Here is a 55,577-nt window from a genome sequence, read left to right as displayed (position 1 = left end):
CGCCGGGCTTCCCTCCAAGGAGACCGCAATGCAACCGTCCTTCCTTTCCCGCTTCGCCGCCGCCGCCCTGCTGCTGGCCGGCGCCGCCACCGCCCAGGCGCAGACGCCGCCGGCGCCCGGCGAAAGCCCGCGCATCGACGCCATCCGCAAGGCCGGCGTACTGCGCGTGGGCGTGGTCAACAACCCGCCGTGGCTGGTGCAGAACACCACCGGCTCGGGCGAACCCTGGATGGGCTCGTCCTGGCTGCTGGGCAAGGAATTCGCGCGCCTGCTGGACGTGAAGATCGTGCCGGTGCAGGTCAGCCATGAAACCAAGGTGCCGGCGCTGATCGCGAACCAGATGGACATCATGATCGGGCCGCTGAACCAGAACGCCGAGCGCGCCAAGATCATCGACTTCGTCACCTTCTCGAACACCAGCGTCTGCATGTTCGGCCTGGCGTCCAACCCCAAGTTCACCAACGCCACCAAGGTCGAGGACTTCAACCAGCCCGGCATCACCATGGCGTACTTCTCGGGCGCCGGCGAAGAGCCGCTGGTGCTGGAGAACTTTCCCAAGGCCAAGCTGCGCGGCGTGACCAACTCGGGCTCGGTGGCGCCGATCGAGGAAGTGCTGGCGGGCCGTTCCGACGTGGCGCCGCTGAACCGCATGCTGTGGCCCAACATCAGCAAGAAGGTCAAGGGCCTGGCCGTGTTCCCCAAGGAAAACGACTGCCAGGACAGCAAGATCTTCGCGATCGACGCGGGCATGGGCGTGGCCAAGAACCAGCCGGTGTACCTGGAGTGGCTGCGCAAGGTGGAAGCGCGCATGCATCCCGAACTGGTGGCCGAAGAGCGCCGCATGACCCAGACCCTGAAGTAAGGCGGACCCACCATGCTCAATTGCGCAATCCATGGGGCCGAAGACTTGCGGCTGGTCGAGCAGGCGCCCGAGTCGCTGGGCCCGACGCAGGTGCGCGTCGGCGTCAAGGCGGTCGGCATCTGCGGTTCGGACCTGCATTACTACCGCCACGGCCGGGTCGGCGATTTCGTCATCCGCGAACCGCTGACGCCCGGCCACGAGGCCTCGGGCCAGGTGCTGGAAGTCGGTTCGGCGGTCACCGCCGTCAAGCCGGGCGACCGCGTGGCGCTGGATCCGGCGCGCACCTGCGGCGTGTGCCGCTACTGCCGCCAGGGCGATTCCAACCATTGCGAGGCGGTGTTCTTCTTCGGCAGCGCCAGCCGCTACCCGCACATGCAGGGCGCGATGCGCGAGCAGGTGGTGGTGCAGGAAAAGCAGTGCGTGCCGGTGCCCGACAGCCTGTCGTTCGAACTGGCCGCCTTCGGCGAGCCGCTGGCGGTGGCGCTGCACGCCGTGCGCAGCGCCGGATCGCTGCTGGGCAAGACGGTGATGGTGGTGGGTGCCGGGCCGATCGGCGCGCTGGTGCTGATGGCGGCGCGCCTGGCCGGCGCCAGCCACGTCATCGTGGTCGACATCGTCGACCAGACCCTGGCTACCTGCGCCAAGGTCGGCGCCACGCGCACCATCAACGCCGCCACCGAGCCGGCCGCGCTGGACGAGCTGGCGGCGGGCAAGGGCACGGTCGACGTGTGCTTCGAGGCTTCCGGCAACTACGCGGGGCTGGCCAACTGCATCCGCGCCACGCGGCCGCGCGGCACCATCGTCACGGTCGGCACGCTGAATGGCAGCAGCGAGCAGTGCCCGTTCAACCAGATCATGGTCAAGAGCCTGAACGTCATCGGCAGCTTCCGCTTCGTCGACGAATACGCCTGGGCGGTCGACTATCTGGGCCGCGGCCTGGTGGACGTGGCGCCGCTGTTGACGGCGGCGGTGCCGGCGCGCCAGGCGCACGAGGCCTTCGCGCTGGCGGCCGACCGGCGCCAGGCCATGAAAGTGATGGTGACGTTCTGAGCCCGGCGCTCGCGAATCGCACGGAGATTCCATGGACTTCGATTTTTCCCCCATCGTCGATAACTGGCGCTTCTTCGCCAGCGGCCTGGGCATCACGGTGGCGCTCAGCGCCGTCACGGCGGTCTCCAGCATCCTGCTGGGGCTGGTGATCGCGCTGCTGCGCCTGTACGGGCCGCGCTGGCTGCGGGTGCTGCTGGTGTTCTACATCGACAGCATGCGCGCCATCCCGGTGCTGGTGGTGCTGGTGTGGATCTACTTCGCCTTCCCGCTGCTGGCCGGCGTGACCTTCGCGCCGTTCTGGGCGGCGCTGGTGGCGTTGACGCTGCACATCGCGGCCTATTCGGCCGAGGTGATCCGCGCCGGCATCGAGTCGGTGCGGCCGGGGCAGATGCGCGCCGGCCTGGCGCTGGGCATGTCGCGGGCCCAGGCGCTGCGCAAGATCATCCTGCCGCAGGCCACCATCCGCATGCTGCCGGCCTTCGGTTCGGTGCTGACGGTGGCCATCAAGGACACCGCCATCGCCACCGTGATCGCGGTGCCCGAACTGATGCACAAGGCCGAGACCATCGCCGGGCAGAGCTACCGGCCGATCGAGGTGTTCACCGCGGTGATCGTGGCGTACTTCGTGATCCTGTTCCCGGTGACGCGCGGCGTGGACCGGCTGTACCAACGTTACGCACACCTGGGGCGCTCATGAATCTGGACTGGGGAATTATCTGGGACTCGCGCCAGGTGCTGCTGCAGGGCGCGGCCATGACCGTGATGCTGACGGTGGTGACCATGGCGCTGGCGGTGCCGGGCGGCATGGTGCTGGCGCTGATGCGGCTGTCGTCGAACCGCGTGGCCAACGGCGTCGCGGTGGCGATCGTCGAGTTCTTCCGCAACCTGCCGCTGATCCTGGTGATCTATTGGGCGTTCTACGTGATGCCGATGGCGCTGGACGTGCAGTTCTCGGCGGTGACGACGGCGCTGGTGGCGCTGGTGCTGAACGTGTCGGCCTACAACTCCGAGACCTTCCGCGCCGGTATCAATTCGATCCGCAAGGGCCAGATGGAGGCCGCGCTGGCGATGGGCATGTCGCGCCGCCAGGCCATGTTCAAGGTGCTGGTGCCGCAGGCGGCGCGGCGCATCCTGCCGGTGCTGGCCAGCACCTGGATCTCGCTGTTCAAGGACACCTCGCTGGTGTCGGTGATCGCCGTCAGCGAGCTGGCCTATGCCTCGATGCAGGTGCGCGCGCAGAGCTTCCGCGTGCTGGAAATGCTGACCGCGATGGCGGTGATCTATTGGCTGATGGGCTATCCGCAGGCCAAGCTGGTCGACTGGATCCACCGCAAATACGGAGTCAAGGAGTGAACGAGATGATCCTGGAAAAAGTGGCCGGCACGGCCAATGCGGCGGTGGCCGCGGCAGCAACGGCCGATGCAGCAACGGCTGCCACAGTAACGGCTGCCGCAGCAATGGCTGCCACAGCGACGGCTGCCGCAGCAACGGCTGCCGCCCGCAAGGGCGCCGACCAGCCGCCGGTGCTGCTGTACGAGCACGTGCGCAAGGTCTACGGCGATTTCGTGGCGCTGAACGACGTCTCGCTGCAGGTCAACAAGGGCGAGGTGATGTGCCTGATCGGGCCGTCGGGCTCGGGCAAGTCCACGCTCCTGCGCTGCACCAACGCGCTCGAGAAGATCGACGGCGGCCGCGTGCTGCTGGACGGCGTGGCGGTGCCGGAGGCCGAGTCGGAAGTGCGCAAGGTGCGCCAGCGCATGGGCATGGTGTTCCAGAGCTTCGAGCTGTTCCCGCACAAGTCGGCGCTGGACAACGTTGCCATGGGGCCCATCACCGTGCTCGGCATGGCGCCGGAACAGGCGCGGGCCCGCGCCATGGCGTTGCTGGAGAAGGTGGGGCTGGCCAACAAGGCCGGCAACTTCCCCGCCAACCTGTCCGGCGGCCAGCAGCAGCGCGTGGCGATTGCCCGCGCGCTGGCGATGGAGCCGGAAGTGATGCTGTTCGACGAGCCGACCTCGGCGCTCGACCCCGAGACCGTGGGCGAGGTGCTGAACGTCATGAAGAAGCTGGCGCAGGAAGGCATGACCATGATCGTCGTCACGCATGAAATGAGTTTCGCGCGGCGCGTGGCCAACTGGGTGGTGGTGTTCGAGAACGGCGCCATCCTGGAACAGGGCCCGCCCGCGCAGATTTTCGACAACCCGCAGGTCGCCCGTACCCGCGACTTCCTCAGCCACCTGGGCTGGGAAGGCTGAACACCCTCCCGTTTTCACGGAATCCATGATGAAAATTACGAACGCACGCGTCATTGTTTGTTCGCCGGGCCGCAATTTCGTGACCCTGAAGATCGAGACCGACCAGGGCCTGACCGGCATCGGCGATGCCACCCTGAACGGACGCGAGCTGGCCGTGGCGGCCTACCTGACCGAACACGTGGTGCCCTGCCTGATCGGCCGCGACGCGCACCAGATCGAGGATATCTGGCAGTACCTGTACAAGGGCGCCTACTGGCGCCGCGGCCCGGTCACCATGACCGCCATCGCCGCGGTCGACACGGCGCTGTGGGACCTGAAGGCCAAGGCCGCCGGCCTGCCGCTGTATCAACTGCTGGGCGGCAAGAGCCGCACCGGCGTCATGGTCTACGGCCATGCCAACGGCAGCGACATCGAGCACACCGTCGACGAAGTGCTGCGCTACGCCGACATGGGCTACCGCGCCATCCGCGCGCAGAGCGGCGTGCCGGGGCTGGACAAGGTCTACGGCGTGGGCCGTGGCAACCTGTTCTACGAACCCGCCGACGCCGACCTGCCGAGCGAGCACGACTGGTCCACCGAGAAGTACCTGCAGCACACGCCCAAGCTGTTCGAGCGCATCCGCGAAAAGCTCGGCTTCGAACACCACTTGCTGCACGACGTGCACCACCGCCTGACGCCGATCGAGGCCGGCCGCCTGGGCAAGTCGCTGGAGCCGTACAACCTGTTCTGGATGGAGGACGCCACGCCGGCCGAGAACCAGGAGGCGTTCCGCCTGATCCGCCAGCACACCACCACGCCGCTGGCGGTGGGCGAGATCTTCAATTCGATCTGGGACTGCAAGGACCTGGTGCAGAACCAGCTGATCGACTACATCCGGACCACCGTGGTGCACGCCGGCGGCATCACCCACCTGCGCCGCATCGCCGACCTGGCCTCGTTGTACCAGGTGCGCACCGGCTGCCATGGCGCCACCGACCTGTCGCCGGTGTGCATGGGCGCGGCGCTGCACTTCGACCTGTGGGTGCCGAACTTCGGCATCCAGGAATACATGCGCCACACCGAGGAGACGGACGCGGTGTTCCCGCATGCCTACACCTTCTCGCAGGGCATGCTGTATCCGGGCGACGTGCCGGGCCACGGCGTGGACATCGACGAGAAGCTGGCCGCCAAGTATCCGTACAAGCGCGCCTACCTGCCGGTGAACCGGCTGCAGCAGGACGGCACGTTATGGAACTGGTAGCGCCCGCGGCCGTCAGGCTGCATCCGGCGCGCCTGCAGGCGCTGGCGCCTGGCGTGGCGCGGCCGGCCTATGACCGTGGCGCCTTGCGCGCCGGCATCGTGCACCTGGGACTGGGCGCGTTCGCGCGCGGCCACCTGGCGGCGGTGAATGAAGCGGCCATCCATGCCAGCGGCGACCCGCGCTGGGGCATCTGCGGCGTGTCGCTGCGGCAGGCCGACACCCGCGACGCGCTGGCGCCGCAGGACGGGCTGTACACGCTGGCGCTGCGCAGCGCCGACGCCGACGGCCGGCCGCAACAGCAGCTGGCCGTGATCGGCTGCCTGCTGGAAACGCTGGTGGCGCCCGAGGACCCGCAGGCGGTGCTGGCGCGCATCGCCAGTCCGTACACGCGCATCGTCAGCCTGACCGTGACCGAGAAGGGCTATTGCCATGATCCGGCCAGCGGCGCACTGAACCTGGCGCATCCCGATATCGTGCACGACCTGGGCCAGCCGCTGGCGCCGCGCAGCACCATCGGCTTCCTGGTGTGGGGCCTGCAACGGCGCCGCGCGGCGGGACTGGGGCCGGTGACGCTGCTGTCGCTGGACAACCTGCCGAGCAACGGCCATCTGCTGCGCGGCCTGGTGCTGGCGTTCGCCGCGCAGGTCGACGCGCGGCTGGCCGAATGGATCGGCCAGGCCTGCACCTTTCCGTGCTCGATGGTGGACCGCATCGTGCCGCGCACCACCGACGAGGACCGCGCGGCGGTGACGCAGGCGCTGGGCATGACGGATGCCTGGCCGGTGCAGGCCGAGCCGTTCCTGGAATGGGTGGTGGAGGATCATTTCGCCGCCGGCCGGCCGGACTGGGCCGCGGGCGGGGCGCGCTTCGCCGCGGAGGCGGCGCCGTTCGAGACGCTCAAGCTGCGCATGGTGAATGGCGCGCATTCGGCGCTGGCGTACCTGTCGGTGATGGCGGGCTGGGTCACGGTGGACCAGGCGGTGGCCCAGCCAGCGCTGCGGCGTTACCTGGCCGACCTGATGCGCACGGAGATCGCGCCGACCCTGCCCGCGCTGCCCGGGCTGGACCTGGCGGCCTACCAGGAGCGGCTGCTGCAACGCTACGCCAACCCGGCGCTGCGGCACCAGACGCGGCAGATCGCCATGGACGGTTCGCAGAAGATGCCGCAGCGCCTGCTGGGCACGCTGCGGGCGCGCCTGGCGGCGGACCAGCCGATCACCGGACTGTCGCTGGCGCTGGCGGGCTGGCTGCATTTCCTGCGCGGCGTCGACCAGGCGGGGCGGCGCTATCCGATCGAGGACCCGCTGGCCGATACCCTGGCGCAGCGGCTGGCGCAGGCCGAAGAGGCGGCTCGCGCCGCGCCGCCGGGACCGGCCGCCGCGCTGGCCTGGGCGCGCGAGATGACGGCCCTGGCCGCGGTGTTCGGCGACCTGGGCCGGGACGAGCGCTTCGTGCGCGAGGTGGCGCAGGCGGCGCAGTCGCTGCGCACGCTGGGCGTGGCCGGCGCGCTGGAGGCCACCCTGGCCGCCATGCGCGCGGACGCCGCCTGAACGCGCGTCAGGCCGGCGTCGGCGGCGCCAGTCGGCCCAGCAGCGGTTCGAGCGTCACGCCGACCGCGAGGATCTGGCGGTCCTCGCCGGGCAGGCCATCCACCTCCAGGCCGAGCGGCAGGCCCGTTTCCGACAGGCCGGCGGGCAGGCTCAGGCCAGGCAGGCCCGCGTTGCTGCCGGGGTCGACGTTGCGCGCCAGCCGCAGGAAGCTTTCCAGGCTGCTGGCCTCGGGCGCGGCGAGCGGCGTTGGCACCGGCACCGTGGGGAACAACAGCCCGTGCAACGCGTGTTGCTCGAACGCACGGCGGTAGACATCGATGAGCGCGTCGCGGTGCTCGGCGATGGCGCTGTCGTACAGCGGCCGCAGCGGCAGCAACTCGCCCGATGGCGTGGGCAGCACGCCGGGCACGATCAGGTCGTCGAAGATGGCTTTCACGTCCGGGCTGGATATCTGCGCCACCACTTCCTCGAAACTCACGCCGACCTGATGGCGTTGCAGGTAATCGACCAGGTCGGGCTTCTGCTCGTACAGGCAGAGCGGCATGCCGGTGGCGGCGTTGCTGGCTTCCAGGCCGGGCATGTCGAGCGGGATCAGGGTCACGCCGGCCGCGCGCAGGCGCGCCAGGGCGGCCTGCATGGCGGCCTCGACCTGCGGGTCCAGGTCCTGCCAGAAATAGCCGGGCAGGCCCAGGCGCAGGTCGGCGGCCGGCAGCACGGGCAGCGGCGCGTCGTCGCCGCTCAGCACGGCGTCCAGCAGCGTGATGTCGGCCATCTCGTTGGCGATGGGGCCGGGGGTGTCGCGGGTATGCGAAATCGGCGTGATGCCGGCGCCGTCGTAGCGGCCCACCGACGGCCGGAAGCCGACGGCGCCGTTGACCGCGGCGGGCAGCCGCACCGAGGCGCCCGTGTCGGTGCCGAGCGCGGCCGGCACCAGCCGCGCGCCCACGGCGGCGCCGCTGCCCGAGGACGAGCCGCCGGCGATGCGCTCGGGATCATAGGCGTTGCGCGTGCCCGCGCCCCGCGGGCCGGGATAGGCGCTGTTGTAGCCGGACACGCCGAACGCCAGTTCATGCATGTGCGTCTTGCCGACGATGACGGCGCCGGCCGCGCGCAGCCGGTGTACCACCGGCGCGTCCTCGGCCGGGCGGAAGTGGCGCAGGGCCGGGGTGCCGGCGGTGTTGGGCAGGCCCGCGACGTGGATGTTGTCCTTGATGGCCAGGGGCACGCCCTCCAGCGGCCGCGCCGGGCGGCCCGCGGCGCGCGCGGCGTCGGCCGCCCGCGCCTGGGCCAGCGCGCCGTCCGCGTCCACGGTGATGAAGGCGTTGAGGTCCTGGCGGGCGGCGATGCGGTCCAGGCAGGCGCGGGTGAGGGCTTCGCTGGTGACGCGGCCCGCGCGCAGCAGCGCCGCGGCTTCGGTCACGGTCGGGCAGGTCGAGGGCGTCTGGGGCGCGGGCATGGCGGGTTGTCTCCTTGTCGGTGTCGGTTTCGATGGGTTCTGGCTCGATCCCGTTCTATACAGGGTCGACCGTAGCGCTGTCGAGCGCTGTTCGTCGAGGCGCCGGTCCGGCCCGTGGTCGGGTGTCGTGCCACCGGTGCGCCGCGGTCGCGCCGCAGGCGCTAAGATAGGCGACGCTTATACACGTACAAGTCCCACGCTTATCCTGGTATGAACACTTCCCCCCAAGCCGGCGCCGCCGGCCACGAAGGCTCTCGCCTGCGCCGCCAGGCGCTGGGCGAATTCGTGCGCAGCGCCCGCTCGCGCATCACGCCGCAGATGGCCGGCCTGCCCGAAGGCATGCGCCGCCGCACGCCCGGACTGCGGCGCGAAGAGGTGGCGCAGCTGTGCGGCATCAGCGTCACCTGGTACACCTGGATCGAGCAGGGGCGCGAGGTGTCGGTGTCGCCGTCGGTGTGGTCGCGCATCGCGGGGGTGCTGCAGCTGGCGCGGGCCGAGCGGGCCTATCTGTTCGACCTGGCCGATTGCGCCGACCCGCAGCATGCGCGCGATGATGCGCTGGGCGCGCCGGGTTCGCTGCGCGAGTGCGTGGACGCCATCACCGCGCCGGCCTACGTGCTCGACCGGGCCTGGAACGTGCTGGCCTGTAATGAACCGCTGCGCGAGCTGTTCGACGATTGGCCGGCCCGGGATCCCGAGCCGAACCTGCTGCGCTACATCTTCCTGGATCCGGCGGCGCGCGAGCTGGTAGTGGACTGGGAGCAGCGGGCGCGGCGCGTGGTGGCCGAGTTCCGGGCGGACGCGGGCGCGCACCTGGACGAGCCGGCGGTGCTGGCGCTGATCGACGCCCTGAACCGGCAGAGCCCGGTGTTCGCGCATTGGTGGAACCGGCACGCCGTGGTCGAGCGCGAGGGCGGCCTGCGCGAGTTCGCGCATCCGCGGCGCGGCCGCATGGCCTTCCAGCAGATCACGTTCCGCCTGGCGACGCACCTGGACCTGAAACTGGTGATGCTGCTGGACGGCGGCGGGCAGGACTGAGGCCGCCCCGCCCGCCGTCGCCGCGCGTCAGTCCAGCGAGATATCGGCCTTCCTGACCACCGTGGCGAAGCGTTCCGAATCCGCCTCGCGGGCCCGCACCAGTTCGGCCGCGTCGGCCGGCCAGGCCTGGAAGCCGAAGGTCTCGAAGCGCTTGGCCACCGCGGGCGAGCGCACTGCCGCGGCGATGCCGGCGTTGATGCGTTGCAGGACCGCGTCGGGCGTGCCCTTGGGGGCGAAGGCCGCCACCCAGGTCTTCAATTCGAAGTCCGCCGGGCCGCCGCTCTCGGTCACGGTCGGCACGTCCGGGTACGACGCCAGGCGGGCCGGGGCGGCCAGCGCCAGCAGCTTGACCCGCTTGGCCTGATACAGATTCTGCACCGTCGCGGCCGTGCCGAAGGCCCAGTCGACCTCGCCGTTCGCGACCGCCGTGTAGAGCTGGGCCAGGTCCTTGAACGGCACGTGCGTCATGGTGGTGCGCGTGGCGTCCTGCAGCATGGCGGTGCCGACGTGCGCCACGCTGCCCATGCCCCAGGTGCCATAGGTCAGCTTGCCCGGCTGCGCCCGCGCCGCTTCGACCAGGTCGCTGACCTTGTTCCAGGGCGATCCGGCGCCGACGACGATGAAGAAGTGGGTGTGATAGATCGGCGCGGCCGGGGCGAAGTCGGCCACCGGATCGAACGGCAGGCTGCGGTACAGGTGCGGCTGCAAGGTCATGTGGGTGTTGTCGACGATGGCGAGCGAGTAGCCGTCGCGGCCGGCGCGCTTGACGTCGCCGATGGCCAGCCAGCCATTGGCGCCGGGCTTGTTCTCGACGATGACGGGCTGCTTCCACGCCGCCGTCAGTTGTTCGCCGACCATGCGGGCGACGGCGTCGGGGCCGCTGCCGACGGAATAGGGCAGCACCATGCGCACCGGCCGTTCGGGAAACGCGCCGGACTGGGCCTGGACCGCGGCACAGGCCAATGCGGCCATGGCGGCGGCGGTGGTGATGGCAAAGCGGATATTGTTTTTCATGTCTCCTCCTGGTTCCTCGGATGGCTATGCCGCTACGGCATGGCGGGTCTCGTAGGCGGCGGCGAACGCCGGATCGCGCTGGCGCAGGTCGTCGTGGCTGACCTGGCCGGTGCGCCGCATGTAGTCGTAGGCGAACGCGACGGGGTCCAGGTGCATCTTGGCGGCCACATTTTCGTACCAGTCCAGGCTGCGTCCCGCGGCCGCCTGGAAGCTGGACGAGGCCGGCCGCCGCAGCGTCTCGAATTCCGCGAAGGCCGCGCGCGCGTCGCCAGGGTGGCGCAGCAGGCCCTGGTGCAGCGCGATCGCGTCCTGCATCGCCATGCGCGTGCCCGAGCCCAGCGAAAAGTGCACCGTGCGCAGCGCGTCGCCCAGCAACACGATGTTCTCGTGCGACCAGCGCTCATTGCGCACGATGTTCGCTTCGAACCAGAGCGAGCGGTTGCCCAGCAGGTCGTTGGCGCCGAGATCGTCGCCGAACACCCGCGCGCAATAGCGCCGGCTGTCTTCCTCGCTGGCCGTGTCCAGCCCGGCGCGGCGCCAGCTGTCCGGATCCACCTCCACCAGGAAGGTGCTCAGGTCCTTGCTGTACTGGTAGCTGTGGGCGATGAAGATGCCGTGCTCGGCCTCGCGGAAGATCAGGGACACCGGGTGGAAGCGCTGGCGCGTGCCGTACCAGGCGAACTTGTTGCGGCGGCGCTCGAATGCCGGCCGGAACTGGTCCGCGTACTGCTTGCGCACCGCGCTGTTGCTGCCGTCGGCCGCGACCAGCATGTCGACCTCGGCCGCCAGTCGCGCCACGTCGTCGATGCGCTGCTGGTGGCGAATCCGCACGCCGGCCTCCAGGCAGGCGCGTTCCAGCACCGCCAGCATGTCGATCCGGGAGGTGCGCGAGAAGGGGTTGCCCTGGACCTGGACCCGGGTGCCGCGATGCACGATCTCCATGTAGTCGCAGCGTTCGTGGTGGGCCACGAAGCGGCCGAAGAAGTCCGGATCCGCTTCGCGCAGGAACGCCAGGCCGATGTCCGAGAACACCACGCCCCAGCCGTAGGTGGCGCCTTGCGGGTTCTGTTCGTAGACCGTGATCTCGTGGCGTGGATCGTGCTTCTTGGCGAGCAGGGAAAAGTACAGGCCGGCGGGGCCGGCGCCGATGACGGCGATTTTCATGATTCAGCGCTCCCGCTGGTGGCGGCCTGGGTGCAGGCCTGATAAGACAACAAGGCGTCGCGCAGCGCGTCCGGCACGGCGATCGCGCGCCGTTCTCCGCGCGCCACGCAGATCGGGGTCAGGACGGCGTCGAAGGCGGGCGCGCCGCGCGCGGTGCCATGGACGCGCAGGGTGTAGGTGCGGGTGCGCACCTCCTGCACCGTGACGAGCATGTCGAATTCCTCGTCCGGCCACAGCGAGGCCTGGAAGTCGAACGACAGCGCGCGGGTCGGGGTGCCGAAGCCGTGCTCGTCCTTGATGCGCTGCGGCGTGCCGCCGAACAGGCGGCCATAGAAGAGCTCGGCGGCCGACAGCACGTACTCGCCGAAGGTCACGGTGTAGACCACGCCGGCGGGGTCGCAATCGCCCCATTTGACCCGGCGCCGCACCACGAACGGGGTGTCGCTGACAACGTATTCGGTGCTGGTCATTGCGGTTCTCCTTCGGCCTGCGCGGCCTCCTGGTTCAACAGGTCGGCCACGGTGCGGCGCAGGGCGGCCTTGTCCAGCTTGCCCACCTTGGTGACGGGAAAGGCCTCGATCTGCTCGATGCGTTCGGGGCATTTGTATTTGGCGAGTCCGCGGCCGGCCAGGAAGTCCGCCAGTTCCCGCACCGTGGGCGCGGCGTGGCCGGGGCGCAGGATGACGAACACGCAGCCTTTCTCGCCGTAGTAGGGATCGGGCATCGCCACCAGCTTGGCCTCGGCGACGGCGGGATGGGCGCCGACCTGCGCCTCGACTTCCTCGCAACCGATCTTCTCGCCGCCCCGGTTGATGTTGTCGCGCAGGCGGCCCTCGAACGCGTAGCAGGTCTGCCGGTCGACGACGCGCGCGGTCATCATGTCGCCGCTGCGGTAGAAGCCGTCGGACGTGAAGGCCGTGGCATTGGCCTCGGGGGCATCGAAGAATCCCGGCAGCGTGGCCGGACCGCGAAAGCACAGCTCGCCCATTTCCCCCGCCGCGGCCGGGTCTTCGGTGCCGGGGCGCAGCAGCCGTATCTCGTCGTCGGGGCAGCCGGACCAGCCCTGGGTGTGATGGCGGGCCTGCGCGGACGCGGTGGCCGGCGAGCCGAGCAGCAGCCCCTCGGTGATGCCGAACAGGTTGGAGCACGGCACGCCCAGGTGCGCTTCCAGCCGTTCGGCCGCGCTCATGGTGATGAACAGGCGCAGCGAACCGAGGTCATGCTCGGACAGCCGGTCGTAGGCCATGATCTGCGGCGCGATGGGCCCGATCGACATGGCGCGGGTGACGCCGTGCCGCTCGATCAGCGTCAGCATGCGCGGCACGTCCACGCGCGGCATCAGCACGGCCGACACGCCCATGGCGATCACGGGAATCAGCACGTAGACCTGCGCGGCGTTGTGCAGCAGCGGCAGCGACCAGATGATGCGCTCCGATTCCTCCATGCCGTAGCGGCTTGCGCAGGCAAGCGAATGCCCGAGATATTCGGCGTGGAAGCGCGGAATGATCTTGGGCATGCCGGTGGTGCCGCCCGACAGCTGGAAGCTCAGCACGTCTTCACAGCCCGGGCCCTGGCGTTGCAGCAGGACGCGGGCGTCCTCCAGCGGCATGCTATCGATCAGCGACTGCAGGCCGGCGTGCGCGCCGGCGGCGCCGCGGGCGATGACCAGGTGCGCCAGCGAGTCGCTGGCCGCCACCATGGCGGCGGCGAACGCGGTCAGGTCGAAACTGCCGAAGTCGGCCTGCACGAAGTAGCCGCGCGCCCGCGTCTGCCGCGCCAGTTGGCCGATCTCCAGTTCACGGTGCTGCGGCAGCGTGCAGACGGGCACGATGCCGGCCTTGTAGCAGGCCAGCAGCGCCACGGCGGTTTCCAGCGTGGTGCCCATCTGGAAGATGGCGCGGTCGCCGGGGGCCAGCCCCAGCCGCAACAGGGCGGCGCCGAGCCGTTCGCTGCGTTCGTCCAGCTCCTGGAAGCTCAGGCTGCCTTCGTCGGTGATCAGCGCGGTGCGCGCCGGGCAGCGCCGCGCGGTGGCGCGCAGCGCGTCGCCGACGCTGCGGCGCTCCCAGGCGCCGCTGGCGAAATAGCGCCGGGCACGGTCCTCGGGATGGTAGGTCACGCCCTCTATGGGGTTGCGTATGTCTCGCATGCTTGTCTCCTCCTGGCGCGGCGCTAGCGGCCTGCCGGCGCGATCTGCACGCGATCGCGGTCGAACACCTCGATCTCGCCGCGCACGCCGCCCGTGAACAGGCCATACCAGACCGCCGGCTTCAGGCCCAGCGTCTTGCGGCGGAATTCCAGCGGGCCGTTGGCCAAGATGCAGTCGAATTCGTCGTAGGGCACCACGGCGCAGTCGTCGCGGCGCGAGGCATCGGCGATCAACGGCGAGAATTCCTCGACCCGCGGCACGAAGATCCGCAGGCCAGCCGCGTCACGCTCCGGGACCGGCGCCAGGCTTGCCTCCAGCAGCGCCGCCTTGCGCGCCCAGATGTCGTCCACGTGTTCGACGCGGCCGCCGCGGGATTCGGCTTCCGCCTCGGCCTGCATGGCGGCCTGCAGCGTCAGCGCGGCGTCGGTCGCGTCGATGCCGGCCAGCGGACGCAGCTTGCGGGTGAATTCGATGAAGTAGCCGTTCGGGTCGCGCACGTAGATCGACTCGATCACCTCGTGGCGGGTCTCGACCGAGACGTCCAGGCCGGCGTCCTGCAGCTTCTGTTTCCAGGCATGCAGTTCGGCCTCGCTTTCCACCAGCCAGGCGGTGTGGGTGGCGTCGGAGACGTGGTCCTCGGGCAGCGGCCGCATCGCGGCGCGGCCTTGCATGGCCGGCGGTTCCTCGGCGCCCAGGTAGTAGAAGAAGGCGATGGTGCTGCCGCGCCCGCTGTCGAAAAAGAAGTGCAGGAAATCGGGGTGGGTCGCGGGGCCCCAGCCGCGCGCCGAGATGACGTGCACCAGCGGCAGGCCGAGGACGTCACGGTAGAAATGCACCGTCTCGCGCAGGCGCCAGGTGGGCCGGGCGGTGTGATCCACGCCGTGCAGGCGCAGCGGGGAGGAAGCGGGGGAGGTCATGGTGGGCTCCGGGGAAGTTTCGATTACAGGAAGCGCGCGCGCAGCCAGGCCGCCAGCTCGCGGCCGGCGGCATAGCGGCCGGGCTCCTCGCCGTCGGCGAGCGCGCGGCCATGGTGGTCGCCGCGGATGCGCAGGTGGGTCTTGTCCGCCGCGGGAATCGCGTCGTGGATGGCGCGCACGTCGGCGGGAAAGCAGGCCTGGTCGCCGGTGTATTCGATGACCAGGGTGGGTTGGACGATGCCCTGCGCGGTGCGCGCCAGGCTGGCGTTGGACGACAGGCCGGACCAGGTGGACAGCCAGCTTTCCGGCGTGCAGAAGCGCGCGAAGCCCACCGCGCCGTAGTTCGAGGCGTAGGGATCCTTGCCCCACAGCGACCCGGGGTGGCGGTCGGAAGGATCCAGCGTCAGGTCCAGGCAGCGCAGGTCCGCATCGGTGCGCCAGACCACCAGCACGGGCGTGTGGGCCGCCTGGCGCCGCAGTTCGGGGGTGGGCGCGGCCTGCTCCTTGAGCGCCGCGCGCGCCTGCATGCGGTCGTCGATCATCCGCCGCGCCAGGGCGTCCAGCCGCGCCACGCGCTGGCGCTGCGCGGCGCGGTAGCGCTCGACGAAGTCGGGTGCATAGCGGGCCTGGCCGCCGGGCCGATAGCCGTTGGCGGGAGCCAGCGGATCCAGTTCCGGCGCCACCGACAGCGCGTCGTTTTCGTCGGCGACGGACGGGTCGATGGCGTTGAGCAGCAGCGCGCCCTGGCCGGGGTGCGGGCCGACCAGGACCATGCCGTGGATCGCGGGCATGTCCAGGTCCGCCAGCCCGCTGCGCTTGCCGCCGGGCGTGCGCGCCACCCGTTGCGACGGCGGCAGGCCGGCCTGGTGGGCATAGAAGGCGTACAGCCCGGCGCCGCCGGAATTGCCCAGCAGGATGATGTGCTTGAACCCTTGCTCGCGCAGGTGGCGCAGGCCCGCCGCCACGTCCTGCAGGGCGGTTTCGTGCTCCAGCCGCAGGTCGTTGCCGACCGAGCGGGCGCCTTGCGACCAGGCCGCGCAGCCCGCCGCGACTATGTCGGGGATCAGGTAGTGGCAGGCCATGAATTCGCGCGGGTGCATGACGCAGACCACGGTGTCGGGGCGCGGCCCCGCGGGCAGGTAGAGCGATCCGGAGGTGGCCGCGCCGTCGGCGGTGCGCAGGACGGTATTGCGGGTGGTGGCGCCCGGCGGCAGGTCGCGCGGGTTCCAGTCGGTATTCAGAAAGCCGGCGGTGACCTGGCTCGATGGGGTGCCGGACGTCATATCCGTCTCCTTGGATAGTCGTTGCGGGGCTGGTTTCGTCAGATTAGACAAATATTTGACTTTGATGTCAATCAAAGTCGAAAAACTGACACTGTGGTCAAATCGGACGGATGTCCGCACCGTGCGGACCCCGCTGGCGGGGGCCCGCCGATCTCGCGGATGACATAATTCGCCCGAGCCGTGTTGGGCGGCCTTTGAAGGAAAACCGCAACCGTGACCGAACCAAGCACCAAGGGAACCCTGAAGGGCGAAGCGCTGCGCAGCGCCATACTCGATGCCGCGGCGACGCTGTTCATCGAGCGCGGCACCGGCGGCACCAGCATCCAGGACATCGCCGAGACCCTGGGCTTGAGCCGCACCGCGGTCTATTACTACTTCAAGAGCAAGGACGCGATCCTGCGGGCCTTGACCGAGGAAGTCCTGAACACGGCGCGCAAGCTGGCCGGCGAAACCGTGGCCCGCGACGATCTGGATCCGGTGCAGGCGCTGGGGGCCCTGGTGGCCCGGCACGCCGACCTGATCCTGTCGCGTCCGGCGGAATTCCGCGTGGCCGACCGCACCGAGGGCGACATGACCCCCAAGCAGCGCGCGGCGTTGCAGGCGGCGCGGCGCAGCCTGCTGGAGAACTTCAGCACGGTCATCGAGAAAGGGGTGCGGGACGGCCAGTTCCGGATGGTGGATCCGCACATTGCGGCGGTCAGCCTGATCGGCATGTGCAACTGGTCGGCCTGGTGGTACAAGCCGGACGGCAGGCTCAGCCGCGCCGAGGTCTCGGCCATCATGGCGGACATGGCGGTGCGTTCACTGCTGCGCGACGAGGCGCGGCGGCCGCGCAGCCCCGACGTGAGCGAATCGCTGCGCCTGCTGCGCGAAGACCTGGCCTACCTGGAGAAGCTGGTCCTGCCGGACGCGCCGGCGGACCGCGAACCCCGCTAGGGCCGCCCAGCCGGGCGCGCCTGCCGGCAGCGGCCGGCAAGCGCGGGGCGGGCGCGGGCGACGCTCAGAACAGCGTGCCGTGCGCCGCGTTGGCCTGCGCCAGTCCCAGCAACAGCTTCTTCACCGGCGCCGGCAGCGCCGTGGCCGCCAGCTCGTCGGGCGCGACCCAGCGCGTCGGCGGATGGCCGTCGCGCAGGCTGGCCGCGCGCACCTCGACCCACCAGGGCCGGACATGCAGCCGGTAGTGCGTGAAGGTATGCGAGAAAGCCGCCAGGGCGCTGTGCCGTTCCGGCTCCAGCCCCAGGGCCCGCGACGCGGCGCCGGGGTCGCCGGCCACTTCGAATTCCGGCAGGCTCCACAGCCCGCCCCAGATGCCCGGTTCGGGCCGTTGCTGCAGCAGATAGGCGCCGCGCCATTGCAGCACCAGCATGGCGGTCTCGCGTTCCGGAATCGCCTTGCGCGCCTTGGGCGTGGGCAGTTCGGCCTGGCGGCCTTCGCGCCTGGCGACGCAGGTGTCGGCGACCGGGCAGCGCTCACAGGCCGGCTTGCCGCGCGTACAGAGGGTGGCGCCCAGGTCCATCAGGCCTTGCGTGTAGGCGGCCATGTCAAGGTCGGGCGCGGCCTCGACCTGGGCGTCGGCCAGGGCCCACAGGCGCTGTTCGATCTCGCGCTTGGCGGGGTCGCCGGCGATGCCGAATTGGCGGGTGAAGACGCGCTTGACGTTGCCGTCGAGAATCGGCGAGCGCTCGCCGTAGGCGAAGGCGGCGATGGCGGCGGCGGTCGAGCGGCCGATGCCGGGCAGGGTGGCGATGGCTTCGGCGGTGGGCGGAAAGCGGCCGTTCCAGTCGCGCGCGATTTCCTGGGCGCAGCGGTGCAGGTTGCGGGCGCGGGCGTAGTAGCCCAGGCCGGCCCAGTAGGGCATCACGTCTTCCTGGGCGGCGGCGGCCAGCGCGGCGACGTCGGGGAAGCGCTGCAGGAAGCGTTCGTAGTAGGGGATCACCGTGGCCACCTGCGTCTGCTGCAGCATGATCTCGGAGAGCCAGATGCGGTAGGGATCCCGGGTGTTTTGCCAGGGGAGATCGTGGCGGCCGTGCTGGCGTTGCCAGGCGACGATGCGAGGGGCGAAGTCCATGCCCGCAATTATCGCATCGCCCTATTGCCGGGGGTGGGGCGAGCGGTTACAACCGTAGGACAGAGGCGCATCGAGCGCCCGGAATTCACCTCCCGCCGCTTGCCCGCATGCGCTTCAAGAGGGCGTGGTGCGTTGGCTGCCGCGGGCGTTCCACGACCCTCGGAGTAGACATGAATGCCCCCCTCACGCCCGCGCTGCGCGCGGCGCTCGAATCCGTCCAGCTGGACGACAAATACACCCTGGAAAGCGGCCGCGCCTGGATGAGCGGCATCCATGCCCTGGTGCGCCTGCCGATGATGCAGCGGCTGCGCGACCTGCGCGCCGGGCTGAACACGGCCGGGTTCGTGTCGGGCTACCGGGGCTCGCCGCTGGGCGGGGTCGACCAGAACATGTGGAAGGCGGCCAAGTACCTGAAGGCGCACCACGTCGAGTTCCAGCCGGGCATCAACGAGGACCTGGCGGCCACCGCGGTGTGGGGCACGCAGCAGGTCAACCTGTTCCCCGGCGCCAAGTACGACGGCGTGTTCGGCATGTGGTACGGCAAGGGCCCGGGCGTGGACCGCTGCGGCGACGTGTTCAAGCACGCCAACGCCGCCGGCACCTCGCCGCATGGCGGCGTGCTGGTGGTGGCCGGCGACGACCATCCGGCCAAGTCGTCGACGCTGCCGCACCAGAGCGACCACATCCTCAAGGCCTGCATGATCCCGGCGCTGTTCCCGTCGAGCGTGCAGGAGGTGCTGGACTACGGCCTGCACGGCTGGGCCATGAGCCGCTATGCCGGCGTCTGGGTCGGCATGAAATGCATCACCGACATCGTCGAGGTGTCGGCCTCGGTGGACGTGGATCCGTATCGCGTGCAGATCGTGCTGCCCGAGGATTTCCGGCTGCCGCCGGACGGCCTGAACATCCGCATCCCGGACACGCCGCTGCAGCAGGAGGCGCGGCTGCTGGACTACAAGCTTTACGCGGCGCTGGCCTACGCCCGCGCCAACAACCTGAACCGCGAACTGTGGCAGGTGCCGGCGCGCGACGCGCGCTTCGGCATCATGACCTCGGGCAAGGCCTACCTGGACACGCGCCAGGCGCTGTCCGACCTGGGGCTGAGCGAGGCGGTGTGCCAGCGCATCGGCCTGCGCCTGTTCAAGGTCGGCATGGTGTGGCCGCTGGAGTCCACCGGCATGGCGCGCTTCGCCGATGGCCTGGACGAGATCCTGGTGGTCGAGGAAAAGCGCCAGGTGCTCGAATACCAGCTGAAGGAAGAACTGTTCAGCTGGATCGGCAGCGGCAAGAAGATCCCGCGCGTGGTCGGCAAGTTCGACGACAAGGACGGCGGCGAGTGGTCGGTGCCGCAGGGCAACTGGCTGCTGCCGGCGCACTACGAGTTTTCGCCGGCGATGGTGGCCAAGGCCATCGCCGCGCGCCTGCTGCGCTTCGAGTTGCCGGCGGACGTGCGCGCCGGCATCGAGGCACGGCTGGCCTTCATCACCGGCCGCGAACAGGCGCTGGCGCGTCCGCGCGTGGTGGAAGACCGCAAGCCGTGGTTCTGTTCGGGCTGTCCGCACAATACCTCGACGCGGGTGCCGGACGGCTCGCGCGGCATGGCAGGCATCGGCTGCCACTACATGGTGACCTGGATGGGCCGCAATACCCAGGTCTACACGCAGATGGGCGGCGAGGGCGTGCCGTGGCTGGGCCAGGCGCCGTTCACCGAGGAAAAGCACGTGTTCGCCAACCTCGGCGACGGCACCTACTTCCATTCGGGCCTGCTGGCGATCCGCGCGGCCGTGGCGGCCAAGGCGCCGATCACCTACAAGATCCTGTTCAACGACGCGGTGGCCATGACCGGCGGGCAGCCGGTGGACGGCCCCATCAGCGTGCCGATGATCAGCCGCCAGGTGGCGGCCGAGGGCATCGACAGGATCGTGGTGGTGACCGACGAACCGGAGAAATACCAGGGCATGGCCGGCATGGCGCCGGGCGTGCCGGTCAGGCACCGCGACGAGCTGGACGCGGTGATGCGCGAACTGCGCGAACACCCCGGCGTGTCGGTGCTGATCTATGACCAGACCTGTGCCACCGAGAAGCGCCGCCGCCGCAAGCGCGGCGCCTATCCCGACCCGGCGCGGCGCGTGGTCATCAACGAACGCGTGTGCGAAGGCTGCGGCGACTGTTCGCAGAAATCGCACTGCCTGTCGGTGGAGCCGCTGGAGACCGAGTTCGGCCGCAAGCGCGCCATCAACCAGTCCAGCTGCAACAAGGACTTCTCCTGTCTGAAGGGCTTCTGCCCCAGCTTCGTCACGGTGGAAGGCGGCAAGCTCAGGAAGCCGCGCGCGCTGGCGCCGGAAGGCGCGGTCGACGACGACGTGCCGCAACCGGCGTTGCCGGCGCTGGCGCAGGCCTATGGCGTGTTCATCGCCGGTGTCGGCGGCACCGGCGTGGTCACCATCGGCCAGCTGCTGGGCATGGCGGCGCACCTGGAAGGCAAGGGCTGTTCGGTGCTGGACATGGCCGGCCTGGCGCAGAAGGGCGGGGCGGTCTATTCGCACGTGGTGCTGGCGCAGACGCCGGACCACTTGATGAATACGCGCGTGGCGATGGGCGAGGCCGACCTGATGCTGGCCGGCGACCTGGTGGTGGCGACCAGCGCCGACGCCATGGCGCGGCTGCGTCCGGGCCGCTCGCGCGCGCTGCTCAACAGCGACACCGCGCCCACCGCGGCATTCGTGACCAACCCGGACTGGACGCTGCCGGGCGCCAACCTGACGGCGGACCTGCAGGCCGCCTGTGGCAAGGACAACCTGCACACGGTGGATGCGTCGGCGCTGGCCGTGGGGCTGCTGGGCGACGCCATCTACTCCAACCCGCTGATGATGGGCTACGCCTACCAGAAGGGCTGGCTGCCGCTGTCGCGCGAGTCGTTGCTGCGCGCCATCGAGCTGAACGGCCAGCAGGTGCCCAACAACCTGGCCGCGTTCGCCTGGGGCCGCCGCGCCGCGCATGACCTGGCCGGCGTCACGCGCCTCTTGGCCAATGGCGGCGCGCCGGCGCATCCGGACGGCATCATCGAGATCCGCCGTCCGCGCGCGGCCAGCCCGGTAGTGGAACTGAAGAAGCCGGCCGGCGAACTGGAGCGCCTGGTCGAGACGCGCCGCGCCTTCCTGACGCAATACCAGGACGCGGCCTACGCCAGGCAGTACACCGACCTGGTGGACAAGGTGGCGCACGCCGAGCACGAGGCCACGGGCACCCAGCGCCTGGCGCTGGCGGTGGCGCGCTACTACTTCAAGCTGCTGGCCTACAAGGACGAATACGAGGTGGCGCGGCTGTATACCGACGGCGAATTCCTCAAGCGCATCGGCGAGCAGTTCGAGGGCGACTGGAAGCTGCGCTTCCACCTGGCGCCGCCGCTGTTCGCGCGCCGCGGCCCGGACGGCCACCTGGTCAAGAAGGCCTACGGCCCCGGCATGCTGCGGGTGTTCCGCCTGCTGGCGCGCTGCAAGCGCCTGCGCGGCACGCGGCTGGACCCGTTCGGCTACACCCGCGAACGCCGCGCCGAGCGCGAGCTGGCGAGCGAGTACCGCGAGACGCTGACCGCGATCCTGTCCAAGCTCAACCGCGGCAACCTCGACCGCGCGGTGGCGCTGGCCAGCGTGCCGGAAGAGATCCGCGGCTATGGCCACGTGAAGGAGGCGGCCATGGAAAAGGCCGCCGCGCGGCGCGAGGCCCTGCTCAAGGACTTCAGCGCCAACGTGGTGTCGATCGGGGGCGCGCGGGCGGCGTAGCGGGGGCGGGGCGGCGGCCGGCGGCGCGGGGCGGCCGCCGGGTCCGCCGCAGGGGCCGTCCGCCGAGCGCGGCCTTCACGCCGGATAGTGCGCGTCGTCCAGCAGCATGTCCTCGAAGAACGCGCCGTAGCGGCCCTGCGGATCGCGCAGGTGGATCTCCAGGATCCAGCGCATCTCCGACGGGCTGATCGCCAGGTCGGCGAGCGAGCCGGTGTGGATCGCCGCGTGCGGGAAGTCGGACACGCGGTGGCCGGGCAGGTCGAAATTCAGTTCCCAGCCCATGGCGCGCGCCTGGCGGTCGGCATAGGCGTACAGCGCCTGCCCGCTCAGCCGCTCACGCAGCCAGACGCCGCGCACGTCGTGGAACAGCGCCTCGGCGTCGCGCGCGCAGCGCGCCTGCCCGGGGTCATCGCCCACCACGTAGCTCTTGCCGCCATCGCCTTCCCAGGCGTCCAGGCGCGGGGCGATGTCGAGAAAGAAGATGTCGTGCTCGCCCAGCGCCACGCCGGGCGCGGACGCCTGGCGCATGGCCTTCATGGTGTTGGCGCCGAAGCGCACGCGGGTGGGATGCCAGCTGAGCGCCAGGCCGGCGTCGATCAGGGTCTGCTTGGCCATGGCGACGGCGTCTTCCTCGATCATGCCGGGGCGGATGCGCGCGGCGATGTCCTCGATGGCCTGGCGCGTCTTGTCGCGGGCCAGCAGCATGCCGTCGACGGAAAAGGCGGGACCGACGCGTTCGCTGGGGTCGGGGGAGGGCGTTTGCATGATGCGTTTCCTTGCGTGGCGAGCCCGGAGGGCGATGCAAGGCAGTCTGCGCGGACGCTCGGCCACGGGCCAGCGCCGCGCGGGACGGATTCCGGCCAGCATGGCGCATCCGGCGGCCAAGGCCCGGGAGGGCGGCGGATTGCGGCCGCCGTGGCACGGTTTGCGGCCAGGCCCGGAGCGGGGGGATCGGCATGCTGGCGGGCTTGGGCTAAGGTAGCGCCTGGCGGCGGCGTTGTTGCCGCGGCGGCCGATGCTGCGGCGGCCGGTGCCGCGGTGGCAGCGCCGTGCCGCGCCCACCCTCTCTCCTTCCGAGCCCATGAAATCCGTCGCCATCCTCGTGTTTCCCGGCGTGCAGTCGCTGGACGTCAGCGGACCGCTGGACGTGTTCGCCGAGGCCAACCGCTTCCTGCTGCCCGCGCGCCAGTACCGGATGGAACTGATCGGCCTGACGCGCGGCGCGGTGCCCTGTTCCAACGGCATGCTGCTGACGCCGCAGCGCCACTACGCCGAGGTCGCGGACGTGCCCGATCTGCTGCTGGCGGCCGGCGGCCCGGGCCTGCCGGCGGCGCGGGAATCGGACGACGCGCTGGCCTGGCTGCGCGCGGCCTGCGAGCGGGCCGAGCGCTACGGCTCGATCTGCAATGGCGTCTTCCTGCTGGCGCGCGCCGGCCTGCCCGCCGGCGCCACGGTCACCACCCACTGGAACGACGCGCCGGCGCTGGCGGCGCGCTATCCGGACCTGCGGGTCGAGACCGACCGCCTGTACGCGCAGGACGGTCGCCTGCACACGTCGGCGGGGGTGACCGCCGGCATCGACCTGGCGCTGTACCTGGTGGCGCAGGACCACGGGCCGGAGGTGGCGCTGAACGTGGCCAAGCGGCTGGTGGTGTTCATGCAGCGCGCGGGCGGGCAATCGCAGTTCAGCCCGTTCCTCACGCCTTTCGTCGAGGAGACCTCGGCGGTGGCGCAGGTGCAGCAGTACGTGCTGGGGCACCTGGCCGACGACCTCGGCGTGGATGCGCTGGCGGCGGTGGCCAACATGAGCCGCCGCAACTTCTCTCGGGTGTTCCTGCGGGATGCGGGCGTCACGCCGGCGGATTTCGTCGAAAGCGTCCGGGTGGACGCGGCCCGCGCGCGGCTGGAGCGCGCGTCGGCGCCGCTCAAGACCGTGGCGTTCGATTGCGGCTTTCGCGATGCGCGGCACCTGCGCGAGGTGTTCCAGCGGCGGCTGGGCGTGTCGCCCAGCCAGTACCGCGCCAGCTTCGGCTGCTGACGCGGCGGCGGGCTCAGCCGCCCGCGGTTTCCGGCTTGCGGCGGCGGGTGACACCGGTGTCGAAGCGTTCCACCCCGGGACGCGTGGCGGGACGGTCGAAGCGCTCGACTCCCGGCCGGTCGAAACGCTCGACGCCGGGGCGATCGAAACGTTCCACGCCCGGACGGGCGGCGGGGCGGTCAAAGCGTTCCACGCCGGGCCGCGCGAAGCGTTCGACCCGCGGCGGGCTGTGGGTCTTGGCCTGCACGCTTTCGGCGGCGGCCTGTTCGCGCTTGGCGATGATCTCTTCGGCGCGCTGGTGGTGCGGCGCCATCTTGCGGACCATCACGCGGCCATCGCGCGGGAAGTAGTTGATGCGGCGCGCATGCACGTCGCCCAGGTCCTGCGCCTTGACCGGAATGCCTTCCGTGCGCAGGTAGTTCAGCACGAACTGGCCGTTGCGTTCGCCGATGTTCATCTGCTGCATGGCGGAGAGCACCGCGCCGCCGCCGAACACCTTGGCCTCGAGGCGGTCGCGCGACGCGCCGGCCTTGAGCAGTTCGTTGATCAGGACTTCCATGGCGAAGGCGCCATAGCGCATGGTGGCCGAGGCGGGCGACTGCATGTCGCCCTCGGGCAGCATGAAGTGGTTCATGCCGCCCACGCCGGTGACGGGATCGTGGATGCAGGCGGCCACGCACGACCCGAGCACGGTCGAGATCATGATGTCTTCGTCGGTGACGTAGTACTCGTTGGGGAGTACCTTCACCGCCTGAGACTGGAACGCGCTATCGAAGTAATGGCGCGTCGCACGGGCTTCAAGACGGGCGACCATGGAACGGAATCAAGGGCAAGAACAACGATTGGGACACGAAGGCAGCGCTCGGTGGGACTGTAAACGTTTCAAAATATGAAGAAAAATGACGCTTTATTCTTACACATCTGGCCTGTAATAGGGGGAAAACCTGTGTAACCGCGACTTTGTTATGTCCCTGATAAATATGGCCGTTTGCCCGTAATGCGGGCCATCCGGCTGGATTCGTGGGCGTCTTGCGGCGCCGGCACAGCCCGTGACACGGGACTGACGCACCCCGGCGGCCGGTCCGCGCGCGGCCATTGCCGGGATGGTGCTTCCATCCTAACCAGGGTCGGGCGGGGCCGTTCCCCGGATCACGGGGAAGAAGGGGGGCTATACGCGGGTTTAGAAGCGCGTGCTGCGGGTCACGGACCAGCGGGCCGACAGCGCGCCGAGGGCGGCCGAGGCCACGATGGCCGTCAGCAGCACGGGGGCGCCGGGCAAATGCAGGGCGAATTCCGCCCCATAGCTGCGGGCCAGGCCGAGCAGGGCGTTGTTCAGCGGCGACAGCGCCACCGCCGCCACGCCGATCGCCAGCAGCGAGGCCAGGGCGCCGGACAGCGCGCCCAGGTACAGGAACGGCCGCCGCACGAACGACTCGGTGGCGCCCACCAGCCGCGCCACCGCGATTTCCTCGCGCTGCGACAGGGCCTGCATGCGCACGGTGTTGAACACCGTGGCCAGCACCACCACCGCCACGCAGGCGGCCAGGAAGCCCAGGCCGATGCGGGCGAAGCGCAGGATGGCCTCCAGCCGCTGGACCCAGGCGCTGTCCAGCTGCACCAGGTCCACCTGGTTCCATTGTTTCCAGGCCTGCGCCAGCTTGTCGGCGCGGCCGGCCAGGTCTTCGCCTTCGGCCAGGGTCACCACCACCGCGTCGGGCAGGGGGTTGCCGGGCAGCACGGCCAGCGCCTGCTGCCAGGCGGGGTTGGCGCGCAGGTCGGCCAGGGCGTCGTCGCGACCGACCACGCGCACCGCGCGCACGTCGTTGGCGTACTCGCCCTGGATGCGCTTGGCGATGTCGGCGGCGGCGCCGGCCGGCGCGTCGACCCGCAGGAAGACGGTGACTTCGGGGGTGACGGACATCTGCCGCGCCACCGGCTGCACCGACACCAGGATGGCGCTGCCCAGCAGCGGCAGGGCCAGCGCCAGCGCCATCACCAGCAGGTTGGCGAGCGACGAGAACGGCTGCTTGACCAGCCGGCGCAAGGTGACCATGAGCGCATAGCGATGCTGCCGCAGCCAGGCGTTCATGCCGGTTCTCCGGCGATGCCGTGGCCGGCGTCGGCCGGGGGCGTGGCGGCGCCGTGCGAGTCGGCGAACTTGCCGGGGTCGATGCGCAGGGTGCGGGTGGCGTAGCGCGCCATGAGTTCCTGGTCGTGCGAGGCGATCAGCGTGGTGACGCCGACGCGGTTGAAGTCGCGGAACACATTCATGATGCGCTGCGCGTTGTCGTGGTCGAGGTTGGCGGTGGGTTCGTCGGCGATCAGGATGGCGGGCCGGTTGACGATGGCGCGCGCGATCGCCAGGCGCTGCTGCTCGCCGCCCGACAGCTCGATGGGGTTGAGATCTTCCTTGCCCGACAGGCCGACCTTGTCCAGCGCGGCGCGGGCGCGCGCGGCGGCCGAGTCGCCGGGGTGGCCGGTGACGGCCAGCGGCAGCATCACGTTTTCAAACGCGCTGCGATCGAACAGCAGGTGCGTGTCCTGCAGGATCACGCCGACGGCGCGGCGCAGGTAGGGCCGGGCGCGGGCGGGCAGCTTGTCGAGCCGCTGGCCGTTGACCTGGATCGAGCCGCGGCTGGCGGGCTCGAGCCCGCCGATCAGCTTGAGCAGGGTCGACTTGCCGGCGCCGGATGGCCCCGACACGAAAACGAACTCTCCCGCGCTCACGCGGAAGTTGATGTCGGCCAGGATATTGCGGCCGCGGCCATACGATTTGAATACGTGCTGGAATTCGATCATGGCGGCTGTCGGATGAAGCCGCAATATTAACTCGGGGACAGTAAGCTGGCCTAAAACCGCGCAAGGCCCTTGCGGGAAAAAGTGTCCTGATGTGACCGCCGGCCCCGCGCAAAAGTGACCGGTTGGACACGTTTTTTCGAACGAAAATGTGTCCCCGTTTTTATCGCAAAACCCCGTTTGATTTCATCCAGTGTCCCTATATTTCAAGGGAATTCCCGGATGCGGAGGCCGCTTTGCGGACGCTACCATCCGCCCCATGCGTAAAGCCCAACCCGGCCTTGCGTTCGGCTTCGCTACACCCCTACGGAGATCACGATGAAAGTACTGAAACTCGCTGCCATTGGCACCGCCCTGTTCGCTGCGTCCGCGGCTGCCAATGCGGGTGCGACCTTCGATAACGTCAAGAAGAAAGGGTTTGTCCAATGCGGCGTTTCGACCGGCATCCCGGGCTTCTCGATCGCGGACAGCAAGGGTGAATACAAGGGCCTGGACGTGGACCTGTGCCGCGCCGTCGCCGCCACCATGTTCGGCGACGCCAGCAAGTTCAAGGTCACGCCGCTGAATACGCAGCAGCGCTTCACCGCCCTGCAGTCGGGCGAAATCGACGTGCTGACCCGCAACACCACCGTCACGCTGACGCGCGACACCACCCTGGGCCTGATCGGCGTGGGCGTGAACTACTACGACAGCCAGGGCGTCATGGTCTCCAAGGACCTGAACGTCAAGAGCGCCAAGGAACTGAACGGCGCCACCATCTGCGTGCAGCCCGGCACCACCACCGAGCTGAACCTGGCCGACTGGTTCCGTGGCCAGAAGATCGAATTCAAGCCCGTCGTGATCGACAAGTACGACGAAATCATCCGCGCCTTCTCGGCCGGCCGTTGCGACGCCTTCACGACCGACAAGTCGCAGCTGGCCTCGACCCGCACCACGCTGGAGAATCCGGACAAGTTCATCATCCTGCCGGAAGACTTCTCCAAGGAGCCGCTGGGCCCCATGGTGCGCCAGGGCGACGAGCAATGGTTCAACGTGATCCGCTGGTCGCTGAACGCGATGCTGGAAGCCGAGGAATACGGCATCACCAAGGCCAACGTCGATGAAATGACCAAGAGCACCAACCCCAACATCCAGCGCATCCTGGGCGTGACCCCGGGCATGGGCAAGAACCTGGGCGTGGACGACAAGTGGGCCTACAACATCATCAAGCAGGTCGGCAACTACGGCGAAAGCTTCGAAGCCACGCTCGGCAAGAGCAGCGCGATGAAGCTGGACCGCGGCCTGAACGCCAGCTATAAGCAAGGTGGCTTGATGTACGGCTGGCCGGTGCGCTAACACACGGCTGCCCGGCATGGCGCCCCAGCGGCGCCATGCCTAGCCCGCCTTCGAGCGGGCGGCAGGAGTGGGCGGCGCGGTCTTTCGGGCCCAGCCGCCCGGTGTCCGACTTCTGTAGATTCATTCATGACGACTCCCAATAAAAACGCCCCGATTTCGGCACCCCCCCGGCGTCTGAACTGGAACGATCCCGGCGTGCGCGCGGTGGTCTATCAAGTGATAGCACTGGCCGCCGTTGCCACGGCGGTGTGGTTCCTGGTTTCAAACACGCTTCACAACCTGTCCGTGCGCAACATCGCCACGGGCTTCGGTTTCCTTCAACGCGAGGCCGGCTTCGCCATCGGTGAAACGCCCATCGCCTATACCCCCGCCGATACGTATGGCCGCGCCATCTGGGTGGGCCTGCTCAACACGCTGCGCGTGGCCGTGCTCGGCATCGTGCTGGCGACCATCCTCGGCACGCTGATCGGCGTCGGCCGGCTGTCCAAGAACTGGCTCGTCGCCAAGATCACCTCGGTCTACGTCGAAGTGATGCGCAACGTGCCGCTGCTGCTGCAGCTGTTCTTCTGGTATGCGCTCATCACCGAGAACATGCCAGGCCCGCGCCAGGCGCACAACCCGCTGCCGGGCGTGTTCATTTCCAACCGCGGCCTGAAGGTGCCGGCGCTGGAAGGTAACTCGCTCGACTGGATGCTGGCCGGCCTCGGCCTGGCCATCGTCGCCATCCTGTTCCTGGGCCACTGGGGCAAGAAGCGCCAGGAAGCCACCGGCCACGTGTTCCCGCTGGGCCGCGCGGCCATCGGCCTGTTGATCGGCCTGCCGGTGATCGGCTGGCTGGTCAGCGGCGCGTCGCTGACGCTGGACATGCCGGAACTGAAGGGCTTCAACTTCAGCGGCGGCCTGACGCTGTCGCCGGAGTTCGCCGCGCTGCTGGCGGGCCTGGTGATCTACACCTCGGCCTTCATCGCCGAAGTGGTGCGCTCGGGCATCCAGGCGGTCAATACCGGCCAGTGGGAAGCCGCCGGCGCGCTGGGCCTGCGCCGCAAGCAGGTGTTGCGCCTGGTGGTGCTGCCGCAGGCGCTGCGCGTCATCATCCCGCCGATGACCAGCCAGTTCCTCAACCTCACCAAGAACAGCTCGCTGGCCGTGGCCATCGGCTATCCGGACATCGTGTCGGTGGTCAACACCACGCTGAACCAGACCGGGCAGGCCATCGAGGGCATTCTCATCATCATGGGCGCGTACCTCACGGTCAGCCTGTCGATCTCGATCTTCATGAACTGGTACAACAAGCGCATTGCGCTGGTGGAGCGTTGATATGAGCAGCACTACGCATACCTCCAGCGAAGGGCTGCCGCCGCCCAAGACCCATGTCGGCGCGTGGGCGTGGCTGCGCTCGCGCCTGTTCTCCTCGCCGCTGAACATCCTGATCACGGTGCTGGTGGCGTGGTTCCTGCTGATGTCGGTGCCGGCATTGGTGGAATGGGCCTTCATCAAGGCCAACTACACCGCCGCCAACGCGCAGGAATGCCGCGCTTCCGTGGGCGGGGCCTGCTGGGCCTTCATCATCGAGAAGCACCGGCTGATCCTGTTCGGCACCTATCCGTTCGACGAGCAGTGGCGCCCGCTGATCGCGACCATCATCCTGGTCGCGGTGATCGTGTGCAGCGGCATCCGCCGTTTCTGGAACTGGAAGCTCGCCATCATCTGGACCGTCGGCCTGACCGCCGTGGCGATCCTGATGTGGGGCGGCGTGCTGGGCCTGACCTACGTCGAGAACGCGCGCTGGGGCGGCCTGCCGCTGACGCTGATCCTGTCGACGTTCGGCATCGCCTTCGCCTTCCCGATCGGCGTGCTGCTGGCCCTGGGCCGGCGCTCGAAGATGCCGGCCATCAAGGCGCTGTGCGTCGTGTACATCGAGCTGATCCGCGGCGTGCCGCTGATCAGCCTGCTGTTCATGTCGTCGGTGATGCTGCCGCTGTTCCTGCCCGAGGGCTTCTCCATCGACAAGCTGCTGCGCGCGCAGATCGCGATCATCATGTTCGCGGCCGCGTATATCGCCGAAACGGTGCGCGGCGGCCTGCAGGCGATCCCCAAGGGCCAGTACGAAGGCGCCGACTCGCTCGGCCTGAACTACTGGCAGCAGATGCGCAAGATCATCCTGCCGCAGGCGCTCAAGATCGTGATCCCGCCGCTGGTCAGCATCTTCATCGCGCTGTTCAAGGACACCTCGCTGGTGGTGATCATCGGCATCTTCGACCTGACGCTGGCGGCCAAGGCGGCCCTGTCCGACGCGGCATGGCGCGGATTCGGGGTGGAGGCGTATCTGTTCATCTCGCTGATCTACTTCGTCTTCTGCTTCTCCATGTCCAAATACAGCCAGGCGCTGGAAAAACGCCTGGCCACCGGTCACGCACGATAGAACCTTGCCGCGGGCCCGCCCCAGGCGGGCCCGCAACGCGATATTTACGGGAGTACAGGCATGTCTGATGCCATCATTCGACTGCAGGACGTGAACAAGTGGTACGGCCAGTTCCACGTGCTGCGCAACATCAACCTGGACGTGGCGCCGGGTGAGCGCATCGTGGTGTGCGGGCCGTCCGGCTCGGGCAAGTCCACCATGATCCGCTGCATCAACCGGCTCGAAGAGCACCAGAAAGGCCACATCATCGTGGACGGCACGGAGCTCACCAACGACCTCAAGCACATCGAGACCATCCGCAAGGACGTCGGCATGGTGTTCCAGCACTTCAACCTGTTCCCGCACCTGACGGTGCTGGAGAACCTGACGCTGGGCCCGATGTGGGTGCTCAAGAAGCCGCGCGCCGAAGCCGAGGCCACGGCCATGAAGTACCTGGAGCGCGTGCGCATCCCGGACCAGGCCAAGAAATTCCCCGGCCAGCTCTCGGGCGGCCAGCAGCAGCGCGTGGCCATCGCCCGCTCGCTGTGCATGAGCCCCAAGATCATGCTGTTCGATGAGCCGACCTCGGCGCTGGACCCGGAAATGGTCAAGGAAGTGCTGGACGTGATGGTCAACCTGGCCCAGGAAAGCGGCATGACGATGCTGTGCGTGACCCACGAAATGGGCTTCGCGCGCAAGGTCGCCAACCGCGTCATCTTCATGGACCGCGGCGAGATCATCGAGCAGAACAGCCCGGACGAGTTCTTCGACAACCCGCAGAACGAGCGCACCAAGCTGTTCCTGAGCCAGATCCTGCATTGAGGCCGGGCGGGCCTGCCCGGCCCCTGCGCCCAGCGTGAAAACGCCTTCCCCGGAAGGCGTTTTTTCTTTGGCGCTTGCGTGGCAGGGCGGCCCGGATTTCGGCCGATTCCAGCGGGCCCGGCAAGGCCTCCTGCCGCCCGGACCGGCCCGGGAACGGGCGGCCGGTCCGGGGAAAAGCGCCCGGTTCTCCTGGTATCCCTTTGTTACGGCATTCATGCCACTGCGGTATGCTACCGACCGCCATTGATGCAATGAGAGGAGCAAACGAGATGAAACCGACCCCCCGTAGCGCCATGCGCCGCGTCCTGCTGGGCGGCGCCGCGGCCCTGGCCGCCACGCTGTCCTTCGGCGCGCCCGCGCTGGCCCAGGCCACCGACTACCCCACCAAGCCGCTGCGCTTCGTGGTGCCTTACCCGCCCGGCGGCCCGCTCGACACCATGGCCCGCATGCTGGCCGAGAAGGTGCGCGGCTCGCTCGGCCAGCCCGTGGTGGTGGAAAACCGCTCGGGCGCCGGCGGCAACATCGGCGCCGACCTGGTGGCCAAGGCCCCGGCCGACGGCTACACCCTGGTGATGGGCGCCGTCGCGACCCACGCCATCAATCCCTGGCTGTTCGCCAACCTGCCCTATGACCCGGTGAAGGACTTCGCCCCGGTCACTATCGTGGCGTCGGTGCCGAACGTGCTGGTGATGAACGTCGAGTTCGCCACCAAGAACAAGATCGAGAAGCTGGCCGACCTGATCGATTACGCCAAGAAGAACCCGGGCAAGCTGAACTACGGTTCGGGCGGCAACGGCAGCGCCGGCCACCTGTCGGGCGAACTGCTCAAGGCGCGCGCCGGCATCAACGTCGAGCACATCCCCTACCAGGGCGCCGCGCCGGCGCAGCTGGCGTTGCTGTCGGGCCAGTCGGACTTCATGTTCGACAACCTGGCGGCCTCGGCGCCGCTGATCAAGGACGGCAAGGTCAAGGCGCTGGCCGTGACCACCGCCCAGCGCTCGTCGCTGCTGGCCGACGTGCCGACGGTGGAAGAATCGGGCATCAAGGGCTTCGACCTGGGCACCTGGTTCGGCGTCTTCACGACCGGCGGCACGCCCGCGCCGATCGTGGCCAAGCTGAACAAGGCCTACTCGGAAGCGATGCAGCAGCCCGACGTCAAGCAACGCCTGCTGACGATGGGTTCGGAAGCGGCGCCGATGACGCCCGAAGCCTTCGCCGAGTTCGTCAAGAACGAAAAGGCCAAGTACCAGGAGATCGTCAAGATCTCCGGCGCCAGCCTGAACTGAGGCTCGCGCGCCCGGCGCGTTCCGGCTGGAGCGCACCGGGCCCGGCGCCGCCCCTGTCCGTCGGGCGGCGTATCCGTCGGGCGGCGTCTCCGTCGGGCGCCGCGATCGCGGCGCCCGCCTCATTTCCGCGGTTCGATCATTCGCGTGGCGCGGCCAGCAGGCCGTCCACCAGCCGCGCCAGCAGCTTGCGGTCGGTGTCCAGGTCGGTGCAGCCGTACTGGTCGGCCTCGCGGTTGACCCAGGCGTCATGCGCGCGCCACTGGTCGCCCGCGGCTTCCAGCCGCAGCGCGTAGATCCAGATGCCGGTCCAGCTGCGATGAAAGCGCAGCACGCCATCGTCGAGATAGATGAACCACTTGTCTTCCATTTCCGCGGGGATGCGCCCCTGGCGCAGCCGCGCGTACTGGTCGGCCGTGTAGGTGGCGTCGAAGGGCAGCGCGGCGCGCTTCTTCGGCGCGGGCAGGTGTTTCCAGGATGCGGCTTGGGCGTCGGGCATGGCAAGCGGTTTGATTTATGCTGGCTGGATGCGCGCCGCCTGCGTGGATTGCGGGCGCGCGACCCTTCGCATACTAAGGCCAGATCATGCATTTGTCCCCCGCCATCCCCATCCTGCGCATCTTTTCCGTCGACAAGGCGCGCGAGTTCTACCTGGATTTCCTCGGCTTCGAGTGGGACTGGGAACATCGCTTCGAACCGGGCCTGCCGCTGTACGCGCAGGTGCATCGCGGCGACCTGGTGCTGCACCTGAGCGAACACCATGGCGACGCCACGCCGGGCTCGGCCGTCTTCGTGCGCACGACGGGCGTGGATGACTACCAGGCGGAACTGATCGCCAGGCGCTATGGCTATGCGCGGCCTGGCGTCGAGGACGCGCCGTGGGGCCGGCTGCTGCAAGTGACCGATCCGTTCGGCAACCGCCTGACGTTCTGCGAATCGCGCGACTGACCGGCGCGGCCCTGGCAGGGCGCCGCGCCGGCGCGGCCGGCTACATCTTGCAGTCGGCCGCGTGCACGTCGGTGTGGTCGCGGGCCAGTACCTTGAGGTTCTTGTAGACCAGCTTGCCGTCCGCGCCGGCCTCGATGTGCAGCAGGTACCAGTCCTGCACCGGATGCTGGTTGGGGCCGAACTTGAACTTGCCGCGCACGCTGGGGAAGTCGGCGCGGCGCAGCGCGTCGCGGAAGGCGTCGGCCTTGCCGGTGATGTCGCCGTCCACCGCCTTCAGGCCCGACGCGATCAGGTTGGCGGTGTCGTAGGCCTGCGCCGCGTAGGCGGTCGGCGCGCGGTTGTAGGCCTTGGTGAAGGCCTCGACGAAATGCCTGTTCTGCGCGTTGTCCAGGTCCGCGCTCCACAGCGAACTCAGGTAGAAGCCCTTGCCGGCGGTGCCGGTGGCGGCCAGCATGCGCTCGTCCATCGAGTAGATGGGCGTGATCATCTTGATCTTGTCGGCCAGGCCGGAGTTGGCGTACTGCTTGGTCAGGTTGATGCCGGCGCCGCCCGGGTGGAACTGGAAGATGGCGTCCGGGTTGAGCGAGCGGATGCGCGCCAGCTCGACCGAGAAGTCGGCCTGTTCCAGCTTGGTGTAGATCTCTTCGGCGATCTCGCCCTTGTAGGTGCGCTTGAAGCCGGCGACGGCGTCGCGGCCGGCCTGGTAGTTGGGCGCCATGACGACGACGCGCTTGGCGCCCAGCTCATTGGCGGCGATGCCGGCGGTGTCGGCGTACGAGTCGTTCTGGAAGGCGACGGCGAAGTAGTTCGGGTTGCAGGCCTTGCCGGCATAGTTGGACGGACCGGCGTTCAGGCTGACGTAGAAGCCGCCGGCGTTGAGCACCGTCGGCCCGACCGCCGCCATGACGTTGGAGAAATTGACGCCCGTGAACAGGCGCACGCCGCCCTGCACCATCTTGTCGGCGATCTGCTTGGCGTTGGCCGGCTTGAGCGCGTCGTCCTCGACCCGCACATTGACCGGCACGCCGCCGAGCTTGCCGCCGCCTTCCTTGACCGCCAGCATGAAGGCGTCGCGTTCGTCCTCGCCGATGTAGCCGGCGGGGGTCGACAGCGTGCCGATGAAGCCGATGTCCACGGGTTTCTGCTGGGCCTGGACGCCGCCGGCGGCCAGTGCCAGCAGCAGCGCGGCGCCGCCGCGGGTGATGCGTGTCGTCATGGTTGTCTCCTCCTGTGCCTGCTTTTTTTATGGCTGGATGGGGCCCGCGAGACAGTTCTCCACTTTCCAGCCGTAGAGCCACTGCAGCGCGTCGTAGAACTGGGACTGGCCGCGGCCGGTCCACAGCATGTTGCGCACGGTGCGTTCGACACCGCGCGCGTGATAGAGCCTGCCCATTTCGCGGGTCGACCAGACCACGCGCGCGCTGCGCGGGATGCGCACCGATTCGTACAGGCGGAAGGCAGCTTGCAGGTCGTGGTCGCAGCGCTTGACGGCTTCGCCCAGCGTCACCGCGTCTTCCAGCGCCATGCAGGCGCCCTGGGCCATGTACTGGGTCATGGGGTGGGCGGCGTCGCCCAGGATGGTCAGGCGGCCCTGGCCCCACTGCTCGACCGGTTCGCGGTCGGCCGTGGCCCAGCGCTTCCACGAGGTTGGGCGGTCGAGCATCTGGTGCGGGCGTGGATGGATGCCCTGGAAGTACGACAGCACTTCCTCCTTGCTGCCCTCGCGCACGCCCCATTGTTCCTGCTCGCGGCTGTGGAAGGTCACCACCAGGTTGTACTGCTGGCCGCCGCGCAGCGGGTAGTGCACCAGGTGGCAGTGCGGGCCGGCCCATAGCACCGGCGCGTTGATGCGCAGTTCCTCGGGCATGTTGTCGCGCTCGACCACGGCGCGGTAGACCACGTGGCCGGTCACGCGCGGCGGATCGCCGATCAGGTGTTCGCGGATCACGGACTTGACGCCGTCGGCGCCGATCACCGCGTCGGCCTGGTAGCGGTTGCCTTCGGTGTCGGTGACCTCCACGCGCCTGCCGTCCTGCGTGACGCTGGCGATCTGCGTCGAGGTGCGAAAGCGGATCAGCGGGTTCTGCTGCACCGCTTCCAGGATGGACAGGTGGATGTCGGCGCGGTGAATCACGGCGTAGGGGCCGCCGAAACGCTCGCGGAAGGCGGCGCCGGTGTCGATGCGCACCACTTCGCGCGCGTCGACCGCGTCCATCATGATGATGTGGTCGGTGAAGACCGCGCGCTGGCGCGCCGTGGCGCCCACGCCCAGCGCGTCGAGCGCGGCGAAGGCGTTGGGGCCGAGCTGGATGCCGGCGCCGATCTCGCCGATGTGCGCGGCCTGCTCCAGCAACTGCACCGCGATGCCCTGGCGCGTCAGCGCCAGCGCCGCGGCCAGGCCGCCGATGCCGCCGCCCACCACGATCACGGATTGGGGCGCGCCCTTTACTGCCGGTGTTGCGTTCATTCCTGGATTCCTTGCATGTTCAGTCGTGGCCGCCGAGGAAGGCGCCTTGCCGCTGCAGTTGCGCCTGCAGCGTGGCGATCGGCAGGTCGGCGGGCGCGATGCCGGCGCGCAGCGCCAGCGCCGACGCGGTGCCGGCGGCCTCGCCCATGACGAAGCAGCTGCCGCTGACGCGCGCGGCCGACTGGCCCTCGTGCGTCATCGACGCGCAGCGTCCGGCCACCAGCACGTTGCCGGCCACGCCGGGGCCGCGGCGCGGCACCATCATGCGGAACGGCAGCTGGTTGTAGCCGCGCGATTCGGGAATCGGCGGCCACATCCATTGCACGTCGCCGGCGGTGTGCATTTCCAGCGGCCAGCCATTGACGCCGATGCTGTCCTCGAAGTCGGCGCAGCCCAGCACGTCGTCCTTGGTCAGCATGGCTTCGCCGACGATGCGGCGGGTCTCGCGGATGCCCAGCTGCGGCGCGATGTCGAGCACGTAGGCATTCTCGAACCCCGGCACCTTGGCGCGCAGGAACTTCAGGTATTCGGTGATCTGGCGGCGGCCTTCCAGCTCGCCGGTCGAGAGCGAGGCGGCGTCGGTGCCGTCGGCCGCGCTGCCATCGGCGTTGGCCAGCTGGGTGACGTTGACGCGCCACTCGTAGTCATGCTTTTGCGGCCGCACGATGGCGCCGCGCCGCGGGAAGGTGAATTCGCCGCTGGCGGTGGCCTGGTCCATCAGCTGCGGAATGGTCTTCCAGGCCTCCTGGGCGCGGGCGCCGTCGACGTTGCCGACCTTGAACATCAGCGTGGGGTAGAGCATGTGGCCCTGCGCGTCGCCCTTCTCGAACGGCAGGCCGCCCCATTGCGCGATGTCGGCGTCGCCGGAGCAGTCGATGAAGACCTTGCCGCGCACCGCGCAGCGCCCCGACTTGGTTTCCAGGAACAGCGCGTCGACATTGCCGGCGGCGTCGCGCGCCAGGCCGGTGGCCAGCGCATGGAACAGGATCCGCGCGCCGCTGTCCTGCACCATGCCGTCGGCCGCGCACTTGAAGGCGGCGATGTCGTAGGCCTGGGCGTGGATCTTGCCCAGGATCAGGTGCGGGTCGTTCAGGCCGTCCAGCGCGCGCATGCGGTCCAGCAGGTCGTCCGTCATGCCATGCACGACCTGGCGGATGGCGCCGCGGATGTTGGCGTGCAGGCCACAGAAGTTGGAGACGCCCGCCGCCGTGCCCATGCCGCCGAGAAAGCCATAGCGTTCCACCAGCAGCACGCTGGCGCCGTTGCGGGCGGCGCTGGCCGCGGCCAGGATGCCGGCGGGGCCGCCGCCCAGCACGACGACGTCGTATTCGCCGTAGAGCGGCACCTGGCGGGCGGGTTCGGTGAGGGTCATGCTTGTCTCCTTGCTTGTCTTGCGGACTGCGTCTGGTGTTGCGAAATGCCGGGCGCCGGGGCGCCCGTTCATGGGCCGGCTTACGGGCCGGCTTATTGGCCCTTGATGCCGAGCTTGGTGATGAGGGGTTCCCAGCGCTTGAGCTCATCGTCCATGTAGGCGCGGAACTCGGCCGGGGTGCTGCCCACGGGGTCCATGAACTGCGCCTGCAGGCGCTTGACCACCTCGGGGTCGCGGATCGCCTGGATCAGCGCGTCCGACAGCTTCTTCTGGATGTCGGCGGGCACCTTGGACGAAATCACGAAACCGATCCAGGCCGAGCCCTCGATGCCGGGCACGCCGACTTCGGCCAGCGTGGGGATCTCGGGCAGCAGCGTGGAGCGCTTGGACGAGGTCACGGCCAGCGCCTTCAGGCGGCCGTCCTTGACCATGCTCATGACGGCGATTGGCGGCAGCGCGGCGAACTGCGTGTCGCCCGACAGCAGCGAGGTCAGCGCGGCCGGCGACGACGGATACGGCACGTGCGTGGCGCGCGCGCCGATCCGTTGCAGCAGCAGTTCCACCGCCAGGTGCGAGACGGTGCCGGCGCCGGGCGAGGGGAAGTTGTACTTGTCCGGGTTCTGCTTGAGCGCTTCGAGCAACTGGCCAATGTTGTCGATACCGGCCTTGGCCGGCACCACCAGCACGTTGGGCTGGTGCACTGCCAGCGTCAGCGGCGACAGGTCGGTGGCGGGCGCGTAGGGCAGCTTGTCGAACAGCAGCGTGTTGTTCACCAGCGGGCCGGTGATCGAGACGCCGAAGGTATAGCCGTCGGGCTTGGCGTTGGCGATGGCGAAGGTGCCGATGTTGCCGCTGGCGCCCGGCTTGTTTTCCACCACCACGGTCTGGCCGAGGATGGCGCCGGCCTTCTCGCCGACGATGCGCGCCACCTGGTCGGGGCTGGAGCCCGGGCCGAACGGCACCAGCGCCTTGAGCGGCTGCGACGGCCAGGCGTCGGCGGCCTGCGCCGCGCCCAGCGGCGCCAGCGCGACCAGTCCCAAGGCCAGCGCGCGCGCCGCGATGCCGCGCGCCCGCGCCAGGGTTGAGGGCTTATGCATGCTTGTCTCCCGCGATCTTCATGTTGTTGAAATAGGTCTGTTCGTTGGCGATGAAGGCCGCCACCATGGCGCGGTAGGCCGCGTCCACCACCTGGTCCAGGTTCTCGAAGCCCTGGTCGTGGCGTTCGGCCAGGCGCCGCACTTTCTCGAACACCTCGGCCTGGCGCGCCGGCGCACTGACCTGGAAGGCGTCGCGCTTGAAGCGCGCGGCGTCCTTCACGTACATGGCGCGCTCGGCCATCAGGCGCACGATCTCGTCGTCCAGGCGGTCGATGTTGGCGCGCACCTCGGCCAGGTTGGCGCACAGCGGGCGGTAGGCCGGATCGGTGTATTCGCGCAGCGGCGCGCCCAGGGTGTCGGGCTCCTGGCCCGGGGAAGCTTGCGTGGTCACTTGATGTAGTCCGGTTGGTTGCTGGGCGCGGCCTGCTGGAACGCGGGCTGCGCGACGCAGTGTTCGTACACGCCCGTCAGGCGCGGGTAGGCCGACAGGTCGCAGCCCATGCGCTGGGCGTTGGCCACCTGCGGCACCAGGCAGCAATCGGCCAGCGTCGGCGCGTCGCCGAAGCAATAGGCGCCTTGGCCGTGGCGGACCAGCAGGGTCTCGACCGCGGTCAGGCCTTCGCGGATCCAGTGGTGATACCAGGCGTTCTTCTGCGCCTCGGTGGCGCCCAGTTCTTCCTGCAGGTAGCGCAGGATGCGCATGTTGTTGACCGGGTGGATGTCGCAGGCGATGGCGTTGGACAGCTCCAGCACGCGGGCGCGCTCGCGCGGCGCGGCCGGGATCAGGCGCGGCTCGGGGTGCGTGGCGTCCAGGTAGTCGATGATGGCGAGCGATTGCGACAGCTGGAAATCGCCTTCCGTCAGCAGCGGCACGCCGGCCGACGGGTTCTGCGCCACGTAGTCGGCGGCGCGCTGTTCCTGCTTGCGCAGGTTCACCGGCACGATATCGAACGGCAGGCCCTTGAGCGCCAGCGCGATGCGCACGCGGTACGAGGTGGAGCTGTTGAAGAAGCTGTGCAGTTGCATGGATGCGGTTCCTCAGGCGATCCGCACGCTGAGCGTGCCCAGGCCGTCGACGCCGCCGACCAGCTTGTCGCCGCGCGTCACGGGGCCCACGCCCTCGGGCGTGCCGGTATAGATCAGGTCGCCGGCCTCCAGGCGGAAGTAGCGCGACAGGTAGGCGATGGTCTCGGCCACCGACCAGATCAGCTGGCCGACGTCGCTGCGCTGCTTGTCGGCGCCGTTGACCTGCAGCCAGATGCCGGCGTGGTGGATGTCGCCGGCCTGCGCGGCGGGCAGCAGCGGGCCGATGGGCGCGCTCTGGTCGAAGGCCTTGCCCAATTCCCAGGGGCGGCCGGCCTCGCGCATCTTCATCTGCAGGTCGCGGCGCGTCATGTCCAGGCCGACGGCGTAGCCCCACACGTGTTCCAGCGCGGCCTCGACCGCGATGTTGGCGCCGCCCTTGCCGATGGCCGCCACCAGCTCGATTTCATAGTGGAAGTTGGCGGTCTCGGGCGGGTAGGGCAGCGTCAGCGTGGCGTCCTGCGCCACCGGCACCACGGCGTCGGCCGGCTTGCAGAAGAAGAACGGCGGTTCGCGGTCGGGGTCGAAGCCCATCTCGCGGGCGTGGGCGGCGTAGTTGCGGCCGACGCAATAGACGCGGCGCACGGGGAAGCGGTCCTGGCTGCCGGCGACGGGCACGGCGACGGGGTCGGCGGGAGCAAACACGTAAGACATGAATCAACCTTTGAAGGCGGAACGGAAAGGGGGAGGGCGGGCGCGGCGGCCCGCCCGCGTCAGGCGATGCGTTCTTCGCGCCACAGGCCCAGCGCGTCCTGCACCGGGCGGTCGGAATAGCTGAACAGGGTGGCGTCTTCCAGCGCCGCCAACTGCACCGGCAGCCACGACGGCGCCACGAACACGTCGCGCGGGCCGAAGTGGAATTCGGCGTCGCCGATGCGGGCGATGCCGCGGCCCTCCACCACGCTGTAGACGGTGGAATCGGTGCTGCGATAGGCCTTGCCCTGGAAGCCGGCCGGCAGCAGCTGCATGAAGGTGGCCATGGTGGGCATGGGGTAGCCGCCGGTGGCCGGATTCAGGTAGCGCAGCTTGACGCCGTCCCACGGGTCGAGCTCGCCGTGGCGGTAGAGCGCGTCCAGCGCCTCGCGGCTGCGCTCGTAGGGATAGTTGAAGATCGGCGAGGTGCCGCTGGCGGCGCGGTGGCGCACCGGCGCCATGTTGTGGCCGTAGCGCGCCATGCTGTCGCCTTCCGGCCGCGTGACGGGCTGGGTGGCGGACGGATAGTTCTCGGCGAAGCCGGCGTCCAGGAAGCGCAGCAGCGGAATGTCCAGGCCGTCGAGCCAGACCACTGGTTCGCCGCCATCGACGGTCTCGGCGTTGCCGTGGTCGTGCCAGGTCCAGGACGGCGTGATGATGAAGTCGCCCGGATGCATGGTGGTGCGCTCGCCGTTGACGGCGGTGTAGGCGCCACGGCCCTCGACGATGAAGCGCAGGGCCGACTGGGTGTGGCGGTGGCTGGGCGCGATCTCGCCCGGCAGGATCAGCTGCAGGCCGGCATACAGGCTTTGCGTGATGCTGGCCTGGCCGGGCAGGCCGGGGTTCTCCAGGATCAGCACGCGCCGCACGGCTTCCTCGGCGGTGATGAGCGAGCCGGAGGCCAGCACGTCGTCGCGCACGTCGTCGTATTTCCAGATCGCCGGCACGCAGCGCGGCGCGGGCTGGCGCGGCACCAGGTTGTGCAGCGACTCCCACAGCGGGGCCATGTGCTTCTGGGCGATGCGCGCGTAATAGGCGGCGCGATCCGCGCCGGGGGGGTGACCGTCGGGCATGTCTGTCTCCTGGGGGCCGGCGTCGGGGCCGGCTTCTGTTGGCCCGTCGCGGCGGGCGCGGCGGGTCCTGATATGGAGACGATTATGCGGAACGAGCTATGTGTTTTGAAATGAAATTATCTTATTATCCATACCAATAACCATATGGATAAGAGACAAGAGGGCCCCATGGACTGGACTCACCGGTTGCGCCTGCGCAACCTGAAAATGCTCCTCAGCCTGGCCCAGACCCGCAACATCAGCCATTCGGCCGCGATGCTCAACACGACCCAGCCGGGGTTGTCGAAATGGCTCAAGGATCTGGAAGACGACATCGGCCTGCCGCTGTTCGAGCGCCATGCCCGCGGCCTGCGGCCGACGCCGCATGGCGATGTGCTGATCGCGCACGCGCAGCGGGTCGAAGCGCAGCTGGACCGCGCCAGCGCCGACATGGCCGCGCTGCGCGAGGGCGGCGGCGGCCGGGTGGTGATCGGCGCCTCGGGCGCATCGGCGTCGGACACCGTGCCGCTGGCGGTGATGAAGCTGCTCGAACGCATGCCGCAGGCCCGCGTGAAACTGGTGGAGGGCACCACCGACCGCCTGCTGGCGCAACTGGCGCAGGGCGACCTGGACATCGTGGTGGGCCGCTCGGCGCCCGAGCATCATGACCCGGCGATCCGCTTCGAGGCCCTGTACCTGGAACCGATCCACCTGGTGGCGCGGCCGCGCCATCCGCTGTTCGCGCGGGAGCAGCCGGGCTGGCCCGAGCTGCTGTCCTACCGCTGGATCCTGTGGCCCAAGGGCACCCCGATCCGCAACGCGGTCGACGCCGCGCTGGCCGCGGCCGGCCAGGCGCCGCCGGCCGACCACGTCGAATCCAATTCAGTCACCATCAACCTCACCCTGATCAACAACAGCGACATGATCGGCGTGGCCTCGCATCGCGCCGCGTTGCGCTTCACGCAGATGAAGGCGATGCGCATCATCCCGGTGCGGCTGTCGGGCTTCGGCTCGGTGGCCATGTACTGGCGCGAGGATGCCTTCCGGCCTACCGCCGTGCAGGAGGCAATGGCCGCGCTGCGCAACACGGTGGCCGAACACGCCCCGGGCGTGACGAGACTGTGATGGCGCCGTCCGGCCCCGGGCTGAATGCGCTGATCGCGCAATGCCGCCGGCTGGAGGCGGCGCTGCGCGAAGCGGCGGGGCAGGCGGGCGCGCCGGACGCATCCGCGGCCATGCACCGCTTCGTCGCCCAGATGGATGCGCGCGCCGCGCCGCCGGGGCTGTGGTCGCCGCTGGTGCTGGCGGTATTGACGATGGTGGGCGGCATCGGGGTCGGCATCGGCCTGTTGAGCCTGCTGTTGCGGCCGGCCGGGCCGGCCCTGGCGGCCTTCGCGCTGGTGCTGGCCTGCGCCGTCACGGCTCTGGTGCTGGCGATCGGCGTGGTGGCGTTCATGGGCGGCTACAGCCTGGGGCTGGTGCTGCTCAAGCGCACCGCGCTGACATTGGCCGCCGCGGGCGGATTGGGGCTGATCGCGTGGTCGCAGGGCGACATGCGCGCGGTCGGCCCGGTGGTCGCGCTGCTGGGCGGCGCCGGCGCGTGGCTGCTGATGAACAGCAATGCGTTCTATGTGTTCGCCGGCTATCGCGTGGCGTTGCGGGTGATGCAGGCGCAGGCGCGGCGGCCGTGAGCCGCCTCTGAGGCGGGCGAGGCGGTCGCGGGACCGCCTGGCCGCCGGTCACTTCGCGGTGTTGGACCAGCCCTTGGACAGTTCCACCGCCTGGCGCCAGCGCCGCATGCGGGCCTCGCGCACCGAGTCCGGCCAGGCCGGCTCGAAGGTGCGTTCGGCCTGCCACTTGGAGGCGAATTCGTCCTGGCCCGACCAGAAGCCGACCGCCAGGCCGGCCAGCCCGGCCGCGCCCAGCGCGGTCGATTCCGGCACTCGCGGGCGCACCACCGGCACGCCCAGCAGGTCGGCCTGCATCTGCATCAGCAGGTCGTTGCGGGCCGCGCCGCCGTCCACCCGCAGCTCGGTCAGCGCGATGCCGCTGTCGCCGTTCATGCAGGTCAGCAGTTCGGCGCTTTGCAGCGCGATGGATTCGAGCGTGGCGCGAGCGATGTGGGCGCGGGTGGTGCCGCGCGTCAGGCCCACCAGGGTGCCGCGGGCGTAGGGATCCCAGTGCGGCGCGCCCAGGCCGGCGAAGGCCGGCACCATGAAGACGTCGTCGGTATCGGCCACGCTGGCGGCCAGCGATTCGATTTCCTCGGAGCGCTGGATGATGCCCAGGCCGTCGCGCAGCCATTGCACCGCGGCGCCGGCCACGAACACGCCGCCTTCCAGCATGTAGGCCGGGCGCCAGCGGTCCTGGCCCGCGGCCGGCAGGCCCCAGCCGACGGTCGACAGCAGGTGGTTGTGCGACTGCACCGGCTTGTCGCCCACGTTCATCAGCATGAAGCAGCCGGTGCCGTAGGTGTTCTTGGCCATGCCGGGCGCAAAGCAGGCTTGGCCGAAGGTGGCGGCCTGCTGGTCGCCGGCCACGCCGGCGATCGGAATCGAGCCGCCCAGCCATTCGGGCAGCGATTCGCCCACCACCGCGCTGCTGGGCGCGATCGACGGCAGCACGCTGCGCGGGATGTTCAGCAGCGCCAGGATCTCGTCGTTCCAGTCCTGCGTGTGCAGGTCGAACAGCATGGTGCGCGAGGCGTTGCTGGGGTCGGTGCTGTGCACCGCGCCGCCGGTCAGCTGCCAGATCAGCCAGGTGTCGATGGTGCCGAAGGCCAGCTCGCCGCGTTCGGCCTTCTGGCGCGCGCCGGGCACGTGATCCAGCAGCCAGGCCAGCTTGGTGCCCGAGAAATAGGCGTCCAGCACCAGCCCGGTACGCGATTGCAGGAAATCGGCGTGGCCGTCCTGGCGCAGCTGGTCGCACATGGGCGCCGTGCGGCGGTCCTGCCAGACGATGGCGCGGGCCAGCGGGCGGCCGCTGGCGCGGTCCCAGATGACGGTGGTTTCGCGCTGGTTGGTGATGCCGATGGCGGCGACGTCGGCGGCGCTGGCCGCGGCGTTGCGCAAGGCCTCGCGCGCCACGTCCAGCTGGCTGTGCCAGATCTCGCCGGGATCATGCTCGACCCAGCCCGGCCGCGGGTAGTGCTGGCGGAATTCGCGTTGGCCGATGCCGCGCACCACGCCGTCGCGATCGAACACGATGGCGCGGGAGCTGGTCGTGCCCTGGTCCAGGGCTAGGACAAATTCATTCGTCGTCACTGTTTTTGGCGCCGTTCAGGTGTGCCCCGGCCAGCGGATCGAGGCGTCTAAAGGAGAAGACCGAAGCCGCGCACAGCAGGCCGATGACGATGAAGCCGGCGATCACGTCGCCCACCGCCAGCGTCTCGGCCCCGCGCAGGGTCATGCTGATGTTCAGGGTCACCGCGGCCACGCCCACGCCCAGGCTGATGCCGAGCTGCTGCGCCATGGCGGCGAAGCTGCTGGCGCGGCTCATCTTGGCCGGGGGAATGTCGGCATAGGTTAGCGTATTTACGCCGGTGAACTGCAGCGAGCGGAAGAAGCCGCCGATCAGCAGGATGGCGATCAGCAGCCAGACCGGCGTGGCCGACGTGAAGGTGGCGCAGACCATGATGAAGACGCCGGTCAGCACCGCGTTCACGGTCAGCACGCGGCGAAAGCCGAAATGCCTGACGATCGGGGTGGCCACGAACTTCATCAGCAGCGCGCCGGCGGCGCTGGCGAAGGTGATCAGGCCGGCCGAGAACGGCGACAGGCCGAAGCCCACCTGCAGCAGCATGGCCAGCAGGAAGGGCGTGGCGCCCACCGCGAAGCGGCACAGGTTGCCGCCCAGCGTCGAGATGGCGAACGTGGGGATGCGCATCAGCGACAGGTCGATGATCGCGTAATCGATGCGGCGCGCGTGCCAGCCGTACAGCAGGCCGCAGAGGGCGCCCACGGCGATCAAGCCCAGCAGCATCGGCAGCGGCATCACGTCGCGGCCGATGGCCTCGAAGCCGCTGACCAGGGCGGCCAGGCACACGGCGCTGAGCAAAAAGCCCAGCCAGTCCAGGCGCGGCGCCGTCTCTTCCTTGATCTCGGCCACGTAGCGCAGCACCAGCGCGATGCCGAGCACGCCGATGGGGATGTTGATCAGGAAGATCCAGTGCCACGACATGTAGGTGACCATGAAGCCGCCCAGCGGCGGCCCGATCACCGGCCCCAGCAGCGCCGGGATCGACAGGAACGACATGGCCTTGAGCAGGTCCTGCTTGGGTACGGTGCGCAGCAGGATGATGCGGCCCACCGGCACCATCATGGCCCCGGCCATGCCCTGCACGATGCGGGCGATGACCAGCTGCGGCAGGTCTTGCGACAGGGCACAGGCCACGGAGCTGAGGGTGAACAGGCCGATGGCGGCGATGAAGACGCGGCGGGCGCCGTAGCGGTCGGCGGCCCAGCCGCTGACCGGCACGAACACGGCCACCGACAGCAGGTAGGAGGTGATGGCCACGTTCAGCCGCACCGGGGTCGATCCCAGGGCCCGGGCCATGGCCGGCAGGGCGGTCGCCACCACGGTCGCGTCCAGCATCTGCATGAACAGCGCGCAGCCGACGATGAAGGGAATCATGCGTGCCGCGCGTACCGCGTCCGGGGTTGAGGGAGGAGCGGGATTGGCTGCGGCTGCGGATTCGGCGGACATGGCGGAGGGGGGCGGTGGGACCCGGAAGATTGTAACGCCGGGCCCCGGCCCCGGGTGCAGTAAACTGGCGGCATCCGAAACCCAATGAAATTGGTGCCATGGCGACCAACTACGAATCCGAGATCACCCAGTTCCTGAAAGACTTCAAGCAGTCGCACCCTGGCACCGAAGAGCGCCAGCGTGAAGGCCGCGCCCGTCTCTGGGACAAACCGCAGGACGCGGAACTGCTGGAAGGCTTCCGCGCCGCCCGCGTGCCGCAAAAGCCGTACGTGTATCAGGCCGACTGATACTGTTGCGGCAGCCATGGCCCACCCCCCCTCCGTCCCGGGCGATGCCCTGGCCGCGCTAGTGGAACCGTCCGTCGACAGCACCCCCGACACCATCGACAGCGTGGCGTTCGCGCGGCTGTACGGCGAGCCGCTGTTCCAGATGCCGACGGACCTTTACATTCCGCCGGACGCGCTCGAGATCTTCCTCGAGGCCTTCGAGGGGCCGCTGGACCTGCTGCTCTACCTGATCCGCAAGCAGAACTTCAACGTTCTGGACATCCCCATGGCGGATGTCACGCGGCAGTACCTGTCCTATGTGGAACAGATCCGCATCCACAACCTGGAGCTGGCCGCCGAGTACCTGCTGATGGCGGCCATGCTGATCGAGATCAAGTCGCGCATGCTGCTGCCGGTCAAGAAGACCGACACCGGCGAAGAGCCCGAGGATCCGCGCGCCGAACTGGTGCGCCGCCTGCTCGAGTACGAGCAGATGAAGCTGGCCGCGCAGAAGCTCGACGCCATGCCGCAGCTGGGCCGCGACTTCGTCACCAGCCACGCCGTCGCCGACCTGAGCGTCGAGCGCATGCTGCCCGAGGTCAGTGTCGACGACCTGCGCGCCGCGTGGGCCGACATCATGAAGCGGGCCAAGCTCAACCAGCACCATCACATCACCCGCGAACAGCTGTCGGTGCGCGACCACATGACGCACATCCTGCGGCGCCTGAACGACGTGCGTTTCATCGAGTTCGGCGACCTGTTCATGGAACGGGTGCGCGAAGGCGCGCCGGCCGCGGTGGTGGTGGTGCACTTCATCGCCATGCTGGAACTGGCGCGCGAGTCGCTGCTGGAGATCACGCAGGCCGAGCCTTACGCGCCCATCTACGTGCGCCTGGCCTACACCAGCGTCGCGGCGGTCGCGGCCTGATCCGATTCCCCCCGGGCTGTGCGCCCAACCCCGGAGATTCCCCTTGAAAGTCGTCCACACCATCCAGGAACTGCGCGACCACCTGCGCGGCCAGAACCGCGTGTCGTTCGTGCCCACCATGGGCAACCTGCACGAAGGCCACCTGGCGCTGATGAAGCTGGCGCGCCAGCACGGCGACCCGGTGGTCGCCAGCATCTTCGTGAACCGCCTGCAATTCGGGCCGAACGAGGATTTCGACCAATACCCGCGCACCCTGGCCGCCGACATCGAGAAGCTCGAGCGCGAACGCGACGTCTATGTGCTGTTCGCGCCCAACGAGCGCGAGATGTACCCGGAGCCGCAGAACTACCGCGTGCAGCCGCCGGACGACCTGGGCGACATCCTGGAAGGCGAGTTCCGCCCGGGCTTCTTCGCCGGCGTCAGCACCGTGGTGCTCAAGCTGTTCTCCTGCGTGCAGCCGCGGGTGGCGGTGTTCGGCAAGAAGGACTACCAGCAGCTGATGGTGGTGCGCAACATGTGCCGCCAGTTCCAGCTGCCGGTGGAAGTGCTGGCGCACGAGACCGTGCGCGCCGATGACGGCCTGGCGCTGTCCTCGCGCAACCGTTACCTGAGCGATGCCGAGCGCGCCGAGGCCCCGGCCCTGTACGCCGCCCTGCATAACGTCGGCCAGCGCCTGGCGGCCGGCGAGCGCGATGCCGCCAAGCTGGAACGCGAGGCCACCCAGCACCTGGCCGATCGCGGCTGGAAGGTGGACTACATCGCCCTGCGCCGCCAGCGCGACCTCAAGCGTCCGGAAGCCGCCGACCTGCAGGCCGGCGAGCCGATGGTGGTGCTGGCCGCCGCCAAGCTGGGCGCGACGCGCCTGATCGACAACCTGGAACTGTCCTACACGGCCTGAGCCGGTCGCGCCGCGGCCCGTTCCGCCCGGGCCGCGCACCCCCTGGCAAAATTGCCAGCTTATGCCGCCGCCGGGGGCGGGGCAGACTCTCTGCAAGTCTTCATTGCAGAGCCGTTCCATGCACGTTCCCCGCGCCGACCTCGATTGCCTCCTGTCCACCCTGACGCCGCGCGAGCGCCAGATCGTCGCCTATGTCGCGGCCGGCCGTCCCAACAAGGTCATCGCCATCGACCTGGGCATTTCCCTGCGCACCGCCGAGGCCCATCGCGCCCGGATCTTCGACAAGCTTGGCGTTCGCAACGCCATGCAGCTGGCCTGCCGGCTGTGCGCGTACGGCCAATTGGGCGTGTCGCCCGTGCTGGGGGCGCCGCTGCCGTGCGGGCCGGACGTGGCGGCGCCGGCCGCGTCCCTGCCCGAGCCCGCCCACCCCGCTTTGGACACGCCCGCGCCAGCCGCGCGCTATGCGCTGCGGGCGGAGCGGGTCGATGTCATCCTCGCGGATTGCTGCGCGGCGCTGGTCCGTAAAGGCTATTGGAGTAAGTAGGCACTTACTTTAGGGTTGATCAACCGCGCATGGGCGGTCTTGCCGCGCGGGGCGTCGCCCCAAAAACCAAGGGCCTGGCGGATGCGTCATCCGGCAGGCCCTACGGGGGAGCGTCAGGCCGGGGTCATGCCCGGCCCGCCAGGTTCAGGGGCACTGGGGCGCCTGGGCCTTGGCCAGCTCGTCGATCGGATCCAGGTCCGGCTGGCGGGTCAGGTTGTAGTTCAGGTTGGGCGTCTGGCCGCCGATGGAGCGCACTCGCAGCACGTTGTTGGCGGCGACCACGAATTCGACCCGCATGTTGCCCTTGCTGTCGAGCAGCATGACGCGCGGCGGGCGCTCGTCGGTGGCGTCCCAGCAGCCTTGTTCGACGATCGGCGCGGCCTTCTGGGGATCATTTTCCAGGTAGGCGGTGCGGCCGCGCCAGCGACCGTTGGGCGCCAGGGTCAGGGTGACGCGCTGCGCCGTGCACTGCATGGCGGGCGAGAAACACGGCAGGGTGCCCATGTAGGTCTGCGGCTGCGGCACCAGGCTGTTGGCGGTGGCGCTCTGCGTGGTGGCGGGCGCCGGGACGGGCGCCGCGCCGGCCGAGCCGGCGCTGGCGCCGCTGTCCGCGCCTTCCGGCACGGGCTGGCCGTCCTCGGTGGTGGCGCCCTGGGCCGCGGCGGCCTGGGTCGGGGTCTTTTTCTGGTCGGGCTTGAGCGCGATCTGCACCTGCGACGGGGCCCGCAGCACGGTGCGGTAGCCGGCGCCGGAACCCTGGTACTGGGCGTCGGTGACGGTGCTTTCGACCGGGGGATCGTAATAGCCTTCGGTGCGTTGCTGGGCGCAGCCCGCGGCACCCAGCACCGTGCCCGCTAGCAGCAGCCCCATCATGCTGAGTTTGCGGGGGCGGGTAAGGATTTCGACGCGCGCGGCCATGGCAGCTGATCCGTAAGTTGAGTCTGTCTCCGATTTTACGCACTTATGCGAAGATTCGATACGTTCCCCCTCATCCTGAAAGGCGTTGCCGGCACTTTATGCACAAATTACGACACGGCTCCCGGCAGCCCGCCCGCCGCCCTGCCGCCGGCGCTCGTCCGCCGGCGCGGCGGCTAGTGTCGCGGGGGCGCGCATGACGCTGTGGCATGTCCTACCGGTGCCGCTGGCGGCGTTCATCGCGCTGGCCGCGCTGGCCGGCCTGCTGGTCGGCGGCTGGCTGACGCGGGTGACCTACCGCCTGCCGCGCATGATGGAACGCGAGTGGCAGGCGCAATGCCAGGAGGCGGCGGGCCATGCCCGGCCGGCGACGGACGCCGGCCTGCTGACGCCGGCCGCGCATTGCCCGAGCTGCGAGGCGCCGGTGACCGGTTGGCGCCGCCTGCCGCTGCTGGGCTGGCTGGCGCTGCGCGGCCGCTGCGCCGCGTGCGGCGCCCCGATCGGCTGGCGCTACCCCGCCATCGAGTCGATCACCTGCATCCTGTTCGCCGCCTGTGCCTGGCGTTTCGGCGCCACGCCCATCGCGTTGTGCGCCATGGGCCTGTCGGCGGCGCTGGTGGCGCTGGCCTGGATCGACCTGGAATCGACCCTGCTGCCGGACGCGATCACGCTGCCGCTGGCCTGGGCCGGCCTGCTGGTGAATCTGTTCGACGCCTTCACGCCGCTGTCGATGGCGGTGGTGGGCGCGGTGGCCGGCTACCTGTTCCTGTGGGTTATCTTTCATGCATTCCGCCTGCTGACCGGCCGCGAAGGCATGGGCTACGGCGATTTCAAGCTGCTGGCGGCGCTGGGGGCCTGGTTCGGCGTCGGCGCCTTGCCCATGCTGCTGCTGGGCGCGTCGGTGGTCGGCGTGGTGGTGGGCGGCGCCCTGACGCTCAGCGGCCGGGCCAGCCGCGGCCAGGCGCTGCCGTTCGGCCCGTACCTGGCGCTGGCGGGCGTGGCCGTGCTGCTGCTGGGCGGCGAGCAGGGCCTGGGATGGTTGCTGCATTGAATGGTTGAACGCGCGCGCGCTACCCGCGGCGGCCCGTGCCGGATGGCGCGGCGGGGCGGCCTGGGCCGCGCCGCAAACGAAGGACGAACATGTTCAAGATCGGTCTGACAGGGGGCATCGGCTCGGGCAAATCGCGCGTGGCCGACATGCTGGGCGAATGGGGCGCGTCGGTGGTCGATACCGACGAGATCGCGCGCGCGCTGACCGCGGCCGGCGGCGCAGCGATGCCCGCCATCGAACGCGAATTCGGGCCCGACGCGCTGACGCCGGCCGGCGCCCTGGACCGCGACTGGATGCGCGAGCGCGCGTTCGCCGATCCGCGGGTCCGACTGCGCCTGGAAGCCATTCTGCACCCGGCCATCGGCCACGAAACCGAACGCCAGGCCGAGGCCGCGCGCGGCGCGTATCTGGTGTTCGTGGTGCCGTTGCTGGTCGAGTCGATCGGGCGCTGGCGCGACCGCGTCGACCGCATCTGCGTGGTCGATTGCGATCCCGATACCCAGGTGGCCCGCGTGCAGTCGCGCAGCGGGCTGACGGACTCAGCCATCCGGCGTATCATGGCGGCACAGGCTGCGCGGGCGGACCGGCTCGACGTCGCGGACGACGTCATCGACAATGGCGGCGCGACCTCGCCGGAGCAATTGCGCGCGCAGGCGAAGACCCTGCATGATCGCTGGCTCGAGCTGGCGGCCACGACGGGCCGGCAAGCCCCGGGCTTGGCCGGCACCCCTGAATAATCTCGGCCTGCTGGCCGACCTCTGATGGGCCTGTTTACAAGCGTGATTGTTTACGAATATCCCTTCAACGAGCGCATCCGCGCCTACCTGCGGCTCGAATACCTGTTCGACAGGCTGTTCTTCTTTGCCCGCGAGGGGGATTCACGCCAGCACCAGGTCGCCGTCACCTCGTTGTTCGATCTGCTCGATGTCTGCGAACGCACCGACGTGAAAGGCTCGGTGCTGCAGGACCTCGAACGCCAGCGCGTCGCGTTGGTGGGGCTGCGCGACCACCCTGGCGTGGCGCAGGACGCGCTCGAAGGCATGCTGCGCGAACTCGAAAAAGTGGCTTCGGCCCTGGCGGCGCCGGGCAAGACCGGCCAGTCGCTGCGCGAGAACGAATGGCTCACCAGCCTGCGCGGCCGCCTGGCGGTGCCCGGCGGCGCGACCCAGGTCGACATGCCGTCGTACTACGCCTGGCAGCACAAGTCCGAAGCCGCGCGCTGCGCCGACCTGCAGGCCTGGCTGGCCCCCTTCACCGCCCTGAACGATGGCCTGACCCTGGCGCTGCGCCTCTTGCGCGAGTCCGGTCGCAAGACCGACATCGTGGCCGAGCAGGGCGCCTACCAGGAGATGCTGGGCGGTAAGCAGTTCCAGCTGCTGCGCGTCTGGGTCGATCCGGAGCAGGGCGTCTTTCCCGAGATCAGCGCGAATAAGTACATGATCTGGATCCGCTTTTCGACCCAGGACGGCGAATTCAAGCCCCAGCAGGTGGCGCGCAGCATCCCCTTCCAGATCACGCTCTGCAATTCGTAGCCCGGCGGGCGCGGGGGGCGGTCATCCCGCCCCGATTCCTGTTGCGGCCGATTTCAGCGGTAACGGACAATGGCTGAAATGTCGGTCGTCTAGGTCACAATACGGCTTTCTCCGTCAGTGCCGGAACCGTTCCCCATGTCCGATAGCCGTCCCGTTTCCCCGCCCTCCCGCTGGACCCGCCGCAGAATCATCGGGCTGGTGGTGCTTTTGCTGGTGGTGGCCGGCATCGCCTGGCTGGCGCTGCGGCCGGCGGCCAAGCCGGGCGGCGCGGGCGGCGGACGCCCGGGCGCGGGCGGACGGCCCAACATGGCGGCGGCGATGGCCAACCTGGCCGTGCCGGTGCGGGTGGCCAGCGCCGTGACGCAGGACATCGACATCTTCCTCAAATCCCTGGGCACCGTGACCGCCTACAACACCGTCACCGTGCGCAGCCGCGTCAGCGGCGAACTGGTCGACGTGCCGTTCCAGGAAGGCCAGCAGGTCAAGGCCGGCGACCTGCTGGCGCAGGTCGATCCGCGCGCCTTCCAGGTGGCGCTGGACCAGGCCCGCGGCACCCAGATGCAGAACCTGGCGCTGCTGGACAACGCGCGCCGCGACCTGCAGCGCTACCAGGCGCTGTTCAAGCAGGACTCGATCGCCAAGCAGCAGGTCGACACCCAGGCCGCGCTGGTGCGCCAATACGAAGGCACCATCAAGAGCGACCAGGCCAATGTCGACAATGCCCGCCTGCAACTGGACTACGCCCGCATCACCGCGCCCATCAGCGGCCGGCTGGGCCTGCGCCAGGTCGACCGCGGCAACCTGGTGTCCAGCTCGGACACCAATGGCCTGGTGGTGATCACCCAGACGCAGCCGATCTCGGTGGTCTTCACGCTGCCCGAGACGCAGCTGCCCGAGGTGCGCGCCGAGCTGGCCCAGGGCCGCACCCTGGCGGTGGAGGCCTATGACCGCGCCGATACCCGCAAGATCGCGTCCGGCACGCTGGCGACGCTGGACAACCAGATCGACGTCACCACCGGCACCCTCAAGCTCAAGGCCAAATTCGAGAACCAGGACGACGCGCTGTTCCCCAACCAGTTCGTCAACGTGCGCCTGCACGTGCTGACGCGCAAGGGCGTGACGGCGATCCCGACGGCGGCGGTGCAGCAGGGCTCGGCCGGCGCCTTCGTGTTCCAGGTGCAGCCGGACAACACCGTGCAGGTCAGGCAGGTCAAGCTGGGCGCCATCAACAATGGCATGGTGGCCGTCAACGAGGGCCTGCAGCCGGGCGACCGCGTCGTCACCGAAGGCACCGACCGCCTGCGCGCCGGCGCCAAGGTCGACGTGGTGGGCGGCGACGAGGTGATTCCCGCTGCCAAGGACAAGTCGCTGGGCGGGGGCGCGCCGGCGGGCACCACGCCCGCGACGCGATAAGCAGGGGGCCGCGCCGTGAGCCCGTCGCGCCTGTTCATCCTGCGGCCCGTGGCCACCACGCTGTCGATGGTGGCCATCCTGATCGCCGGCTTCATCGCCTACCGCCTGCTGCCGGTGTCGGCCCTGCCCGAAGTCGACTACCCCACCATCCAGGTGACCACGCTGTATCCGGGCGCCAGCCCGGACGTGATGACGTCGCTGGTGACCTCGCCGCTGGAGCGGCAGTTCGGCCAGATGCCGGGCCTGAACCAGATGTCGTCGACCAGTTCGGGCGGCGCCTCGGTCATCACCATGCAGTTCAACCTGACGCTGCCGCTGGACGTGGCCGAGCAGCAGGTGCAGGCCGCCATCAACGCGGCGTCGAACCTGCTGCCCAACGACCTGCCGGTGCCGCCGACCTACAACAAGGTCAACCCGGCCGACGCGGCGGTGCTGACGCTGGCCATCACCTCGCCCACCATGCCGCTGCCGCAGGTGCGCGATCTGGTGGACACGCGGGTCGCGCAGAAACTGTCGCAGATTCCGGGCGTGGGCCTGGTGAGCGTGGCGGGCGGGCAGCGTCCCGCGGTGCGGGTGCAGGTCAATCCGCAGGCGCTGGCGGCCAACGGCCTGGGGCTGACCGACCTGCGCACCGCGGTGGTGGGCGCCAACGTCAACCAGCCCAAGGGCAACCTGGACGGGCCGCTGCGCTCGACCACCATCAACGCCAATGACCAGCTCAAGTCGCCCACCGACTACAACGACCTGATCATCGCCTACAAGAACAACGCGCCGCTGCGCCTGTCGGACGTGGCGCGCGCGGTCGAGGGCGCCGAGGACACGCGCCAGGCCGCCTGGGCCGGCGACAAGCCGGCCATCCTGCTGAACATCCAGCGCCAGCCCGGCGCCAACGTCATCGACGTGGTCAACCGCATCCAGACGCTGCTGCCGCAGTTGCGCGCGGCGCTGCCGGCCACGCTGGACGTGACGGTGGTGTCCGACCGCACCCAGACCATCCGCGATTCGGTGGCCGACGTGCAGTTCGAGATGCTGCTGGCGGTGGCGCTGGTAGTGATGGTGACCTTCGTGTTCCTGCGTAGCATCACGGCGACGCTGATTCCCAGCGTGGTGGTGCCGCTGTCGCTGGTGGGCACGTTCGGCATCATGTACCTGGCCGGTTTCTCCATCAACAACCTGACGCTGATGGCGCTGACCATCGCCACCGGCTTCGTGGTGGACGACGCCATCGTCATGATCGAGAACATCGCCCGCCACATCGAAGAGGGCGAGACGCCGCTGCAGGCCGCGCTCAAGGGCGCCTCGCAGATCGGCTTCACGCTGATCTCGCTGACCTTCTCGCTGATCGCGGTGCTGATCCCGCTGCTGTTCATGACCGAGGTGGTGGGGCGGCTGTTCCGCGAGTTCGCCATCACGCTGGCGGTGTCGATCCTGATCTCGCTGGTGGTGTCGCTGACCCTGACGCCGATGATGTGCGCGCGCCTGCTGCGCGCCGAGTCCGAGCAGAAGCACGGCCGCTTCCACCAGGTGACCGGCGCCTTCATCGACCGCACCATCGCCGCCTACGACCGCATGCTGCAGAAGGTGCTGCGCCACCAGCCGCTGACGCTGCTGGTGGCGCTGGCGACCTTCGCGCTGACTGTGCTGCTGTACATCCTGATCCCCAAGGGCTTTTTCCCGCAGCAGGACACCGGGCTGATCCAGGCCATCACGCAGGCGCCGCAATCGATTTCCTTCTCCGCCATGGCCGAGCGCCAGCAGGCCGCGGCGCGGCTGGCACTGGAGGATCCCGACGTGCAGGCGGTGTCGTCGTTCATCGGCGTGGATGGCAGCAACGCCACGCTCAGCGCCGGCCGCATGCAGATCGCGCTCAAGCCGCAGGCCGAGCGCAAGGGCGACCTGCCGACCGTGATGACGCGGCTGCAGGAGGCCTTCGGCAAACAGGACGGCCTGACCGTCTACATGCAGCCGGTGCAGGACCTGACCATCGAGGACCGGGTCAGCCGCACGCAATACCAGATGACGCTGTCCAACCCGGACCTGAAGGTGCTGAGCGAGTGGACGCCCAAGCTGATCGACCGGTTGCGCCAGGTGCCGGGCCTGAAGGACGTGACCGA

General features: G+C 69.4%; 52 protein-coding genes (1 of these 52 cut by a window edge). 28 read left to right on the top strand and 24 right to left on the bottom strand.

Annotation, left to right across the window (positions count from 1 at the left end):
- The first annotated feature begins 28 nt into the window (after positions 1 to 28).
- The 7 genes from AC1HFW_RS18230 (at position 29) to AC1HFW_RS18200 (ending at position 6,957) form a co-directional block, all read left to right on the top strand.
- Positions 29 to 862 carry a substrate-binding periplasmic protein gene (locus AC1HFW_RS18230; protein WP_006392645.1) on the top strand — a complete coding sequence of 278 codons (834 nt, stop codon included), beginning with the start codon at positions 29 to 31 and terminating at the stop codon, positions 860 to 862.
- Between the two features lie 12 nt (positions 863 to 874).
- The gene (locus AC1HFW_RS18225) at positions 875 to 1,912 is read left to right on the top strand and encodes an L-idonate 5-dehydrogenase (protein WP_479284723.1); all 1,038 of its coding nucleotides are present in this window, start codon (positions 875 to 877) and stop codon (positions 1,910 to 1,912) included.
- 31 nt (positions 1,913 to 1,943) lie between these two features.
- Positions 1,944 to 2,609 carry an amino acid ABC transporter permease gene (locus AC1HFW_RS18220; RefSeq protein ID WP_006392647.1) on the top strand — a complete coding sequence of 222 codons (666 nt, stop codon included), beginning with the start codon at positions 1,944 to 1,946 and terminating at the stop codon, positions 2,607 to 2,609.
- On the top strand, positions 2,606 to 3,265 hold the full coding sequence (locus tag AC1HFW_RS18215; RefSeq protein ID WP_006392648.1) for an amino acid ABC transporter permease: 660 nt from the start codon (positions 2,606 to 2,608) through the stop codon (positions 3,263 to 3,265). The genes AC1HFW_RS18220 and AC1HFW_RS18215 overlap by 4 nt, the downstream gene beginning before the upstream one ends.
- Before the next feature lie 170 nt (positions 3,266 to 3,435).
- Positions 3,436 to 4,167, top strand: coding sequence for an amino acid ABC transporter ATP-binding protein (locus AC1HFW_RS18210; RefSeq protein ID WP_006392649.1), 732 nt, complete (start codon positions 3,436 to 3,438; stop codon positions 4,165 to 4,167).
- A 28-nt stretch (positions 4,168 to 4,195) separates the two neighbouring features.
- Positions 4,196 to 5,407 (top strand): D-mannonate dehydratase ManD, encoded by a 1,212-nt coding sequence (manD, locus tag AC1HFW_RS18205; protein ID WP_006392650.1) that lies wholly within the window; start codon positions 4,196 to 4,198, stop codon positions 5,405 to 5,407.
- Positions 5,395 to 6,957, top strand: a complete 1,563-nt coding sequence (locus tag AC1HFW_RS18200) for a mannitol dehydrogenase family protein (RefSeq protein ID WP_479284720.1) — start codon at positions 5,395 to 5,397, stop codon at positions 6,955 to 6,957. The genes manD and AC1HFW_RS18200 overlap by 13 nt, the downstream gene beginning before the upstream one ends.
- Positions 6,958 to 6,964: 7 nt before the next feature.
- Here AC1HFW_RS18200 and iaaH read toward each other — a convergent pair whose 3' ends face one another.
- Entirely contained in the window at positions 6,965 to 8,413 is a 1,449-nt protein-coding gene (gene iaaH, locus AC1HFW_RS18195) for an indoleacetamide hydrolase (protein ID WP_479284718.1), read from the bottom strand.
- Between the two features lie 210 nt (positions 8,414 to 8,623).
- On the opposite strand from iaaH, the gene AC1HFW_RS18190 reads away from it, so the two are divergent.
- Positions 8,624 to 9,451, top strand: coding sequence for a helix-turn-helix transcriptional regulator (locus AC1HFW_RS18190; RefSeq protein ID WP_104021635.1), 828 nt, complete (start codon positions 8,624 to 8,626; stop codon positions 9,449 to 9,451).
- Positions 9,452 to 9,478: 27 nt separating this feature from the next.
- Here AC1HFW_RS18190 and AC1HFW_RS18185 read toward each other — a convergent pair whose 3' ends face one another.
- From AC1HFW_RS18185 to AC1HFW_RS18160, 6 genes are read right to left on the bottom strand one after another with little or no spacing between them, the layout of a single operon-like run.
- Positions 9,479 to 10,465, bottom strand: coding sequence for a Bug family tripartite tricarboxylate transporter substrate binding protein (locus AC1HFW_RS18185; protein WP_061072573.1), 987 nt, complete (start codon positions 10,463 to 10,465; stop codon positions 9,479 to 9,481).
- A gap of 24 nt (positions 10,466 to 10,489) precedes the next feature.
- Positions 10,490 to 11,629, bottom strand: a complete 1,140-nt coding sequence (locus AC1HFW_RS18180; RefSeq protein WP_479284715.1) for an FAD-dependent monooxygenase — start codon at positions 11,627 to 11,629, stop codon at positions 10,490 to 10,492.
- A complete protein-coding gene (locus tag AC1HFW_RS18175; protein WP_479284713.1) occupies positions 11,626 to 12,099 on the bottom strand; it encodes an acyl-CoA thioesterase in 474 nt (157 codons plus the stop codon). Before AC1HFW_RS18175 ends, AC1HFW_RS18180 begins: the two co-directional genes overlap by 4 nt.
- Positions 12,096 to 13,775 (bottom strand): AMP-binding protein, encoded by a 1,680-nt coding sequence (locus tag AC1HFW_RS18170; RefSeq protein WP_479284711.1) that lies wholly within the window; start codon positions 13,773 to 13,775, stop codon positions 12,096 to 12,098. Before AC1HFW_RS18170 ends, AC1HFW_RS18175 begins: the two co-directional genes overlap by 4 nt.
- A gap of 23 nt (positions 13,776 to 13,798) precedes the next feature.
- Positions 13,799 to 14,692, bottom strand: coding sequence for a VOC family protein (locus tag AC1HFW_RS18165; RefSeq protein ID WP_479284709.1), 894 nt, complete (start codon positions 14,690 to 14,692; stop codon positions 13,799 to 13,801).
- A gap of 23 nt (positions 14,693 to 14,715) precedes the next feature.
- Entirely contained in the window at positions 14,716 to 15,975 is a 1,260-nt protein-coding gene (locus AC1HFW_RS18160; protein ID WP_061072569.1) for an alpha/beta fold hydrolase, read from the bottom strand.
- Positions 15,976 to 16,188: 213 nt separating this feature from the next.
- On the opposite strand from AC1HFW_RS18160, the gene AC1HFW_RS18155 reads away from it, so the two are divergent.
- Positions 16,189 to 16,911 carry a TetR/AcrR family transcriptional regulator gene (locus AC1HFW_RS18155; protein ID WP_061072568.1) on the top strand — a complete coding sequence of 241 codons (723 nt, stop codon included), beginning with the start codon at positions 16,189 to 16,191 and terminating at the stop codon, positions 16,909 to 16,911.
- A gap of 64 nt (positions 16,912 to 16,975) precedes the next feature.
- Here the strand turns inward: AC1HFW_RS18155 and mutY are convergent, their stop codons facing one another.
- On the bottom strand, positions 16,976 to 18,043 hold the full coding sequence (gene mutY / locus AC1HFW_RS18150; RefSeq protein ID WP_479284706.1) for an A/G-specific adenine glycosylase: 1,068 nt from the start codon (positions 18,041 to 18,043) through the stop codon (positions 16,976 to 16,978).
- A gap of 170 nt (positions 18,044 to 18,213) precedes the next feature.
- Between mutY and AC1HFW_RS18145 the strand changes: the two genes are divergently transcribed.
- Positions 18,214 to 21,825 (top strand): indolepyruvate ferredoxin oxidoreductase family protein, encoded by a 3,612-nt coding sequence (locus AC1HFW_RS18145; RefSeq protein WP_479284704.1) that lies wholly within the window; start codon positions 18,214 to 18,216, stop codon positions 21,823 to 21,825.
- A 75-nt stretch (positions 21,826 to 21,900) separates the two neighbouring features.
- Here the strand turns inward: AC1HFW_RS18145 and AC1HFW_RS18140 are convergent, their stop codons facing one another.
- A complete protein-coding gene (locus AC1HFW_RS18140; RefSeq protein WP_238891191.1) occupies positions 21,901 to 22,590 on the bottom strand; it encodes a M24 family metallopeptidase in 690 nt (229 codons plus the stop codon).
- 316 nt (positions 22,591 to 22,906) lie between these two features.
- On the opposite strand from AC1HFW_RS18140, the gene AC1HFW_RS18135 reads away from it, so the two are divergent.
- Complete coding sequence (locus AC1HFW_RS18135; RefSeq protein ID WP_479284702.1) at positions 22,907 to 23,863, top strand: GlxA family transcriptional regulator; 957 nt, start codon at positions 22,907 to 22,909, stop codon at positions 23,861 to 23,863.
- 13 nt (positions 23,864 to 23,876) lie between these two features.
- Here the strand turns inward: AC1HFW_RS18135 and cheD are convergent, their stop codons facing one another.
- The 3 genes from cheD to AC1HFW_RS18120 form a co-directional block, all read right to left on the bottom strand.
- Positions 23,877 to 24,677: a chemoreceptor glutamine deamidase CheD gene (gene cheD, locus AC1HFW_RS18130; protein ID WP_035359938.1), complete on the bottom strand. Its 801-nt coding sequence runs from the start codon at positions 24,675 to 24,677 to the stop codon at positions 23,877 to 23,879.
- A gap of 366 nt (positions 24,678 to 25,043) precedes the next feature.
- Entirely contained in the window at positions 25,044 to 25,952 is a 909-nt protein-coding gene (locus AC1HFW_RS18125) for a cell division protein FtsX (protein ID WP_006392659.1), read from the bottom strand.
- Positions 25,949 to 26,662, bottom strand: coding sequence for a cell division ATP-binding protein FtsE (locus AC1HFW_RS18120; protein ID WP_006392660.1), 714 nt, complete (start codon positions 26,660 to 26,662; stop codon positions 25,949 to 25,951). Before AC1HFW_RS18120 ends, AC1HFW_RS18125 begins: the two co-directional genes overlap by 4 nt.
- 315 nt (positions 26,663 to 26,977) lie before the next feature.
- On the opposite strand from AC1HFW_RS18120, the gene AC1HFW_RS18115 reads away from it, so the two are divergent.
- From AC1HFW_RS18115 to AC1HFW_RS18095, 5 genes are all read left to right on the top strand, one after another.
- The gene (locus AC1HFW_RS18115) at positions 26,978 to 27,994 is read left to right on the top strand and encodes an amino acid ABC transporter substrate-binding protein (protein ID WP_006392661.1); all 1,017 of its coding nucleotides are present in this window, start codon (positions 26,978 to 26,980) and stop codon (positions 27,992 to 27,994) included.
- Between the two features lie 126 nt (positions 27,995 to 28,120).
- Entirely contained in the window at positions 28,121 to 29,311 is a 1,191-nt protein-coding gene (locus tag AC1HFW_RS18110) for an amino acid ABC transporter permease (protein WP_061072561.1), read from the top strand.
- Position 29,312: 1 nt separating this feature from the next.
- Positions 29,313 to 30,416: an amino acid ABC transporter permease gene (locus AC1HFW_RS18105; protein WP_479284695.1), complete on the top strand. Its 1,104-nt coding sequence runs from the start codon at positions 29,313 to 29,315 to the stop codon at positions 30,414 to 30,416.
- A gap of 60 nt (positions 30,417 to 30,476) precedes the next feature.
- Positions 30,477 to 31,217: an amino acid ABC transporter ATP-binding protein gene (locus tag AC1HFW_RS18100; protein ID WP_006386910.1), complete on the top strand. Its 741-nt coding sequence runs from the start codon at positions 30,477 to 30,479 to the stop codon at positions 31,215 to 31,217.
- A gap of 269 nt (positions 31,218 to 31,486) precedes the next feature.
- Positions 31,487 to 32,503: a Bug family tripartite tricarboxylate transporter substrate binding protein gene (locus tag AC1HFW_RS18095; protein ID WP_035359941.1), complete on the top strand. Its 1,017-nt coding sequence runs from the start codon at positions 31,487 to 31,489 to the stop codon at positions 32,501 to 32,503.
- Between the two features lie 136 nt (positions 32,504 to 32,639).
- Here AC1HFW_RS18095 and AC1HFW_RS18090 read toward each other — a convergent pair whose 3' ends face one another.
- A complete protein-coding gene (locus tag AC1HFW_RS18090) occupies positions 32,640 to 32,999 on the bottom strand; it encodes a hypothetical protein (RefSeq protein WP_198485783.1) in 360 nt (119 codons plus the stop codon).
- Positions 33,000 to 33,085: 86 nt separating this feature from the next.
- Here AC1HFW_RS18090 and AC1HFW_RS18085 point away from each other — a divergent pair, with 86 nt between their 5' ends.
- Positions 33,086 to 33,448, top strand: a complete 363-nt coding sequence (locus tag AC1HFW_RS18085) for a glyoxalase superfamily protein (protein ID WP_006392667.1) — start codon at positions 33,086 to 33,088, stop codon at positions 33,446 to 33,448.
- 40 nt (positions 33,449 to 33,488) lie between these two features.
- Here the strand turns inward: AC1HFW_RS18085 and AC1HFW_RS18080 are convergent, their stop codons facing one another.
- The 8 genes from AC1HFW_RS18080 to gtdA all read right to left on the bottom strand — a co-directional run bounded on the left by AC1HFW_RS18080 (position 33,489) and on the right by gtdA (position 41,233).
- Positions 33,489 to 34,664 carry an ABC transporter substrate-binding protein gene (locus AC1HFW_RS18080; protein ID WP_006392668.1) on the bottom strand — a complete coding sequence of 392 codons (1,176 nt, stop codon included), beginning with the start codon at positions 34,662 to 34,664 and terminating at the stop codon, positions 33,489 to 33,491.
- A gap of 27 nt (positions 34,665 to 34,691) precedes the next feature.
- Positions 34,692 to 35,915 carry a 3-hydroxybenzoate 6-monooxygenase gene (locus AC1HFW_RS18075; RefSeq protein ID WP_241072846.1) on the bottom strand — a complete coding sequence of 408 codons (1,224 nt, stop codon included), beginning with the start codon at positions 35,913 to 35,915 and terminating at the stop codon, positions 34,692 to 34,694.
- Positions 35,916 to 35,934: 19 nt separating this feature from the next.
- The gene (locus AC1HFW_RS18070) at positions 35,935 to 37,287 is read right to left on the bottom strand and encodes an FAD-dependent oxidoreductase (protein WP_479284687.1); all 1,353 of its coding nucleotides are present in this window, start codon (positions 37,285 to 37,287) and stop codon (positions 35,935 to 35,937) included.
- Positions 37,288 to 37,379: 92 nt separating this feature from the next.
- A complete protein-coding gene (locus tag AC1HFW_RS18065) occupies positions 37,380 to 38,384 on the bottom strand; it encodes a Bug family tripartite tricarboxylate transporter substrate binding protein (RefSeq protein WP_198485780.1) in 1,005 nt (334 codons plus the stop codon).
- A complete protein-coding gene (locus AC1HFW_RS18060; RefSeq protein WP_006392672.1) occupies positions 38,377 to 38,775 on the bottom strand; it encodes a chorismate mutase in 399 nt (132 codons plus the stop codon). The genes AC1HFW_RS18065 and AC1HFW_RS18060 overlap by 8 nt, the downstream gene beginning before the upstream one ends.
- Entirely contained in the window at positions 38,772 to 39,410 is a 639-nt protein-coding gene (gene maiA / locus AC1HFW_RS18055; protein ID WP_006392673.1) for a maleylacetoacetate isomerase, read from the bottom strand. Before maiA ends, AC1HFW_RS18060 begins: the two co-directional genes overlap by 4 nt.
- 12 nt (positions 39,411 to 39,422) lie before the next feature.
- A complete protein-coding gene (locus tag AC1HFW_RS18050) occupies positions 39,423 to 40,121 on the bottom strand; it encodes a fumarylacetoacetate hydrolase family protein (protein WP_061072554.1) in 699 nt (232 codons plus the stop codon).
- A 59-nt stretch (positions 40,122 to 40,180) separates the two neighbouring features.
- Positions 40,181 to 41,233 (bottom strand): gentisate 1,2-dioxygenase, encoded by a 1,053-nt coding sequence (gene gtdA / locus AC1HFW_RS18045; RefSeq protein WP_116522062.1) that lies wholly within the window; start codon positions 41,231 to 41,233, stop codon positions 40,181 to 40,183.
- Positions 41,234 to 41,401: 168 nt separating this feature from the next.
- Between gtdA and AC1HFW_RS18040 the strand changes: the two genes are divergently transcribed.
- A complete protein-coding gene (locus AC1HFW_RS18040) occupies positions 41,402 to 42,337 on the top strand; it encodes a LysR family transcriptional regulator (protein ID WP_035359946.1) in 936 nt (311 codons plus the stop codon).
- Positions 42,337 to 42,903 carry a hypothetical protein gene (locus AC1HFW_RS18035; RefSeq protein WP_006392677.1) on the top strand — a complete coding sequence of 189 codons (567 nt, stop codon included), beginning with the start codon at positions 42,337 to 42,339 and terminating at the stop codon, positions 42,901 to 42,903. Before AC1HFW_RS18040 ends, AC1HFW_RS18035 begins: the two co-directional genes overlap by 1 nt.
- Positions 42,904 to 42,951: 48 nt before the next feature.
- Here the strand turns inward: AC1HFW_RS18035 and glpK are convergent, their stop codons facing one another.
- Both glpK and AC1HFW_RS18025 read right to left on the bottom strand, forming a co-directional pair.
- Positions 42,952 to 44,475: a glycerol kinase GlpK gene (gene glpK / locus AC1HFW_RS18030; protein WP_061072552.1), complete on the bottom strand. Its 1,524-nt coding sequence runs from the start codon at positions 44,473 to 44,475 to the stop codon at positions 42,952 to 42,954.
- Positions 44,462 to 45,916: a DHA2 family efflux MFS transporter permease subunit gene (locus AC1HFW_RS18025; protein ID WP_035359950.1), complete on the bottom strand. Its 1,455-nt coding sequence runs from the start codon at positions 45,914 to 45,916 to the stop codon at positions 44,462 to 44,464. The genes glpK and AC1HFW_RS18025 overlap by 14 nt, the downstream gene beginning before the upstream one ends.
- A gap of 98 nt (positions 45,917 to 46,014) precedes the next feature.
- On the opposite strand from AC1HFW_RS18025, the gene AC1HFW_RS18020 reads away from it, so the two are divergent.
- From AC1HFW_RS18020 to AC1HFW_RS18005, 4 genes are all read left to right on the top strand, one after another.
- Positions 46,015 to 46,203, top strand: a complete 189-nt coding sequence (locus AC1HFW_RS18020) for a DUF3460 family protein (RefSeq protein ID WP_006392680.1) — start codon at positions 46,015 to 46,017, stop codon at positions 46,201 to 46,203.
- A gap of 16 nt (positions 46,204 to 46,219) precedes the next feature.
- The gene (locus tag AC1HFW_RS18015) at positions 46,220 to 47,110 is read left to right on the top strand and encodes a segregation and condensation protein A (RefSeq protein WP_006392681.1); all 891 of its coding nucleotides are present in this window, start codon (positions 46,220 to 46,222) and stop codon (positions 47,108 to 47,110) included.
- Positions 47,111 to 47,153: 43 nt separating this feature from the next.
- Entirely contained in the window at positions 47,154 to 48,008 is an 855-nt protein-coding gene (gene panC / locus AC1HFW_RS18010; RefSeq protein WP_479284679.1) for a pantoate--beta-alanine ligase, read from the top strand.
- 118 nt (positions 48,009 to 48,126) lie between these two features.
- Positions 48,127 to 48,552, top strand: coding sequence for a response regulator transcription factor (locus tag AC1HFW_RS18005; protein ID WP_479284677.1), 426 nt, complete (start codon positions 48,127 to 48,129; stop codon positions 48,550 to 48,552).
- A 144-nt stretch (positions 48,553 to 48,696) separates the two neighbouring features.
- Here the strand turns inward: AC1HFW_RS18005 and AC1HFW_RS18000 are convergent, their stop codons facing one another.
- Positions 48,697 to 49,470, bottom strand: coding sequence for a copper resistance protein NlpE N-terminal domain-containing protein (locus AC1HFW_RS18000; RefSeq protein ID WP_479284675.1), 774 nt, complete (start codon positions 49,468 to 49,470; stop codon positions 48,697 to 48,699).
- Positions 49,471 to 49,663: 193 nt separating this feature from the next.
- Between AC1HFW_RS18000 and AC1HFW_RS17995 the strand changes: the two genes are divergently transcribed.
- From AC1HFW_RS17995 to AC1HFW_RS17975, 5 genes are all read left to right on the top strand, one after another.
- The gene (locus AC1HFW_RS17995) at positions 49,664 to 50,518 is read left to right on the top strand and encodes a prepilin peptidase (RefSeq protein ID WP_061072549.1); all 855 of its coding nucleotides are present in this window, start codon (positions 49,664 to 49,666) and stop codon (positions 50,516 to 50,518) included.
- Between the two features lie 89 nt (positions 50,519 to 50,607).
- Positions 50,608 to 51,255: a dephospho-CoA kinase gene (gene coaE, locus AC1HFW_RS17990; RefSeq protein WP_061072548.1), complete on the top strand. Its 648-nt coding sequence runs from the start codon at positions 50,608 to 50,610 to the stop codon at positions 51,253 to 51,255.
- Positions 51,256 to 51,297: 42 nt separating this feature from the next.
- The gene (gene zapD / locus AC1HFW_RS17985; RefSeq protein ID WP_035361200.1) at positions 51,298 to 52,050 is read left to right on the top strand and encodes a cell division protein ZapD; all 753 of its coding nucleotides are present in this window, start codon (positions 51,298 to 51,300) and stop codon (positions 52,048 to 52,050) included.
- Between the two features lie 135 nt (positions 52,051 to 52,185).
- Positions 52,186 to 53,463 carry an MdtA/MuxA family multidrug efflux RND transporter periplasmic adaptor subunit gene (locus AC1HFW_RS17980; RefSeq protein ID WP_035359951.1) on the top strand — a complete coding sequence of 426 codons (1,278 nt, stop codon included), beginning with the start codon at positions 52,186 to 52,188 and terminating at the stop codon, positions 53,461 to 53,463.
- A gap of 15 nt (positions 53,464 to 53,478) precedes the next feature.
- Positions 53,479 to 55,577, top strand: the 5' portion of a protein-coding gene (locus AC1HFW_RS17975) for an MdtB/MuxB family multidrug efflux RND transporter permease subunit (RefSeq protein WP_006392689.1). It continues 1,000 nt past the right edge of the window; 2,099 of the gene's 3,099 nt are visible here — the first part of the coding sequence; it begins with the start codon at positions 53,479 to 53,481; the stop codon falls past the right edge of the window.

Source organism: Achromobacter sp. ISS7 (assembly GCF_056523125.1).
Note: the sequence above shows the minus strand (reverse complement) of the source record. Positions and strands in the feature narration are given on the sequence as shown.

Coding starts and splice junctions, on each gene's coding strand:
- AC1HFW_RS18105 (WP_479284695.1), top strand. CDS start 29,313: ATGAGCAGCACTACGCATACCTCCAGCGAAGGGCTGCCGCCGCCCAAG.
- AC1HFW_RS17995 (WP_061072549.1), top strand. CDS start 49,664: ATGACGCTGTGGCATGTCCTACCGGTGCCGCTGGCGGCGTTCATCGCG.
- mutY (WP_479284706.1), bottom strand. CDS start 18,043: ATGGACTTCGCCCCTCGCATCGTCGCCTGGCAACGCCAGCACGGCCGC.
- cheD (WP_035359938.1), bottom strand. CDS start 24,677: ATGGTCGCCCGTCTTGAAGCCCGTGCGACGCGCCATTACTTCGATAGC.
- AC1HFW_RS18080 (WP_006392668.1), bottom strand. CDS start 34,664: ATGACGACACGCATCACCCGCGGCGGCGCCGCGCTGCTGCTGGCACTG.
- AC1HFW_RS18110 (WP_061072561.1), top strand. CDS start 28,121: ATGACGACTCCCAATAAAAACGCCCCGATTTCGGCACCCCCCCGGCGT.
- AC1HFW_RS18165 (WP_479284709.1), bottom strand. CDS start 14,692: ATGACCTCCCCCGCTTCCTCCCCGCTGCGCCTGCACGGCGTGGATCAC.
- AC1HFW_RS17980 (WP_035359951.1), top strand. CDS start 52,186: ATGTCCGATAGCCGTCCCGTTTCCCCGCCCTCCCGCTGGACCCGCCGC.
- coaE (WP_061072548.1), top strand. CDS start 50,608: ATGTTCAAGATCGGTCTGACAGGGGGCATCGGCTCGGGCAAATCGCGC.
- AC1HFW_RS18190 (WP_104021635.1), top strand. CDS start 8,624: ATGAACACTTCCCCCCAAGCCGGCGCCGCCGGCCACGAAGGCTCTCGC.
- maiA (WP_006392673.1), bottom strand. CDS start 39,410: ATGCAACTGCACAGCTTCTTCAACAGCTCCACCTCGTACCGCGTGCGC.
- AC1HFW_RS18085 (WP_006392667.1), top strand. CDS start 33,086: ATGCATTTGTCCCCCGCCATCCCCATCCTGCGCATCTTTTCCGTCGAC.
- AC1HFW_RS18050 (WP_061072554.1), bottom strand. CDS start 40,121: ATGTCTTACGTGTTTGCTCCCGCCGACCCCGTCGCCGTGCCCGTCGCC.
- AC1HFW_RS18090 (WP_198485783.1), bottom strand. CDS start 32,999: ATGCCCGACGCCCAAGCCGCATCCTGGAAACACCTGCCCGCGCCGAAG.
- AC1HFW_RS18065 (WP_198485780.1), bottom strand. CDS start 38,384: ATGCATAAGCCCTCAACCCTGGCGCGGGCGCGCGGCATCGCGGCGCGC.
- gtdA (WP_116522062.1), bottom strand. CDS start 41,233: ATGCCCGACGGTCACCCCCCCGGCGCGGATCGCGCCGCCTATTACGCG.
- AC1HFW_RS18175 (WP_479284713.1), bottom strand. CDS start 12,099: ATGACCAGCACCGAATACGTTGTCAGCGACACCCCGTTCGTGGTGCGG.
- manD (WP_006392650.1), top strand. CDS start 4,196: ATGAAAATTACGAACGCACGCGTCATTGTTTGTTCGCCGGGCCGCAAT.
- AC1HFW_RS18120 (WP_006392660.1), bottom strand. CDS start 26,662: ATGATCGAATTCCAGCACGTATTCAAATCGTATGGCCGCGGCCGCAAT.
- AC1HFW_RS18040 (WP_035359946.1), top strand. CDS start 41,402: ATGGACTGGACTCACCGGTTGCGCCTGCGCAACCTGAAAATGCTCCTC.
- AC1HFW_RS18230 (WP_006392645.1), top strand. CDS start 29: ATGCAACCGTCCTTCCTTTCCCGCTTCGCCGCCGCCGCCCTGCTGCTG.
- AC1HFW_RS18000 (WP_479284675.1), bottom strand. CDS start 49,470: ATGGCCGCGCGCGTCGAAATCCTTACCCGCCCCCGCAAACTCAGCATG.
- AC1HFW_RS18225 (WP_479284723.1), top strand. CDS start 875: ATGCTCAATTGCGCAATCCATGGGGCCGAAGACTTGCGGCTGGTCGAG.
- AC1HFW_RS18035 (WP_006392677.1), top strand. CDS start 42,337: ATGGCGCCGTCCGGCCCCGGGCTGAATGCGCTGATCGCGCAATGCCGC.
- AC1HFW_RS18125 (WP_006392659.1), bottom strand. CDS start 25,952: ATGAACGCCTGGCTGCGGCAGCATCGCTATGCGCTCATGGTCACCTTG.
- AC1HFW_RS18220 (WP_006392647.1), top strand. CDS start 1,944: ATGGACTTCGATTTTTCCCCCATCGTCGATAACTGGCGCTTCTTCGCC.
- AC1HFW_RS18200 (WP_479284720.1), top strand. CDS start 5,395: ATGGAACTGGTAGCGCCCGCGGCCGTCAGGCTGCATCCGGCGCGCCTG.
- AC1HFW_RS18180 (WP_479284715.1), bottom strand. CDS start 11,629: ATGAAAATCGCCGTCATCGGCGCCGGCCCCGCCGGCCTGTACTTTTCC.
- AC1HFW_RS18145 (WP_479284704.1), top strand. CDS start 18,214: ATGAATGCCCCCCTCACGCCCGCGCTGCGCGCGGCGCTCGAATCCGTC.
- AC1HFW_RS18115 (WP_006392661.1), top strand. CDS start 26,978: ATGAAAGTACTGAAACTCGCTGCCATTGGCACCGCCCTGTTCGCTGCG.
- AC1HFW_RS18070 (WP_479284687.1), bottom strand. CDS start 37,287: ATGACCCTCACCGAACCCGCCCGCCAGGTGCCGCTCTACGGCGAATAC.
- AC1HFW_RS18095 (WP_035359941.1), top strand. CDS start 31,487: ATGAAACCGACCCCCCGTAGCGCCATGCGCCGCGTCCTGCTGGGCGGC.
- AC1HFW_RS18215 (WP_006392648.1), top strand. CDS start 2,606: ATGAATCTGGACTGGGGAATTATCTGGGACTCGCGCCAGGTGCTGCTG.
- AC1HFW_RS18015 (WP_006392681.1), top strand. CDS start 46,220: ATGGCCCACCCCCCCTCCGTCCCGGGCGATGCCCTGGCCGCGCTAGTG.
- AC1HFW_RS18135 (WP_479284702.1), top strand. CDS start 22,907: ATGAAATCCGTCGCCATCCTCGTGTTTCCCGGCGTGCAGTCGCTGGAC.
- AC1HFW_RS18005 (WP_479284677.1), top strand. CDS start 48,127: ATGCACGTTCCCCGCGCCGACCTCGATTGCCTCCTGTCCACCCTGACG.
- iaaH (WP_479284718.1), bottom strand. CDS start 8,413: ATGCCCGCGCCCCAGACGCCCTCGACCTGCCCGACCGTGACCGAAGCC.
- AC1HFW_RS18100 (WP_006386910.1), top strand. CDS start 30,477: ATGTCTGATGCCATCATTCGACTGCAGGACGTGAACAAGTGGTACGGC.
- AC1HFW_RS18185 (WP_061072573.1), bottom strand. CDS start 10,465: ATGAAAAACAATATCCGCTTTGCCATCACCACCGCCGCCGCCATGGCC.
- AC1HFW_RS18170 (WP_479284711.1), bottom strand. CDS start 13,775: ATGCGAGACATACGCAACCCCATAGAGGGCGTGACCTACCATCCCGAG.
- AC1HFW_RS18140 (WP_238891191.1), bottom strand. CDS start 22,590: ATGCAAACGCCCTCCCCCGACCCCAGCGAACGCGTCGGTCCCGCCTTT.
- AC1HFW_RS18075 (WP_241072846.1), bottom strand. CDS start 35,915: ATGAACGCAACACCGGCAGTAAAGGGCGCGCCCCAATCCGTGATCGTG.
- AC1HFW_RS18020 (WP_006392680.1), top strand. CDS start 46,015: ATGGCGACCAACTACGAATCCGAGATCACCCAGTTCCTGAAAGACTTC.
- AC1HFW_RS18025 (WP_035359950.1), bottom strand. CDS start 45,916: ATGTCCGCCGAATCCGCAGCCGCAGCCAATCCCGCTCCTCCCTCAACC.
- AC1HFW_RS18160 (WP_061072569.1), bottom strand. CDS start 15,975: ATGACGTCCGGCACCCCATCGAGCCAGGTCACCGCCGGCTTTCTGAAT.